40 protein-coding genes and 1 tRNA gene are annotated in these 47,914 nt (G+C 58.4%); 15 read left to right on the top strand and 26 right to left on the bottom strand.

Features of this window, described 5'->3' with window-relative positions:
• Window positions 1-258: 258 nt before the first annotated feature.
• A complete protein-coding gene (locus D8M41_RS09060) occupies window positions 259-657 on the bottom strand; it encodes a hypothetical protein (protein WP_006887647.1) in 399 nt (132 codons plus the stop codon).
• Between the two features lie 19 nt (window positions 658-676).
• Here D8M41_RS09060 and D8M41_RS09055 point away from each other — a divergent pair, with 19 nt between their 5' ends.
• The gene (locus D8M41_RS09055) at window positions 677-973 is read left to right on the top strand and encodes a hypothetical protein (RefSeq protein ID WP_006887596.1); all 297 of its coding nucleotides are present in this window, start codon (window positions 677-679) and stop codon (window positions 971-973) included.
• Window positions 974-1,134: 161 nt separating this feature from the next.
• Here D8M41_RS09055 and rlmB read toward each other — a convergent pair whose 3' ends face one another.
• From rlmB to ispD, 4 genes are all read right to left on the bottom strand, one after another.
• Window positions 1,135-2,121 (bottom strand): 23S rRNA (guanosine(2251)-2'-O)-methyltransferase RlmB, encoded by a 987-nt coding sequence (gene rlmB, locus D8M41_RS09050; protein ID WP_006887592.1) that lies wholly within the window; start codon window positions 2,119-2,121, stop codon window positions 1,135-1,137.
• Between the two features lie 64 nt (window positions 2,122-2,185).
• Window positions 2,186-3,616 (bottom strand): cysteine--tRNA ligase, encoded by a 1,431-nt coding sequence (gene cysS / locus D8M41_RS09045; protein WP_039954977.1) that lies wholly within the window; start codon window positions 3,614-3,616, stop codon window positions 2,186-2,188.
• Window positions 3,617-3,694: 78 nt separating this feature from the next.
• Window positions 3,695-4,219 (bottom strand): 2-C-methyl-D-erythritol 2,4-cyclodiphosphate synthase, encoded by a 525-nt coding sequence (gene ispF, locus D8M41_RS09040; protein ID WP_006887680.1) that lies wholly within the window; start codon window positions 4,217-4,219, stop codon window positions 3,695-3,697.
• Window positions 4,220-4,308: 89 nt separating this feature from the next.
• Window positions 4,309-5,067, bottom strand: coding sequence for a 2-C-methyl-D-erythritol 4-phosphate cytidylyltransferase (gene ispD / locus D8M41_RS09035; RefSeq protein WP_006887678.1), 759 nt, complete (start codon window positions 5,065-5,067; stop codon window positions 4,309-4,311).
• 450 nt (window positions 5,068-5,517) lie between these two features.
• On the opposite strand from ispD, the gene D8M41_RS09030 reads away from it, so the two are divergent.
• Window positions 5,518-6,246, top strand: a complete 729-nt coding sequence (locus D8M41_RS09030; protein WP_126926841.1) for a hypothetical protein — start codon at window positions 5,518-5,520, stop codon at window positions 6,244-6,246.
• A gap of 120 nt (window positions 6,247-6,366) precedes the next feature.
• Here D8M41_RS09030 and D8M41_RS09025 read toward each other — a convergent pair whose 3' ends face one another.
• From D8M41_RS09025 to D8M41_RS09005, 5 genes are all read right to left on the bottom strand, one after another.
• Complete coding sequence (locus tag D8M41_RS09025; protein WP_006887604.1) at window positions 6,367-7,053, bottom strand: response regulator transcription factor; 687 nt, start codon at window positions 7,051-7,053, stop codon at window positions 6,367-6,369.
• Between the two features lie 86 nt (window positions 7,054-7,139).
• Window positions 7,140-8,198, bottom strand: a complete 1,059-nt coding sequence (locus D8M41_RS09020) for a sensor histidine kinase (protein ID WP_023134472.1) — start codon at window positions 8,196-8,198, stop codon at window positions 7,140-7,142.
• A 190-nt stretch (window positions 8,199-8,388) separates the two neighbouring features.
• Window positions 8,389-9,126, bottom strand: coding sequence for a phosphoglyceromutase (locus D8M41_RS09015; RefSeq protein ID WP_126926840.1), 738 nt, complete (start codon window positions 9,124-9,126; stop codon window positions 8,389-8,391).
• A gap of 141 nt (window positions 9,127-9,267) precedes the next feature.
• Window positions 9,268-9,585, bottom strand: a complete 318-nt coding sequence (locus tag D8M41_RS09010) for a DUF2516 family protein (RefSeq protein WP_006887602.1) — start codon at window positions 9,583-9,585, stop codon at window positions 9,268-9,270.
• A complete protein-coding gene (locus D8M41_RS09005; RefSeq protein WP_094758462.1) occupies window positions 9,585-10,778 on the bottom strand; it encodes a trans-sulfuration enzyme family protein in 1,194 nt (397 codons plus the stop codon). Before D8M41_RS09005 ends, D8M41_RS09010 begins: the two co-directional genes overlap by 1 nt.
• A gap of 144 nt (window positions 10,779-10,922) precedes the next feature.
• Between D8M41_RS09005 and tmk the strand changes: the two genes are divergently transcribed.
• Together tmk and D8M41_RS08995 are read left to right on the top strand one after the other, a co-directional pair.
• Window positions 10,923-11,657: a dTMP kinase gene (tmk, locus tag D8M41_RS09000; RefSeq protein WP_126926839.1), complete on the top strand. Its 735-nt coding sequence runs from the start codon at window positions 10,923-10,925 to the stop codon at window positions 11,655-11,657.
• Window positions 11,654-12,793, top strand: coding sequence for a DNA polymerase III subunit delta' (locus D8M41_RS08995; RefSeq protein WP_023134476.1), 1,140 nt, complete (start codon window positions 11,654-11,656; stop codon window positions 12,791-12,793). Before tmk ends, D8M41_RS08995 begins: the two co-directional genes overlap by 4 nt.
• Here D8M41_RS08995 and D8M41_RS08990 read toward each other — a convergent pair whose 3' ends face one another.
• The 9 genes from D8M41_RS08990 to manA form a co-directional block, all read right to left on the bottom strand.
• Window positions 12,794-15,268, bottom strand: a complete 2,475-nt coding sequence (locus tag D8M41_RS08990; RefSeq protein WP_126926838.1) for an RNA ligase — start codon at window positions 15,266-15,268, stop codon at window positions 12,794-12,796.
• Between the two features lie 261 nt (window positions 15,269-15,529).
• A complete protein-coding gene (locus tag D8M41_RS08985) occupies window positions 15,530-15,934 on the bottom strand; it encodes an immunity 22 family protein (protein WP_126926837.1) in 405 nt (134 codons plus the stop codon).
• 99 nt (window positions 15,935-16,033) lie between these two features.
• Window positions 16,034-16,516: a hypothetical protein gene (locus tag D8M41_RS08980; RefSeq protein WP_094758459.1), complete on the bottom strand. Its 483-nt coding sequence runs from the start codon at window positions 16,514-16,516 to the stop codon at window positions 16,034-16,036.
• 71 nt (window positions 16,517-16,587) lie between these two features.
• The gene (locus D8M41_RS08975; protein WP_126926855.1) at window positions 16,588-17,109 is read right to left on the bottom strand and encodes a hypothetical protein; all 522 of its coding nucleotides are present in this window, start codon (window positions 17,107-17,109) and stop codon (window positions 16,588-16,590) included.
• Window positions 17,110-17,250: 141 nt separating this feature from the next.
• Window positions 17,251-17,760, bottom strand: a complete 510-nt coding sequence (locus tag D8M41_RS08970; RefSeq protein WP_126926836.1) for an Imm26 family immunity protein — start codon at window positions 17,758-17,760, stop codon at window positions 17,251-17,253.
• A 112-nt stretch (window positions 17,761-17,872) separates the two neighbouring features.
• Window positions 17,873-18,304 carry a hypothetical protein gene (locus D8M41_RS08965; protein ID WP_126926835.1) on the bottom strand — a complete coding sequence of 144 codons (432 nt, stop codon included), beginning with the start codon at window positions 18,302-18,304 and terminating at the stop codon, window positions 17,873-17,875.
• 138 nt (window positions 18,305-18,442) lie between these two features.
• Entirely contained in the window at window positions 18,443-19,798 is a 1,356-nt protein-coding gene (locus D8M41_RS08960; RefSeq protein ID WP_006887595.1) for a PFL family protein, read from the bottom strand.
• 23 nt (window positions 19,799-19,821) lie between these two features.
• Window positions 19,822-20,091 carry an ACT domain-containing protein gene (locus tag D8M41_RS08955; RefSeq protein ID WP_006887639.1) on the bottom strand — a complete coding sequence of 90 codons (270 nt, stop codon included), beginning with the start codon at window positions 20,089-20,091 and terminating at the stop codon, window positions 19,822-19,824.
• Window positions 20,092-20,240: 149 nt separating this feature from the next.
• Window positions 20,241-21,443, bottom strand: a complete 1,203-nt coding sequence (gene manA / locus D8M41_RS08950; RefSeq protein WP_037236999.1) for a mannose-6-phosphate isomerase, class I — start codon at window positions 21,441-21,443, stop codon at window positions 20,241-20,243.
• Window positions 21,444-21,581: 138 nt separating this feature from the next.
• On the opposite strand from manA, the gene D8M41_RS08945 reads away from it, so the two are divergent.
• Window positions 21,582-22,985 carry a phosphomannomutase/phosphoglucomutase gene (locus tag D8M41_RS08945; RefSeq protein WP_126500541.1) on the top strand — a complete coding sequence of 468 codons (1,404 nt, stop codon included), beginning with the start codon at window positions 21,582-21,584 and terminating at the stop codon, window positions 22,983-22,985.
• 771 nt (window positions 22,986-23,756) lie between these two features.
• Here the strand turns inward: D8M41_RS08945 and D8M41_RS08940 are convergent.
• The 3 genes from D8M41_RS08940 to D8M41_RS08930 all read right to left on the bottom strand — a co-directional run bounded on the left by D8M41_RS08940 (window position 23,757) and on the right by D8M41_RS08930 (window position 28,135).
• Complete coding sequence (locus D8M41_RS08940; RefSeq protein WP_126500542.1) at window positions 23,757-24,926, bottom strand: FAD-binding oxidoreductase; 1,170 nt, start codon at window positions 24,924-24,926, stop codon at window positions 23,757-23,759.
• Between the two features lie 397 nt (window positions 24,927-25,323).
• Window positions 25,324-25,800, bottom strand: a complete 477-nt coding sequence (locus D8M41_RS08935; protein ID WP_023134489.1) for an RrF2 family transcriptional regulator — start codon at window positions 25,798-25,800, stop codon at window positions 25,324-25,326.
• Window positions 25,801-26,284: 484 nt separating this feature from the next.
• Window positions 26,285-28,135: a phosphoenolpyruvate carboxykinase (GTP) gene (locus tag D8M41_RS08930; RefSeq protein WP_126926834.1), complete on the bottom strand. Its 1,851-nt coding sequence runs from the start codon at window positions 28,133-28,135 to the stop codon at window positions 26,285-26,287.
• Window positions 28,136-28,607: 472 nt separating this feature from the next.
• Between D8M41_RS08930 and D8M41_RS08925 the strand changes: the two genes are divergently transcribed.
• From D8M41_RS08925 to D8M41_RS08905, 5 genes are all read left to right on the top strand, one after another.
• Window positions 28,608-28,680, top strand: a tRNA-Arg gene (locus D8M41_RS08925).
• 703 nt (window positions 28,681-29,383) lie between these two features.
• A complete protein-coding gene (locus tag D8M41_RS08920) occupies window positions 29,384-30,688 on the top strand; it encodes a hypothetical protein (protein WP_126926833.1) in 1,305 nt (434 codons plus the stop codon).
• A 2-nt stretch (window positions 30,689-30,690) separates the two neighbouring features.
• On the top strand, window positions 30,691-31,848 hold the full coding sequence (locus D8M41_RS08915; protein ID WP_126926832.1) for a hypothetical protein: 1,158 nt from the start codon (window positions 30,691-30,693) through the stop codon (window positions 31,846-31,848).
• 568 nt (window positions 31,849-32,416) lie between these two features.
• Window positions 32,417-32,737 (top strand): 2Fe-2S iron-sulfur cluster-binding protein, encoded by a 321-nt coding sequence (locus D8M41_RS08910; RefSeq protein ID WP_006887635.1) that lies wholly within the window; start codon window positions 32,417-32,419, stop codon window positions 32,735-32,737.
• Window positions 32,737-33,735 (top strand): DUF4232 domain-containing protein, encoded by a 999-nt coding sequence (locus D8M41_RS08905; protein WP_161970779.1) that lies wholly within the window; start codon window positions 32,737-32,739, stop codon window positions 33,733-33,735. Before D8M41_RS08910 ends, D8M41_RS08905 begins: the two co-directional genes overlap by 1 nt.
• A 212-nt stretch (window positions 33,736-33,947) precedes the next feature.
• Here D8M41_RS08905 and D8M41_RS08900 read toward each other — a convergent pair whose 3' ends face one another.
• From D8M41_RS08900 to D8M41_RS08890, 3 genes are all read right to left on the bottom strand, one after another.
• On the bottom strand, window positions 33,948-34,586 hold the full coding sequence (locus D8M41_RS08900; RefSeq protein ID WP_006887607.1) for a malonic semialdehyde reductase: 639 nt from the start codon (window positions 34,584-34,586) through the stop codon (window positions 33,948-33,950).
• Between the two features lie 260 nt (window positions 34,587-34,846).
• Window positions 34,847-35,431: a malonic semialdehyde reductase gene (locus D8M41_RS08895; protein WP_037236980.1), complete on the bottom strand. Its 585-nt coding sequence runs from the start codon at window positions 35,429-35,431 to the stop codon at window positions 34,847-34,849.
• A 329-nt stretch (window positions 35,432-35,760) separates the two neighbouring features.
• A complete protein-coding gene (locus D8M41_RS08890) occupies window positions 35,761-36,345 on the bottom strand; it encodes a malonic semialdehyde reductase (RefSeq protein ID WP_037236979.1) in 585 nt (194 codons plus the stop codon).
• A gap of 394 nt (window positions 36,346-36,739) precedes the next feature.
• Between D8M41_RS08890 and D8M41_RS08885 the strand changes: the two genes are divergently transcribed.
• On the top strand, window positions 36,740-42,343 hold the full coding sequence (locus D8M41_RS08885; protein WP_126926830.1) for an Lhr family helicase: 5,604 nt from the start codon (window positions 36,740-36,742) through the stop codon (window positions 42,341-42,343).
• 122 nt (window positions 42,344-42,465) lie between these two features.
• Here D8M41_RS08885 and D8M41_RS08880 read toward each other — a convergent pair whose 3' ends face one another.
• Window positions 42,466-43,107: a TetR/AcrR family transcriptional regulator gene (locus D8M41_RS08880; RefSeq protein ID WP_238693509.1), complete on the bottom strand. Its 642-nt coding sequence runs from the start codon at window positions 43,105-43,107 to the stop codon at window positions 42,466-42,468.
• A 237-nt stretch (window positions 43,108-43,344) separates the two neighbouring features.
• Between D8M41_RS08880 and D8M41_RS08875 the strand changes: the two genes are divergently transcribed.
• The 4 genes from D8M41_RS08875 to D8M41_RS08860 all read left to right on the top strand — a co-directional run bounded on the left by D8M41_RS08875 (window position 43,345) and on the right by D8M41_RS08860 (window position 47,882).
• Window positions 43,345-44,445 carry a pseudouridine synthase gene (locus D8M41_RS08875; RefSeq protein ID WP_126926829.1) on the top strand — a complete coding sequence of 367 codons (1,101 nt, stop codon included), beginning with the start codon at window positions 43,345-43,347 and terminating at the stop codon, window positions 44,443-44,445.
• Window positions 44,446-44,582: 137 nt separating this feature from the next.
• A complete protein-coding gene (locus D8M41_RS08870) occupies window positions 44,583-45,854 on the top strand; it encodes a glycoside hydrolase family 76 protein (protein ID WP_023134504.1) in 1,272 nt (423 codons plus the stop codon).
• Between the two features lie 134 nt (window positions 45,855-45,988).
• Window positions 45,989-47,299: a tRNA guanosine(34) transglycosylase Tgt gene (tgt, locus tag D8M41_RS08865; RefSeq protein WP_126926828.1), complete on the top strand. Its 1,311-nt coding sequence runs from the start codon at window positions 45,989-45,991 to the stop codon at window positions 47,297-47,299.
• Between the two features lie 16 nt (window positions 47,300-47,315).
• Entirely contained in the window at window positions 47,316-47,882 is a 567-nt protein-coding gene (locus D8M41_RS08860) for an SRPBCC family protein (RefSeq protein WP_126926827.1), read from the top strand.
• Window positions 47,883-47,914: the final 32 nt, after the last annotated feature.

Genomic DNA, 47,914 nt, shown 5'->3' with positions numbered 1-47,914 from the left:
CAACAGGCACGCAGAAGCCCCCCAGACAGTCATCATTCAGAGCCAACCACAACATCAACAGCACCCCTTCAGGGCCCCTCGCCGCGGCGACTCATACAACTATACACACCCCCCACACAACACGCAAATCCACACACCATGAACTACACCACACATAAAGCAGCATGTGGGTGCCACCTACAAAACTGGGGGTAACTGCTCAACGCAGTTACCCCTATATACGCTATCTTTTCGTCATAGCAACCTACAGAAAAATTCTTACTCTTTGTTCTTGGCCGTTACAGGCTCCACCGGGGCCGCAGCCTTCACAGCCTTAGGCTCCGATGCTTGGCGCGCCCCAACACCCTGCTGTTTTGTGGCTTGTTCAAAAGGAGAAGCTAATGATTTGCCGTCGCCGCCCTCCTTCGTCATTTTTCCGTCTGCAGATACGCTGTAGACAGTTCCGTCCTGGTATTTAAGAGTCCAGGAGCCGTCTGCCTTCACTTCATACGTCCTGTAACCGTTAGTCGCCGCGTAGGTGTAGGAACCATCAGCGTTAACGGTTAACTCTCGAAGATCATTCTTCTCTTCCCAAGACCCGTCCTTCTTCACAATGAGCTGGGCGGTCTTGTAGTTCTTACTCCACGAGCCATCATCATTAACGATTGCTTCGCCCACAGGATCACTAGCCGTAGCCGTGCGGTTACCGCTGCTGTCTGCGCCACCTGCCGGAGCAGTACTTGCAGATACTGAAGACGACGCAGTTGAGCTTGCCGAAGACGATGCACTGCTACTTGCACTAGCGGAAGATGAAGAGGCCGATGCCGCAGACGAAGACGATGCGGAGGCTGAAGATGATGCACTAGAACTGGAAGCAGCTGATGATGAAGAGCTATTCGATGCTGAGCTATTTGAGCTCCCGCATGCACTCAAACCCAGCATAGCGACAATACTCAGCGACACTACAGCAGAAGCAGGACGGATATTCATGTGATGATTCACTTCCCTCAAGTAAAAACTTTACGTCTTCACACATACATCGAAGACGGTATGACTATAGCACCGTATACCTTGAAATACCTTTAAATATGAAGCTAACGTTAAAATTTTAAACAAATGAGTTCTCTACACACGCACAGTGGTAAAGAGGGACCGCTAGTGAGACTCGGCGCGATGGCGCGATACATCATAAAGGGTAATACCCACTGCCATTGCGGCATTGAGAGACTCCATAGCCGAATCAATGGGAATCGACACGATCTGATCGCAGGTTTCCGTCACCAAACGCGAAAGGCCCTTACCCTCGGAACCAACCACCACGCACAGAGGTTCGGAAGCGAGCTGTAGATTCGGCAGGTCTATGTCTCCCCCGCCGTCCAAACCAATCACAAACATACCCTGCTCTTTTGCCTGCTGCAGCACGCGCGTCAGGTTCGTTGCCTTCGCCACCGGAATGCGGGCCGCCGCGCCCGCACTCGTTTTCCAGGCGCCAGCAGTCACCGCAGCAGAGCGACGCTCGGGAATAATGACCCCATCACCACTAAAAGCCGACACGCTACGAATAATTGCACCCAAATTTCGAGGATCGGTAATACCATCCAAAGCCACGAAAAGCGGAGGCGATTTAAGTTTGTCAGCATGCCAGCGCTGCATAACATCCAGCACCAAATCGGTCGCATCCGGGTACTGGTAAGGCGGAATCTGCATTGCGACCCCCTGATGCACGGCACCATCCGTCAGACGGTCCAGCTCGCTGCGGGGAATCTCCAGCATGGGCAGGTTTTTCTTATTCGCCATCGTCATAATGTCGCGCACACGGTCATCAACCTCAATACGGCTCATCACGTACAGGTGCTTCGCTGGAATATTGGTGCGAAGCGCCTCCAGAACCGCGTTGCGGCCAGTAACAAGTTCATCGCTCACGCGCTTGCCGCCCAGACGAGTCTGGAACTTACGGTTCGTGCTGGTAGCCGCCCGGCGCTCCGCTGCGCGCTTCATCTTATACGCCTTGTGATAAACGCGGTCCTCAGCCTTCGGGGTGGGCCCTTTACCTTCCAGCGCACGCCGACCGTGGCCGCCGGTGCCCTTCGTTGCACCCTTTTTCTTCGTGGTAGCGCCGGGGCGCGAACCTGCCTTAGCCATATCTGTATCCTTTTAGTTCAACGTCTGTCATGCCCGCTTTCGGGGCGAGTTTCGGGGGAATCTGTTATGCGTTGAGGCTCCATGTAGAGCCCTGCGCGCCGTCCTTGACTGTAATACCTGCGGCGGCGAGAACATCGCGCATCCTATCGGCGGTTGCCCAGTCCTTCTCGGCACGGGCACTCGCGCGCTGCTCCAAAATAGTGTGAATGAGCGCATCTAATGCCTGATGTTCCGCGCCAGATGCTCCCGAACCGTCAAGATTCATGAGCGAAATCAGCCCCAGCACATTCGCCATAGCCCACACGGCGTTTGCGCATTCGGAGGCATCCGCACCGGCGGCAAGCGCGGCGTTACCGGCGCGAGTCTGCTCGTGCAACACCGCGAGCGCGCGCGGAATATTCATATCGTCATCGAGCGCATCCGCAAACTCCTGTGGTACGCGACGTTCCTGGGGATTCGGGGCCATAAGCTCCGAGGTGGCGGCGAGGAACGCCTCCACACGCTCGATAGCTACCCGTGCCTCTTCTAATGAAGTGGGGCGGTAATCCAGCACCGAACGATAATGTGCCGAACCCAAGTAATAGCGCACCACCAGCGGGCGAGCCTGCTGCAGCATTTGCACGGGCGAAATGGTGTTGCCGATTGACTTCGACATTTTCTCGCCCTCGTAAGTGACCATACCGTTGTGCATCCAGAAGTTAGCGAAATCATCGCCCGCCGCCGTGGACTGCGCCAGTTCATTCTCGTGATGCGGAAAACGCAGATCCAGCCCGCCGCCGTGGATGTCGAACCGCTTCCCCAGATATTTACCTGCCATCGCAGAGCATTCCAGATGCCAGCCGGGACGACCGCGACCCCACGGCGAATCCCACGCTGCGGTCAGCGGTTCACCTTCCTTATACCCCTTCCACAGGGCAAAATCGCGGGGATCACGCTTGCCGCGCGGGTCCGCGTCGGCAGAATCCTGCATATCGTCCACGCTCTGGCGGGTGAGCGCGCCATAGTGTTCCCAGGAACGCACATCGAAGTAGACATCCCCAGAATCATCAAGCGCCGGGTATGCGTGCCCGCGATCGATGAGACGCTGAATAAGCTCAAACATCTCAGGAATGTGACCGGTCGCGCGCGGCTCATAGGTTGGCGGGTCAATACCCAACGTCGCATATGCGCGCGCAAAAACCTTCTCGTACCGGTATGCGAGCGCCCACCACTGCTCGTTGGGGTGTTCCCCAGTGTAGGTGGGCTGTGCAGATTCAACGGACTTCGCCAGAATTTTATCGTCAATATCCGTAACATTGCGCACGGTGGTGACTTTGAGCCCACGGTAGCGCATCCACCGCGCAAGCTGGTCGAAAACCAGGGCGGAACGGATATGCCCCACATGCGGTTCACCCTGCACGGTGGCACCGCAGTAGTAGATGCGTGCCTCACCGGGGACTACCGGTTCAAAATCGCGGATGCTTGATGTTGCTGAATCATAAAAACGCATAGTCACAGTACCTAGTTTACGGGGTACAGCACCCAAGCGGCGGGTACCGCCGGATTCTCATTTAATAATCTTCCATCCGGGGAACTACACCACAGGGTAAAGGAGTGCGGTAGCAACGGCTGCAACGCCTTCGCCGCGTCCGGTCAGGCCCAAGCCGTCGGTCGTGGTCGCGGTAACAGTCACCGAAGCCCCAGCCGCTTCGCTCAGAACGCGACTGGCTTCTGCGCGGCGCGGCGAAAATTTGGGGCGGTTACCGATCAGCTGCACACTAATGTTGCCGATCTCGAAACCTGCCGCTCGCACGATTGCCGCCGCCTCCGAGAGAATACGCACCCCGGATGCGCCCGCCATATCTGGACGATCCACCCCGAAGTTACTGCCCAAATCTCCGGTACCGGATGCAGCAAAGAGCGCATCGGCGGCCGCGTGCGCAACGACATCGCCGTCGGAATGCCCGCTAAGCCCGCGTTCGCCCGGCCAGTACAGCCCCGCGATCCACAGCTCGGTGTTTTCCTCGCCAAAGGCATGCACGTCTACACCAGTTCCTACGCGGGGTATGACCGGCTCTTGGGAGCCGGGGCGGTTCTGCGTGCTGGGAATATCTGTCATGGCGTGCCTTTCGTCGCGGTGTACTGTGGGTTCCCCACCCTCACCTTCCTGTGACGAAACGTCATGACCCGGCGGGGCAGGTGTACGGGTTAGGCGGCAGAAGAATCGGGTGCTGCGTAGAGAGCCCTGGCAATGCGCAAATCCATGGGCGTCGTAATCTTAAAGGCGTCCATGTGCCCGCGCACGGTCACTACCCGTCGGCCCGCCGCCTCAACGGCCATCGCGTCGTCTGTGATCTTCTCAGACTCTTCAGGAGGCAGCCGTCGGCTGCGGCGGTGCGCCGCCTCAAGAACCCGCCACTCAAACCCTTGCGGGGTCTGCACGGCGCGCATCTGCGAGCGGGGCGGGGTGCCCGTCACGTACCCGTAGGCGTCTACTGTCTTAATCGTATCGACCACTGGAAGCACCGGGATCACTGCGTCCGAGCCAGTGTTCAGCTCATCCAGTACCCGCTGGTACACCCTCGGCGGGGTAAACGGCCGGGCGCAGTCATGAATCAGAACCACACGCGGGGCAAGGATCTGCTGCAACGAACATACTGCACGTACTGTACGCATTGCCGCCACCACAGAGGCGGTGCGGGTGTCCCCGCCGGTGCTCACCATCGCCCCGAACCTATTGGCGTCATCGTAGAGCTGCGGGCATGTCTCACTACAGTTAGGGGGCAGAGTCACCACCGTCATATCGGCGACCCCGGAATCGTGAACCCCCTGCAGCGCATGATGCAGCAGGGTTTTACCGCCCACCTCAACGGCGGCCTTGGGTACCGGCTCCCCCAGGCGCGTGCCCGAGCCCGAGGCGAGCACAATGACCGCAACGTCAATATCGGTCACACCAAGTTTATTCATCACGTAATGAGCGTACCCGATACGGCGGATACTTGAACAAAACCAGCCCCCGCCGGGGAGGTGAAACCGCGCCCCGCAGCGGCTACTGCAGGGAATACGGCGCACTAATATGCGCAGGTGGAGGCCGCAAAAGCCGCCAACCCGTAGGGAAAGCCTCGGGCACTATGTGATATTGAGCTATGCCTGTTCCCGTCCACGACCCAAAGCTCTCAATACACCCGAGCTAGAGCCGTCCGCTAACCGCCGCTACGGCGTGAACAGCCCATTGGGGAAACCTGGGGAGTCATATACCGACGTCTTGTCGATAAATTGCTAGAATGGTGCAAGAGATTACTTATCTCACGCCACGGTTCGCGGCCGCCCACCGTCCGGAAGAACGCCCGCGTCTGAGGCGTCTAGCACGCACACCGAGCCCTCACCGGCTCGCCACCACACCAAGGAGGACGGGTCGTGAAGTTCACCGTTTCTACAGCACTCAAACGCGCCGGAGCGGGCCTAACGCTAGGGGCCGCGTTACTGGCTGTCAGCGGGTGCGGGTATATTTACACCCAGCCAACCACCCTGCATTACGCCGCATCCGACGGAGTACACAGCACCATTAACGGCAATATTGAGCTGCGCAATATTATGGTTGTCTCCCACGGTAAAGGCGCCGAAGGGCGAGTGCTAGGCACCGTACTGAACAAAGGCAACAACGACGCGACCGTCACCTTCAACTTCCCCTCCGGGGCGAAAACCGTGAACGTCCCCAAGGGGCAGCAGGTGCGCCTGGAACAGGACGACCACAAGCTCGTGATCCCGCAGGTTGCGCCACAGCCCGGAGAAACCCTAAGTAACACGCGTGTATCCGTGGGCAATGCATCGGGCACTCTGAACATCCCCGTCATGGACGGCACCCTCAAAGAGTACAAGCCGTACCTGCCTGGTAATGCGAACGCTTCAGCCAGCGCCTCTCACCCCGGTGCCCCATCCGCGAGTCATGCAGCGACCCCCAGCGGCAGCGTGAGCCCCTCCGCTGTACCCGAGACCCCACGCGCATCACACGATGCCACCAGCGGGCGCACCCCAGAGGCGACCGCCGAAACCAGCCAGGCGCCCACCCTGAGCCTGGCCCCGGGGGCGACGGAGGAACCCACCGGTACGGAGCAGTCCGCCTCAAGCGCCTCACCCCAGCGTTAGAACAAGTTCAGCGGCCGGTTATAGAAAAACACCTAAACAGAACAACGGCGGGTGCCCGCCAGCAGGTTGTTGCATCCTGCGGCTGCGGCACCCGCCGTTTACGGTGTGGTACCGCTGGGGCTACGCCTCAAACTTATATCCCAGCCCGCGCACCGTCACCACGTACCGGGGGGAAGAAGCCTGCGGCTCAATTTTGGAGCGAAGACGCTTAATATGCACATCCAGAGTCTTCGTGTCCCCCACATAGTCGGCACCCCACACCTGCTCAATCAGGGAGGCGCGCGTCATCACCCGCCCCGCATTCCGCAGCAGAATCTCAAGAAGCTCGAACTCTTTCAGCGGCATCGAAACCTCAACACCGTCCACAGTCACCACATGCCGCTGCACATCCATCCGCACCGGCCCAGCCACCAACGGCGCACGGCTCTCATCCTCTTCAGGGTCCCCGCCGCTGCGGCGGCGAAGCACAGCCCGGATGCGTGCAATCAACTCACGCGAAGAATACGGTTTTGTCACATAGTCGTCAGCGCCCAGCTCAAGGCCCAGCACCTTATCAAGCTCGGTATCTTTGGCAGTGAGCATAATAATCGGCACGGAAGAAACCGCCCGCAGCTGTTTACACACCTCAAGCCCAGACTGCCCCGGGAGCATCACATCCAAAAGCACCAGGTCGGCGCCTTCACGTTCGAAGGTGGGCACCGCCTGCAGCCCGTTATCCACCACAACAGGCGTGAAGCCCTCCCGGCCCAGTAGGTACGCCAGGGGGTCTGAGAGAGCTTCCTCATCCTCAACTATCAGGATTTTCACCGGGGTCTATACCTCCGCTTAGGGTTCGTGACGGCTACTACCATTATGCCGTATACGCCCCTGCGGCCGCTGCCGCCCCAGCTGCCCTAAACCGCCGTATCGGCAATCGGCAGGGACAGCGTGAACGTGGACCCCTGCCCCGGCACCGACTGCACCGACACCTGCCCGCCGTGCTGCCCCATCACATGTTTGACGATGCTCAGCCCCAGGCCCGTGCCGCCGGTCTGGCGTGAACGCGCCGCATCAACACGGTAAAACCGCTCAAAGATGCGCGCCTGCTCTTCCTCCGGGATGCCCGCGCCCTGGTCAGTCACCGAAATGTTCAGGGTGTCCCCCTCACGTTCAACCAGCAGATCCACCCGGGTTTTTTCGGGCGAGTACCGCACCGCGTTTTCCACCAGGTTGTGCAGGGCGGTCCCCAGCAGCTCAGGATCGGCGTACAGCTCACCGCTGTAGTGCACCTGAGCCTGCAGCACAATGCTTTTCGCTTCGGCCGCTAACCGGTTGCGGTCAAGAGCCTCGTTCACCAGCGCATCCGTAGATACCAGGGTGCCGCGGGCAATCACATCCGCTGACTGCAGCCGAGACAGCTCAATAATGTCCCGCACCAGCGCCGAGAGCCGCTGCGATTCACGGCGAAGCCTGCCCGTGAAGTACTCAATCGCCTGCGGGTCGTCGGATGCCTCTTCAATAGCCTCAGCCAGCAGGCCAATAGCGCCCACCGGGGTTTTCAGCTCATGTGAAACGTTGGCCACAAAATCATTGCGCACACGCTGCACACGGGAAATTTCGGTGCGGTCATCGGCCAGCACCAGCATGTACTCGTCCCCCACCGGCGCCACCCGCAGGTCAATGACCAGCGTCTCGCCCTCGCCGCGGTCCACTTCGACCTCCTGCTCGACGAAAATGCCCCGGTGCCGCACGGTGCGGATCATCTCGGACAGCTGCTCAGAAACCACCGTGTGCCCGCGCACCAGGCCCATCGCGTAGGCCCCGGGGGACGCCTGCGCCACGCCGCCGACCTCATCAACTACCACGTAGGCGCGGCCAATCACCGCGAGCACCTGCGCCGCTCCGTCACTCAGGGCGGGCTCAACCACACTATTATTCGCCCACTCACGTTCGCTGCGGCGCAGAAAGCTCATGCTCACAGCACCCAGCAGCAGGCCAATAATACCCGATATGAGAATAACCAGGGCGGCTCCCCCTCCTTCCTAACGTCGCCGTTGTCAGATGTCCGCCGGTGCGGGCCAGCAAAAACATGAAACCCGCCTCCTACGTCACACATTATCCCGAGGAGACGGGCTTCACGCCTACAAATCAGTTGGTGAGAGTTTACTTACCCTGGTTGGCGACGGCCGCAATCGCGTCCTTCGCAGCTTCAGGGTCAAGGTACTCGCCCGGCTTGATGGGCTTAAAGTTCTCATCCAGCTCGTAGTACAGCGGGATACCGGTCGGGATGTTCAAACCGGCAATATCCTCATCGGAGATATTCTCCAGGTGCTTCACCAGCGAGCGCAGCGAGTTGCCGTGCGCCGCCACCAGCACGGTCTTACCCTCAGTAAGATCAGGCTTAATATCGGATTCCCAGTACGGGAGCATACGGCCCAGAACATCCTTGAGGCACTCAGTGCGGGGTGCGTTCTCAACATCGGCGTAGCGGGGGTCGTTCGCCTGCGAGTAGGGGTCGTTATCGTCCAGCGGCGGAGGCGGCACATCGTAGGAACGGCGCCAAGTCATGAACTTCTCGTCACCGTATTCTTCACGGATCTCAGACTTGTTCTTACCCTGCAGAGCACCGTAGTGGCGCTCATTCAGGCGCCAAGTGCGTTTGACCGGGATCCACAGGCGGTCAGCCGCATCCAGAGAAATATTTGCGGTGTTAATAGCGCGTCGCTGCAGGGAGGTGTGCACAACATCCGGCAGGATGTGGCGCTCTTTCAGCAGCTCGCCGCCGCGCTGAGCCTCAGCACGACCCTTATCTGTCAGATTAACATCAACCCAGCCGGTGAACAGGTTCTTCTCGTTCCACTCAGACTGGCCATGGCGAAGGAGTACTAGTTTATAAGTCATACCCCTATTCTTCCACCCTCAGCGCGGCTTGTCATGCTTTAAGACGCTTAAAAGCCGGGGTGTGGGCACATTACGGCACAAATGCCGCTGCCCACACCCGCGCGGATCACCGCACCCGGCAGTACCCCACTATGGCACCAGTTACAGGCGGCGCCGGACGCTGGGGTGCACATTCGTCAAAAACACCATCGCAATGGTGATGGCGATCAGCTCAAACAGGAGCATGCTGCTCATCATCCCGCCCCTCAGCACCAGCCACAGCATCAGCACCGAAAACAGGGCCGAACCGCCGGTGAGCCCCATCCAGAACCCCTTAGTGCGTTTATCGTGGAACTTATAGGCGTTCGGGGCTGCCGCAGCCGCCTGCACAAACGCCCACACGCAGGTGGCAGCGGCGGCTACTGACAACACCAGATCCGCCCAGTACATGAACAGCATCACCAGCTGAATCGGCGACATTAAGCGATCTCCTTCAACGCATTTACCAGATCGTCGTACAGGTCATCCACATTCTCAATCCCCACCGACAGGCGCAGCAAAGACTCCGGAATGGAATCCGGCTCATTACCGTGACGGCGGCGGCGCTCCACCAGCGACTCAACCCCACCCAAGCTTGTGGCCGGGGTCCACAGTTTCAGCGCCTCAACCACGCGTTGGGCGCCAGCCGCATCCGTATTCAGCACCACGCACAGCACCGCACCGAACCCGCCGGTCATCTGCTTCTTCGCCAGCTCATGCCCCTTATCAGTGGGCAGCCCCGGGTAACGCACCTGCACCACAGCCGGGTGCTCCCCCAGCCGCTCAGCCAGCACCTGCGCATTCGCCATGGAACGCTCAACCCGCACCGCCAAAGTACGCAGCCCACGCAGCCCCAGCCACGCCTCCATAGGCCCGGCAATCGCCCCGTTTGTGATGCGGTGGTGCAGCATCGCCTGGTACAGCACCTCGTTCGAGGTGACGCTCACGCCCAGCAGCACATCCGAGTGACCCGCCAGGAACTTAGTAGCCGAATGCACTACCACATCCGCCCCGAACGACAGCGGCCGCTGCACCAGCGGAGTGGAGAACGTATTATCAACCGCAGAAACCACACCCAGCCGTTTCGCAGCCGCACAAATTGCGGGCACATCCCCCACCTCAAGCATGGGGTTCGTGGGGCTCTCAATCCAGATGAGCGCCTTCGGGGCGGCATAGTCAACAGTGCCGGGGGTGACACCGGTACGAGCTGCCGCATCCTCAAGGGCAGCAATAACAGAGGCGGTATCCTCAAGGTCATAACGCACCACCTCAGCGATACCGCGGCGCTCCAGATCCTTACACATGGTCACCGACGCCATATAGGCGTGCTTCGGCACCAGAATAACGGAACCAACCGGCACCAAGTCGATCACCGAAGCAACCGCCGCCATACCCGAAGGAAACAGCAGACCCGGCTGGGTGGCGCCCTCAAGGCGGGCAACGACTTCTTCCATTCCCTCCCACGTATCATTCGCGAACCGCGCATACACGCGGTCATTCACCGTATCAACCGTGTCAGTGCCACGGTAGGTGGAGGAAAGAATAATGGGCGGGTTCACCGGCGCGTCATGCTCATGCGCGGGACGCCCGCCGCTCACAACAAAAGTATCGGCAGAGAAACGTTCAGAAGTCATACCCTTAAGAGTGGCACAGGTTCACGCCCGGCGCATCCCGGCCCTGCCACAAGGCCACAAGGTTTTACACGGCTGTAACCTGCCCCGAGGCCACAAACACCCCGCACCCCGCGCGGACCGGGCAGGCACGGTACCCTAGATAGGGTGAAGGATTCTCTGAGTTACACCCCCGGCACCGCAGACCACCCGCGTGTGAGTGACGGCACCGCAACCGGGCTTTTTATCGTCTTTGAAGGCGGCGACGGCTCCGGCAAAACCACCCAGCTGTCCCTGCTGGCTGATGCGCTCACCGCCCGCGGGTACACCGTGATCACCAGCCGTGAACCCGGCGGAACCGAGATCGGGGAGAAACTGCGGGACCTCGTGCTCAGCAACAGCGGCGACGCGGTTGATGCCCGCACTGAGGCTCTCATCTTCGCCGCCTCCCGCGCAGCACACGCGGCGCAGAAAATCCGTCCTGCGCTCGCCGCCGGGGCGGTTGTGCTCAGCGACCGGTATATTGACTCGTCTGCCGCGTACCAGGGGGCGGGGCGCAGCCTGGGGGTGGAGAGCATCGTTGACCTTAGCCGCTGGGCCACCAGTAACCTGCTGCCAGATGCTACCCTTTTCCTTGAGGTGCCGCCCGCAGCAAGCGAGCAGCGTGTGAGCGTACGCGGCACCACCGACCGTATCGAAGCCGAAAACACACAGTTCAAGGCCCGCACCCACACCGCTTTTACCGACCTGGCGCACACCGAAACAACAGGCCCGCACACGGTCATTGACGGCTCAGGCACCATTGAGCAGGTGCACGAGCGGGTGCTTGCCGCCATCACGCCGCTACTTGCTCAGCGGTCACTGCCGCGCGAAAACACCGCACCAACTAAGGAGGCGCTGTGAGCCTGTGGGACGCCCTCCTAGCGCCTGAGCCCGTGACGGCGCAGCTACGGCAAGATGCCTCTTCCCAGGCGCCCACACACGCCTGGCTTTTTACCGGCGGGGCGGGCTCGCTCAACCGGCAGGCCGCCTCCGTTTTCGCCGCAACCCTGCTCTGTGACCAGCCCGACCCGGCAGACCGGGGGTGCGGTACCTGCCGGGGGTGTGTGACCGTCATGAACGGTTCCCACGCCGACTTCACACATTTCCGTACTGAGGCGGTGAGCATCAGCATTGATGAGGCACGTGAACTGGTTCTCAAAGCCCAAGACCGCCCCTCGGTGAGCCGCTGGCGTGTGATTCTGCTGGAAGACACCGAACGCATGCCTGAGCGCACCTCCAACGTGCTGCTGAAAGCGATTGAGGAGCCGCCGCCGCACACGATCTGGCTGCTGACCGCCCCCTCCCCCGCCGATGTGCTGGTCACCATCCGTTCACGCTGCCGCCCCGTGCAGCTGCCGGTGCCGCAGGCACAGGCGATCGCCGCGTACCTTGAAAGCACAGGGGTTGAGGCGGGGCTGGCCCACCGCGCCGCCACCCTCAGCCTCGGTGACGCCGAGGTAGCGCACCGGCTGGCAACGGTACCGCAGGCGCTGACCCGCAGGGAGGATCTTGCGCGCCTGCCGTTGCGTATCCGCACCCTATCGTCGGCAATGGAGGCGGCTGAGCGGCTGATTTCGCTGGCTGAGCAGGATGCCGCCGACGCGACGCAGCAGCGTGATGCCGCCGAACGCGCCGAGCTGCTGGCGATGCTGGGCATCGCTGAGGGTGAGCGGGTAGCCCCGACCCTGCGGGCTCAGGTGCGCCGTCTGGAGGAGCAGCAGAAGCGGCGGGCGCGGCGCATCCAAACCGACACGCTCATCCGCGCGGTAGCCGATATTCAGACGGTTCTGCGGGATGCACTAACCCTGCAGCTGGGGGCGCAGGCCCCTCTGCTGAACGAGTATCTGCGGGAGCCGCTGCAGGAGTACGCGGCGCGCACCAGCCCCGCGCAGACCCTCTCAGATGTTCAGGCGGTTGAGACAACCCTGCGGAGACTACGCACTAACGCGAACGCCCGCCTGGCCTTGGAGGCCCTCATGAGCAGGTTCGTGCGGTAGCTACTGCGCCTGTCCCCAGCGGCCGCGCGTGCGCACCCCGTCAAGCAGCACATTCAGGTGGGGTGCCAGGCGCGGCAGGTTCCACACCGGGCGTGCGGAGATGTCCTGCACAATATAGTCGTCAAGGTTAATTCCGGCCTGCCGCGCATTGTGCTCAAACCGTTCTATATCCTCATAGGCGTGCGGCGAGTGTTCAAGTTTCTCCGCTGTTTTCAGGTAGTCCACGAGCACAGGGATTGAGCGGGCGCGTTTCGTGGCGGAGTACCCGGGCGCCTTGATTTTGACCATATAGCCCGTAGAGTCGCGGATAACCCAGCCTTCAGCGTCGCTTGTGCGCGAATCCTGAAGCAGACGGGTGAAATCGGCGTCATTCTCTAAGACAATTTCTGTAACCGCTGCGATGCGCACGGGGCCGTGTTCCTTGGTGGGGCGCGGCTGTGCGAAGGCCTGCGGGGAGAGCCACAGGTTTTCAAAGCGGGCTGGTTTCACGCTGAACTGCGCGGTGTTCGCCACCAGATCGAGCAGGTAGAGCGTGACCTGTTCGTAGGGCACAATGTGCGGGTCGCGGAACGGGTCGACCACCTCAACGGTCAGGGAGGAATCCATGCGGGTGAGCGCCTCAGTGAGCCGGGTGAGCTCTTCCTCGGTGAGAGCCGCGCGCAGGATGCTCTCGGCGTGACGGCTGTAGGTGGTTGCCCCGCCTTTACTGTAGACGGTCAGCACACCGTCGAAAACCGTAATAATCGCCAGGTACCCGTTTTCTTTGGCGCGCGCCACAGCCGGGTAGGCGAGGCGTTTGCGAACTTGTGCCTCGCTCTCGTGCCCGGGCTCGTCCATATTGAAGAATTTTTCGTACCCGCGCCCCACAATTTTGCCGGTTTCGGCGTGAATAAACAGCCCGCGCGCTTTGGCGGTGGTCTTATCCCAGGCGCCTTTGTAGAAGGCTTTGCGCGTGAAATTGCACGCGAGCACGCCCGCAGGTTCGGTTGCGTGCACGTTCACGTTGGGGTTGGCGCGCATCTCCTCTAACAGGCGATGCCCGTCGTTGAGCGGTTCTGCGGCACCGTTTGCGGTGCTTTTTGAGGCGCCCGCCGCCTTACTCCCCGAGGCGTAAGGATCGGGGATGAGGGAGCTCGACGGGATTTTCACGATTTCGCGCTTCCATACGGCTTTCTCAGGTGCACCGGATGCGCTATCCTCACGGCTGAACACCGCGGCACTCAGCTCACCGCCGGTATATTCGACGCTGCTTTCTAACGGAATGAGATTACTGTATCCTTCCGAACCGAGCGCCGCCGGGCGGTGACCGTAAATTTGGGTGATACCGGCGGCCCGACTCAGGTCGTTGAGCGTGTCTTCGTAACCCGCGTACTGGGTTTTACCCGCCCGCGCCTGCGGGTACGGATTAGAACCCAAATAGAACGTTTCATCTGCATACAGCCCCGTGAGGTACCCCTCCCCCACGCCCTCCAGCGTGCGATGGGAATCCGCGAAGAGCTGCGGGGCAACCCCAGCGTGGGTCACGAAATAACGCTCCTTCCCGAGAGTAAAGGGCATCATATTCACGGCGGTGTTGAGCATGGTGATCACCCGGCTGTTGTACACGCCGTGGGCGGCGAGAGCATCTAGGGTTTCGCGGGCGTCACGGTAGCGGCGCACGCCCCGGATAGTGTGCATGATGGAGCGTTCGTGGTTACCCATCACCAGGTGCACGTTGGGCAGGGTGCCAAGGGCTGGTTCGAGAATGTCAAAGACTTTTTCGGGGTTTTGCCCGCGGTCAAAAAGGTCACCGGCGAATATCCAGCAGATGTTTTCATCGCTCAGCCCGGTTTCGGGTGAGAGAGTGTCAATAAGTTTTTCGAGTTCACCACCCATGCCCTGAATATCGCCGACCACGACTACTTTATGGTAGTTATCGAGCGCACGCACCGGGGTAAAGAGCTCGGCGAAAACCTGGTCGGGGGCGATGTACCCGGCGACCACATCCCGGTAGTTTTTGAGGGTGTTGCGCCAGTTCTCGCGCAGTTCACGGTGGTTGTTGTAGGCGGTCTCGATAACCTCTTCGGGGACGCGTTTGGTGTATTCGCGGGTTCTGTTGCGTGCATACAGTTCGTCGAGGGTGAGTTCGCCCTGAAAATCGACAAGGTATGCGGTGTAACAGTATTTGCGCGCAAATTCGAGGAAGGTTTTCATGTTGCGCAGCAGCACGTTCATATTGTCGATAAATACGGTGTTGCCGTGCCGCATATTCTCTTCCACACAGTCGTTTACCCGGCGGATAGCCTTCGATTCGGCACTGGTGTTTTGCGATAGGGCTAGTGCGGGCTGATTATCGAGCGTGTAGGTGATGTATCCGCATTTGCGGCGCTCAGCGTCCCAGGAATGGGTGAGGTCTGCAAGTTCGGGATGCGCGGCGATCCAGGTGCTCTTACCGGCACCCGCCGCACCGGCTAAGAGGAAGATTTTACGTGCCATTACTATTATCTTTTCGTCATCTTTGTGTAGTGGTTGGTCTATAGTGTTTTAGACCTTACCGGGTTACCCGGGCTGGTTCAACATATAAGGTCGTTTGGGGTGAGCTATTTAAGGTATCGCAACACGTGTTTGAAGATGCTGTTCTTCACCTTTCAGCCACTCACAGTTTTAATCCGCAGCACATGGATTTCAGCGTATAGGCAAGCGTAGGCACACTAATATTATTGAAAACCTGCGCTTAATATAATTTTGAGCGGAGCATTAGAAGTATTTCCTTCGGGGATCTTCAAAAGAACCAATAAATGTTAAATCATTGTATATTTTGCCCGGAGTATCCTCATGAAAAACTGCGTTTCCATAATAATATAACGAATTTCCTTCGGTTACCCCTTTAGCTTTGGCCGCCGCAATAACCTTTTCAGTAGCCGCCCAAGAATGAGTCGCCACTTCTTCAGCCAGAACTTCGATGGGAACAATTTCATGATTCGCTGTTCGATACGCACCAAAGAAATCAGAATCAATAAAAGAGGTTCCAAAATCTCTGCACGCCGGACAGCCTGATCCTAGATATTCCATGCCTTCCGTGTATTCATTAAAATCTTCATATGACTTCATGGATATTCCCATCCACACCGAAATCATTCCCCGAACCGTGTCATCAATCATACTATCATTCCTAAATATTTACCACGTATTAATCAATAGATATTTCTCATTTTGGATAATTTATGAAATATTTTTCAGTTACGTTACATACCCACAATCTTACAGTCTTTCAAAAAGTAAATTATATACGCAAGATTGTGTTTCTTCAGTGAAATCTTCATCCTCAATTTTTACCGGTAGTTTGCTATTTAGAACAAAGCCATCAAGAAGGATTATATTATGTTGTTGAAATAAAGTTATTAATGGCAAATCCTCGATACTAATATCAGGGGATTGATGCGACAAATAGCGCCCGGATTTATATCGCTGTGCCACAGCATACCTACCCACCAGGGAAAGACTCACCCCATATCTATTCTTTTCGTCTCGCCGATTGGTTATTGACCAGTCCAAACATGAGGAATAATTTAAGTCCGATAGATCAGAAACTATGTATTGCGTTTCTACAGCATTTAGAAACTCATCGTACATACCCTCATTAATTCTCTTACCAACAAAACTAAAATTTGGGCTCTCCGGGTTCTCATATGAGTTTAGAACGTCATGACATATTTTTATTAAAACTTTCTCCCTATTACTCATAGAACACCTAACCTCTGAGACTTTATTTCCCTAATGTTTCCGGCGAATTTCTGGTAGGTCATGGCTGCATACTATTTACCTATACATTGGTTAAGTTCTGCCTTCAGCTTGGGTGACACCTTTTTCGAGACAGAACGTAAGGTTTCTTTATAGTTTCTACTATCCACATTACGGATGGTCCACATAAGTTTTCTATGAAAGGAGTAAAAACTGTTGAGCGCTAACCAGTCATATTTTAGATCAAAACATTTTATTAAGACCGGGACTGCTGACGCATCTCCATAGCAGCCAATAATATCTACAATGTCTTCTTGCCTGCTATGCCACCCTTCGCATAATAATTGCTTATACACATTAAGCAAAAATTTGTCTTTTTTCAACAGCCCCGAAAGCGCTATACAAAATTCGATTCTGTCACCATCTTTATTTTTAATCCCATCTTCAATATATTCATGAAGAAAATCCAAAATGTCAATGTCTCTGCCAGAAATAGATTCGTTAATAAAGTAACTAATTTCTTGATAGCTAGATTCCCCTCCGATAAATGAATCCATCAGAGTATCGAGGCCTTCAAAAACGTCTTGACTATTCATCACATACCCTCTTCGTATTGTATAAGTTATAGTTATCTAAGAATATTTACATTTTACCTGATGTGAAGTACTTTGATGCACACAAGCACAGAGCCTCTTTCCACCTCTCTTCTCTTAGCTAAGTTCCGGGGCCCAAGCTGACTACTGCCTGTTCTTGTATTCTTGCATACGCTCAGACATTGTACGAAAATCAAGTACTCCTTCAGGGTAGTCTTCAAAAAACATGCTTAGCCACATCTCAAACGCACTGGGTTTTGCAAAAAATCCATATATACGACCACTTTTAACTAGCGTATCGTACGTATCAAAACTAACACTTTTCGCATTCCCCTTACTCATAACCTGAGAATTCTGATAAGAATAGGATACGTTCCACGCTAGATATATAGCCAAATCTGGGAATGTAATGCCTTCCGATTCTAAGTCGATATTTCCGATATATTTCCATGTATTATTATCAATATTCATTTCATCACAGGCACTATACATTTTAAACCCTTTGTGAAGCAAAATATTGACGTCGCTTATTTTATTCTTAGAAATATAATTAAAAATCCCGAAATTCTTTTCAGAGATAAGACAGGCATACACATACTTCCCTGCTGGCAGAAGAATCTCATATACGTTTCCATATTTCTTGTTACTTAGCATCTTTAATAACCATCCTGCATATGTAAAATCCCAAAATATACTACCCGAATCTTCGTGCCTTTTATGCCACGTATCCAGAGATTAAATCCTGCCGGGAATCGCACACCATAGTCTAATATGTCTCATACACTTCCCAAGAGAAACTTTTATCGTCGCATGGAATCCTACCGAGCCTAAAATATTCCCTCACACAGCTAAACGCCAGGTATTCGGGGATAACATATTTAACCTCATACGGCCCATACTGCCCTCCGGCTTTCATATTCTCTGCATCTATAGAGTTCACTTCTTCGCCTTCTGGGCACAATAAGTTAAACCCTCTCAGCTGTCCTTCGCTGTGTGCTTCCTGCCCGAACACTAGGTAGGCTCCTCGGCCACCAGAGATAGTTAAATAATCATCATCAATTTTTCCATGAAGAATTAATTCTGTATGTACCTTTGAGTCTAGTCGCCGCAGCTTTTCGGTGAGTTCTTCCTGAGATTTTATGTCAAAGGTTTCCTCTTGCCTGCGCGTCCCCTGCCATTGATCAATGGTAGCTTTCATCTTCACCGCCTGATATGTGCTATCTGAGGTAGGAGGGGCATTCATTTGGGCTAGGGAAACTATTCAGAAACCTTTAGCATAAGCCCAGCACCTCTGCAGAGAGAGAACGGATAAAGAAACCCTCTTCCGTTTGCTCCCCTAGTTTCTGAACCCGTGCACCGGTGAGGGGATCCTGCCGCAGCGGGCGATGAACGCCTCTGAGGATGGTGTATGCACCGGCATGATCGGGGCGCGCCCCAGCAGCCCACCGAACTCGACGGTATCTCCCACGCCCAGGCCGACGGCGGGGATGACGCGCACGGCGGTGGTCTTGTGGTTCATCACGCCGATTGCAGCTTCATCGGCGATCATGGCGGCAAGCGTCGCGGCGGGCGTGTCACCAGGTACTGCGACCATGTCCAGCCCAACCGAGCAGATCGCGGTCATTGCTTCTAGCTTATCGAGCGTAATATGCCCTGCGGCAGCGGATTCGATCATGCCAATGTCTTCGGAGATTGGGATGAATGAGCCAGATAACCCGCCCACATGCGAGCAGGCCATGAGCCCGCCCTTTTTCACCGCATCGTTGAGCAGGGCGAGCGCTGCGACTGTGCCGTGGGTCCCCACGGTTTCCAGCCCCAGTTCTTCGAGGATGTGCGCCACGGAGTCCCCGATTTCGGCGGTGGGGGCTAGTGAGAGGTCAACAATGTTGAAGTACACTCCCAGGCGTTCGGCGGCGAGGCTGCCAACCAGCTGCCCTACACGCGTAATTTTGAAGGCTGCCTGTTTAATGGCTTCGGCGCATGCGTCGAATCGTGCCCCGCGTACTTTGTGGAGGGCGCGGTGTACCACGCCGGGGCCGGAGACACCCACTGAGATGGTGGTGTCTGCTTCTTGCACGCCGTGGAATGCGCCAGCCATAAAGGGGTTATCGCTCACGGCGTTGGCGAAGACCACGAGTTTGGCGCACCCGAACCCGTTAGTGTCTGCGGTGAGGTCGGCGGTTTCACGCACCACCTCACCCATGCGTTTAACGCCGCTCATATTAATACCGGCGCGGGAGGAGCCAATGTTTACTGAGGAGCACACCACGTCGGTTTCGGCGAGCGCGGTGGGGATGGAGTTCATGAGCGTGTTGTCGGCGGGGGTTGCGCCTTTGTCGATGAGTGCGCTGAACCCGCCGATGAAGTTCACGCCCACGGCTTTTGCGGCGGCGTCGAGGGTGCGGGCGTATTCGATGTAGTCGTTTTCGCTGCTGGCTCCGGCAATGACGGCGATGGGTGTGACGGCGATGCGTTTATTCACAATGGGGATGCCCAGCTCAGCTTCGATTCCTTCGCACACACTCACCAGGTTTTTGGCGCGGGAGGTGATTTTGTCGTAGATTTTTTGGCGGGCTACCGCGCCGTTAGAGTCGGCGCAGTCGAGCAGGGAGATGCCCATGGTGACGGTGCGGATATCTAGTTTTTCTTCCTCGATCATGCGTAGGGTTTCGAGGATGTTGTCGTTCATCATGCGGTTGGGGTCCCTTGGGCGCGTTAGATGGTGTGCATGGTTTTGAAGATCGCTTCTGCCTGGATGCGGATCTGAACTTTTTGTGCGTGTTCGACGGGGATCATGGCTTCTTGCAGGTCGATGAGGTTCTGCTCGTTTTCGTCGAAGGAGCAGTGCATGATCATGGTGAAGTATTCACCCATAATGGTTTGGGAGACGTCGAGGACGTTCACGTGGCGTTCTGCGAGGGTGTTGGTGACAGCGGCAATGATGCCTTCGTGGTCGATGCCGGTGACGGTGAGGATGATTTTCACGGTGATTCCTTACGGTGGTGGCATGGTGTCTGGGCAGGATAGTTTTTTAGGAATTGTAACGTATCCCGGTTGATATGGAGACCCGCAACACACCGCTGGGTGGTTATTTGCCTGCTTTTGGGCCCCGCCCTGCCGTGGCGTGCCAGCCCTTATACGTACTGGGCGATGTACAGTTCACCGCTGCCTGTGATGGTCACGGGGGTGGGGTCCCCCGCATGCAGTACGGATTCGGTGCCGCCAAGGGTGTAGTCTTGGCCTGCGCCGGTGACGGCACCAGCAATGGTGATAGTGATGGTCCCGTCCACTACCAGTGCCGCTGAGGTTCCTTCAAAGACATAGTCGATGGTTTCTTTCGGCGCCACCCGGATGCGGGTTACACTCATCCGCTCATCCCACATGGTGTACTCGCCTACGGCGGCGTTATCGGGGGTGGGCCGCTGAATTTCGGGGGTGTCTTGGGAGTCGCCCAGCACCCGAATCAGTTCTTCGGTGTCAATATGTTTGGGGGTCAGCCCGGCGCGCATGACGTTATCGGAGGGGTTCATGAGTTCGATTGCGGTCCCCGAGACGTAGGCGTGCACCTGCCCGTCGGGGGTGAAGGCGGAGTCACCGGGTGCTAGGTGCACCAGGTTCATGACGAAAGCCACCAGCAGGCCGCGGTCACCGGGGTATTTGTGTGCTACCAGGTTCACCAGCTCTATAGCGTCAAGCACGGAGGGGGCCGCTTTACGCCGTGTTTGCGCGAGTTTATGGGCGGTGGCCGCCAGCTGATCCACTGCTTGGGCGGCTTCGGGTTCGGGCATACGAATAATCGCGGTCAGCAGCTCTTTGGGGGCAAGGTGCGCTCTGTCCGCCAGCCAGGACGCATTGAATGCTCGGGCAAGATTTTTGAGCTGCTCGGCGGGTCGCACACCGGTGAGCACCCGCATGTTGGTGAGGGCGATCACGGTCTCGGGTTTGGAGTAGCGGTCTTTGTAGTTGCGGTGCGGTGCATCTAGGGGCACGCCACGGGCCTGCTCGTCCTCGAACCCTGCGGCGGCCTGCTCGTCGGTGGGGTGCACCTGGATAGACAGGGGGGCGTCAATCGCCAGGATTTTGAAGAGGAACGGGAACCAGTCGCTGTTCCGGTCGGGGCGCAGGAACCTGCCGGGCTGCTGTGCAACCAGTTCGTCAAGCTGCTGCTCAGAGCCGTCAACGGTGGCAACCGACGGGGCGGCCGGGTGCGCCCCTACCCACACTTCAGCCTCGGGCTTGTCAGTGGGCACGGGCACCCCACGCATACGACCCAGGATGCTGCGCGAACCCCATGCATAGTTCTGAATCTTATTTTTCAGACGGAAAATTTCGCCCATGCGCGTGCATATCCTTTCACGAACCGCCCTGACGGCCTAAAACTGAGTGATGGAAAACCTACAATATCTATGGAATTCCCAGCGTTTCTTCCCCAATTATAGAGGGATATTAGTTGGCCTTCCCGTTAGAATGAGGGGGTGACTACTATCAATCTACATGACTCGTTCAAAGCCTACGATGTTCGCGGTATCGTGGGCGAGACCATTACCGCTGAAACCGTGAAGGCAACCGGCGCCGCTTTCGTTGATGTGCTCGGCCTGGCTGGTCAGACTGTTCTGGTGGGCGGTGACATGCGCCCCTCCTCCCCCGAATTCATGGATGCATTCGCTGAAGGTGCCACCGCACGCGGCGCAAACGTCCAGAAAATCGGTCTCATCTCAACCGATGTGCTCTACTTCGCGTGCGGTGTTGAGAACGCTGCGGGCGTTACTTTCACTGCAAGCCACAACCCCGCCGAGTACAACGGCATGAAAATGGCTAAGGCCGGGGCGGTTCCTGTATCCTCCGAAACCGGTCTTTTCGATATTCGTGATCTTGCGCAGAAGTACCTTGACGAAGGCTCCATTCCTACCGTTGAGAATCCCGGCGTCGTCACCGAAAAGGACGTTCTCAAAGCCTACGCCGAGTACTTGCGTCAGCTCGTAGACCTCTCCAGCATCCGCCCCCTCAAGGTTGTTGTGGATGCGGGTAACGGTATGGGCGGCATGACCACCCCCGCCGTCTTGGGGGATGCTCTTCTTCCCGCGCTTCCGCTTGAGATCGTGCCCCTCTACTTTGAGCTTGACGGCACTTTCCCGAACCACCCGGCTAACCCGCTTGAACCCGCCAACCTTGTCGATCTGCAGAAAGCGGTTGTTGAGCACGGCGCAGACATCGGCCTTGCCTTTGACGGCGATGCCGACCGCTGCTTCGTGATTGACGAGAAAGGGAACGCGGTCACCCCCTCCGCCATTACCGCGCTCGTGGCAGAGCGTGAAATCGCGCGTGCTAAGGCGGAAGGCATTGAGCAGCCGGTTATTATCTATAACCTCATCACCTCCAAGGCTGTACCCGAGCTCGTTGAAAAGCTCGGTGGGCGCGCCGTGAAAACCCGTGTGGGTCACTCCTTCATCAAGGCAGTCATGGCTGAAGAATCCGGTATTTTCGGCGGTGAGCACTCTGCGCACTACTATTTCAAGGATTTCTTCAACGCAGACACTGGTATGCTCGCCGCGATGCACGTGCTCGCGGCCCTCGGCGGCGGTCACCAGGCACTTTCCGAGATCAGCGCCAGCTACTCCCCCTATGTGGCATCCGGTGAGATCAACTCCGAGATTGAGGACAAGGCAGCCGCTGTGGACCGTGTACGCGCGCACTACGCTGGCGCGCCCGTAGAGGTCGAGGACTCCGACGGCACCACCTTCACCAACACCGAAGAAGGCTGGTGGGCGAACCTGCGGCCTTCCAACACTGAGCCGTTCCTACGTCTGAACCTTGAAGCACCGGATACCCCCACTATGGAGCGCGTGCGCGACGAGATTCTGGCTCTGGTGCGCCAGTAATTCTCTGAACTCACTATTTTGGGCGGATGCCGATTATTATCGGCATCCGCCCTTCTGCTATGCATTATTGGTGCCGGGTTATACAATCGCCTTACAGCCCTGTCGCAAACGCATTTGAACCGCTTTGCCCCGGTAGGCGTGCCGGGCGTGAACCCCAGAACAAGGGCTTTGTAGTTTTAACAGGGATATACCCACTGATATTTAGGTATAATATTAGATAGCGGGCACCCCTAAACCGCGAAGCTAGGGGAACCCGCTGAAACGTCACACCGGCTTAGCCGATGACGTCGATTAGGTCAGCAATCGCTTTGACGAGTTGCGCGAGGGCTTTGATAATTCGCGTAGCCGCCAAAGCGATTTTGCTTTTACCTTTTTTCGGCATTCCGTCTCACCCCCTTTCGGAACTACGACCCTCCACGGCTGATTAGGTCAGAAGTGTTCCGTGGGGTGTAGCCGCGACGGGGGCTTCTTTAGTTTACCTTTGGATATTTAGAAATACTTAAATAAAAATATTGGGGGCTCAACGCCCCCAATATTTTTTATCTCTCCTCCTGAACATGGGATATTCGGTGCGGCCTCAGACGGATCTCCCAAGCGGCTTCAGGATGTTCTCCAAAGAACCTTCTTCAGGATCCAGATGCGCACCAGAAGAGGGCCGAGGCGCCCCTGACGCCGAGAGACGGACTTGCACAGAGACATCCCTGAAAAGGCGACTATTAGCTCACCCAGCCGCCTCTAAATACTCCAGCACGGGCTGCGTTGAAGCAGCCTTTATGAGCGCAGCATCCACTGGTCCGGCCCGAAGATCTCGTAATTAATATTCTGCGCCGGTACACCTGCATCCACGAGAGCGGAACGCACGCCCTTCATGAACGGCAGCGGGCCGCACAGGTATACGTTCGCCTCCGCAGGTACGCCCAGCTTCGCAATGTCCACGCGGCCGCGGTAATCACCGGTTTCTTCATCCTCCATGAACGTGACGAGCTTACCGTGCGGGAGCTTTTCAACCAGCGCGGTCATCTCCTCGCGCAGCGGCCATGTATCAAGGCGACGGTCGGCGTGAACCACGGTTACCTGACGCTGAGAACCGGACTCAATCAGCTCGTTGAGGAAGCTAATCATAGGGGTTACACCAATACCCGCTGAGAAAAGGTAGAGGGGCGCATCCGCAGAGCCGAAGCCCTCCAGGGTGAGGTCACCGTAAGGGTTGGAAATCTCGACAACATCGCCAATCGTGAGCCCGTGAATGATCGAAGTCATTTCGCCGTTCGGGTCGAGCTTCACGCCGATACGACGCTGGTTTTTATCGGACGGAAGCAGGGTGTATTGGCGGGGCTGGCGCAGACCATCACGTGCCTTCGTAATAATGGAAATGTACTGGCCTGCTTTCGCCTCAGTCATGGGGGTTTCATCGGCAGGTTCAAAGGTCAGCACAACCACGTTATCGCCGGTCTCCTGGCGATCAACAACCTTGAACGGCGCGTGGGTAACATTATTTGCCTGGGACGCGTACAGGCCCCTCTCAATCTTAATGAGGGCGTTCGCCATGAGCCAGTACACTTCGCTCCAGGCGTCCACGACCTCCTCGGTTGCGGCGTCGCCCAAATCTGCGGCAATAGCCTCAAACAGGTACTTGTAGACGGTGGGGTACTCTTTCTCCTGCAGCCCCAAAGAAGCGTGCTTATGCGCCACGCGGGAAAGCACCTCATCGGGGTAGGAATCGGGATGCTCCACAATGTAGGAGGCAAAAACCGCAATAGACCCGGCAAGTGCTTTCGGCTGGGTGCCCTCAAGTTGAGAAGAACGGGAGAACAGGCCGTCCATCAAATCGGGTCGGGCAGCGAACATCCGCTCGTAGAAGTCAGGGGTAATGTGACCGATACGGTCGGCGATAATGGGCAGTGTTGCCTCAATAATGGGACGTGACTTTTCAGAGAGCATAGGTGCCTTCTTCCGTAAATGATGAAATCCGCCTTAAACGTTTTACACGTAAAGCCTTTTACACGGTAGCACTTCTGACAGGGGCACGCAGGGCTCCCTTGGAACCTGCTTTTGGTGGGGGCGCCCAAAAATACCCGCAGTTTTATGTATCTGCCCCCGCACACTTTTTATATGTTGTATACGAATATTTTTCGGCATAATAACTAACGGTTACTTAGAAGCGCAGGTGAAATACTTCTTTAAGTTCGCAGCAGGTGAAATAACTGCAGGGTTTCTTTTCATATAGTCGCTGCATGTTTCACGCTTATTGCCGCACGCTACACGGGGTCAGGCAATAACAGGCGGCTCCGTGCTTACCGGGCGGCAGAACCTCGCCACGACGCTGATAATAAGAGGTTTAGAGAACTTCGCGGTCAAAACTCGCAGCCAGCGGCCCCAACCCAAGCTCCACAAATACAGGCCCGGCAGGCCTAGCGGGGCCGGGAAGATCCGAAATCACCACATCATCCACCGCCGCGTAGAATGCCTCACGCGCATCCGCCAGCACGTTCCGTAAGCGGCAGAAACTATCGAGAGGACAGTTACCGTCCTGATCTTCGCACTCAATCATGGGGATATCCCCCTCGGTGGTACGGAGTACCTGACCCACTGTTGCCTGGCGGCCTTTCGCCGAGAGCAGCACACCCCCGGCGCGGCCTCTGGTGGACTGTAGCAGGCCTTGATTTACCAGGAATGCCACCGACTTCGCCACATGGTTATAGGGGGTTCCCACGCCGTCAGCAATTTTTTGGGTAGAGAGCTTCTGATCGGGGTCTAAGGCAGAGAGAAGCATCATGATGCGTAACGATACGTCTGAAAAGGCTGTAAGCCGCATCGTTCTCTCCTCTCGTATGGGGGCTGGAAGATCACCCTAAAAACTATTAAAGGTGGCGCTAGCCATAGTCATCTGTGGGAATTGTAGCCCCGACCATACCGTGAAAAAAATTAGGGTCCGCTGCCTAACCATCCCGGCTTTCTGCACCGGCACCCAATTTTTATGCTTTATACATATAGTATATTCCGCATAATTTCGTGGGCGTGGGATTCACCCCAGCGTGCCGCGCCTTTTAGCGCAACAGTTCTTTTATAATCCGGCACCGAGGCTCTTCACACTATACGAAAAATACAGGCACCGGCTGGACAAGCATAACCCCAGGCGAGGTGCCGCCGTTATGCCCAAGGCACAATCCTGCAAGGTTTTGTGTCATGTGCGTGTGCAGCCATCAGGCGCCCCGCACGCACTGCGCGGCACCTCGGCAAGACCACAGGTTTCTGCCCTGTTCTCTCGCTGAGGTGCCGCGCGTGGGATGAAGAGTTACTTAGTTCTCAAGCGCCTGCGCCAGTGCGTCACGCTCAGCCTTGACCTCTGCGGGGAGCTTATCACCGAACTTCGCCAGCCATTCGTCAATGCCGGGCAGCTCAGCCACCCACTCATCCTTTGAAACGGCGAGTGCCGCGTTAAGTTCTTCATCGCTGATGCTCAGGCCGGTCAGGTCGAGGTCTTCCTTCGTGGGTACGGTGCCCAGGAAGGTCTGCGTGCCGCCACCCTTACCGTCGAGGCGGTCGAAGATCCACTTGACCACGCGGGAGTTCTCGCCAAAGCCGGGCCATGCGAAGCTGCCGTCGGGAGTGCGGCGGAACCAGTTCACATAGTAGACCTTCGGCATGTTCTCGGCACCATGCTTCTTGCCAAGGTCGATCCAGTGCTGGAAGTAGTCGCCCGCGTTGTACCCGATGAAGGGAAGCATTGCCATGGGGTCGCGGCGAACCACGCCGACGGCACCCTTTGCGGCTGCTGTGGTCTCAGAGGAGAGGGTGACCGCACGGAAGACGCCCTGCTCCCAGCTGTCGGACTCGGAGACCAACGGAACGGTGGTCTTGCGGCGACCGCCCAACACGATGGCGCTCAGCGGCACACCCTCGGGATCGTAGTACTCGGGGGCGAGCATATCCACTTGGGATGCGGGGGTGCAGAAACGCGAGTTGGGGTGCGCTGCGGGACGCCCCGATTCAGGAGTCCAGTCCTTGCCGGTCCAGTCGGTCAGGTGCGCGGGTGCCTCGTCGGTCTTACCTTCCCACCATACGGAGCCGTCATCAGTGAGCGCCACGTTGGTGAAGATAGTATTGCCCTTAGAGATTGCCTTCATGGCGTTGGGGTTAGTGGAGTAACCGGTGCCGGGTGCCACGCCGAAAAGACCCGCCTCGGGGTTAACGACGCGAGCCTGGTGGTTCTCATCAAATTCGATCCACGCGATATCGTCGCCGACCATTTCAGCCTTCCAGCCGTCGATGGTGGGATCCATCATCGCAAAGTTGGTTTTACCGCAGGCAGAGGGGAATGCGGCGGAGATGTAGCGGGTAACGCCCTCAGGGTTGGTGACCTTGAGGATGAGCATGTGCTCAGCCATCCAGCCCTCATCATGACCGATAACCGAGGCGATACGCAGTGCATAGCATTTCTTGCCCAGCAGCGCGTTGCCGCCATAGCCCGACCCGAAGGACCAGATTTCGCGGGTTTCGGGGAACTGCACAATGTATTTCTCGGGGTTGCAGGGCCAGGACACGTCTGCCTGCCCGGGCTCAAGCGGAGCGCCTACGGAATGAAGCGCCTTCACGAAGAAGCCCTGGGTTTCGTCCAGTTTCGCGAGCACATCCTTGCCGATAGTTGCCATAATGCGCATCGAGCACACCACATAGGCGGAGTCGGTAATTTCGACCGCCATCTTGGGGTTCTTCGCTTTCAAAGAGCCCATGACAAAAGGAATGACGTACATGGTGCGCCCGCGCATCGAACCTTTGAAAAGGCCGGTGAGCGTCTGCTTCATCTCCACGGGGTCACGCCAGTTGTTGGTGGGGCCTGCACCTTCTTCGGTCTGTGAGCAGATAAAGGTGCGCTCTTCCACGCGTGCCACGTCGTCGGGGTCAGAGAACGCTGCATACGAGTTGGGGAACTCGTGATCGCTCAGGCGTACGAAGGTGCCTGCATCGACCAGTTCTTGGGCAAGTCGGTTGTATTCCTCTTCGGAACCATCAACCCAGTAGATACGGTCGGGCTCGGTGAGGGCTGCAACCTCGCGCACCCATTCAAGCAGACCGGCATGGGTGGTCGGTGCGTTCTGCAGGTCTTTTTCTAGCTCTGCGGAAAGAGCTCCGCGTGAAATATCAGTCATTGACTTTATTCCCCTTTGAGTTTGTATGCCGGGCACCTTCGCTGGCCAGGCGCGTCTGACTGGTTGGGGCGGTTAAATAACAGCGGCGCACAGGGCCGAGGGGCTCGCACGCCGATGAAATTTTCCACTCCCTCGTGTGTTTACAGAATAGCGCATATACCTTTGTTGTGTGGAACATCTGGGGTGTTTGCGATGCGTATCCCATATTTTTTGCCGGTGCGTGCGCCGCGCAGAGGCAGAATATTGCGCTGACCTGGGGCGATACCGCACCAGGCAGGCAGGACGCCAACACCGCAACGGGAGTGATTACCCAGGGGATTGTGCGGCTCGACAGAGCGGGTACGCCGGGGAAGAAAACCGCCGTCTTAATTGTGAGCCAATACACTCAATTTCAACTTGCAGTGTGTGAAGGAATCCCGTAGAGTATTACCTGTTGCCGCGACGGATTGAAAAAATTCAAACCACGGAACATGCGCCTGTAGCTCAACGGATAGAGCATCTGACTACGGATCAGAAGGTTGGGGGTTCGAATCCCTCCAGGCGCACACTGTGAAAGCTCTTCCTCTTCATCAGGAAGGGCTTTTTTGATGCCCACCCAACACACGACTGCACCTGCGGAACACCAGTAGCGCCACCGCATTCTGAGGCGCAAGACGGCGTGGCAAAAGGGTTCGGTGCTCCATCCGCATAAGTGCGACTGCTTCACGAGACGCCAGTTCGTGCAGTACTGGCTTTACTTCTTTAACCTCGTCAAAAGTTACGTTTCGATAACGAAAGGGTGTGAGTGCATCATCCCGCAAGAAACGTGAAGTGAGCAGCGGCAGCGGTACAGCCCAGGAAACCGCCCCCCCTCCCCTGCTGTTGCGGCGGAAAATCTGAGCACACGGAAGAAGATGCACCGGAAAAAGCTCAACCTGCAACAGTTACACAGGAAAAAATTGGTGGCGAATGCACAGTTTTGCCACCAAATCTGTAAAAAAGACCGTACTATGCACCTATCGGAAAAACCATTTTTTGGCTATGAGCCGATTTCATAGCCACAGAACCCCAAAAAAGTTACCCTGGAAAGTGTGTTTGGTATACCGCCCTCGCATCACGATAAGGCGCGAGGTGTATGGGACAGCACCACTTCCGGTGTCGTCCTGATATTGAGGTAAAACTCTAGGGCAGCGACGACAGTAGCACAACCCAAAGTTTATATCCACGCAAGAATACAACCAGTATGCCTACACGCCCTAGGAGGTAGCAGTGGCTACAACCACCCTGCTCATACCGCGAGTAATAGCTCGCCAGCTCACAGAAATCGCCCAACTGGGTAAGTTTAGTGTTTTTCCAGCCACCCCAAAATGCTCGCATTGGGCTGTATATGATTCCCATAAAACGGAGCTCGCCTGCCCGTGCGCACCGCTAGAGCCGGACGCAAAACTACTCATACGCACAATGGCGTCGATTCTTCAAGAAAATTTCCTGCCGCGTAGTGAGCCTTGTGAAACACCGTTTCCCCGAGCGGATACTACACAACAGATAAAAGATACAAAATCCCAAAAAACCGACGATCATACTTCAGCAGAAATACATCAACGTACCGAAGATACAAAACCTCAAAAACAGCAAACTTCACAACCCATCCCTACCCCGCCTCACCCCACACCCATCGCGCCAAGGCCTGCCGTCGCCGAAGCACAGCAGCGGAACCACCCAGATATTACGCGGCCAATACCGCAGCCGCCCAGCTCACCGCTGCCGAAGCTGGCGGAAGTATCCAAGGCTGAGCCGAAAACCCCTACTGGCCCCATCCCAAGCCCCACCGCTCTAGCGGGTAAGTTCAAACCGCTCACCTACAAGCCGCCAGCCATCGCCGAATACTACGCCACTAAGCCGTCCCGGGGCGCACGGCATGGGGAATCGGCAGGAGAAAGGGTGTGGCCACTCAAAGAGGTGGAAGCTATCGCACCTTACACAGTGAGCCAAGAGAAACACACCGATTTGCTCGATACCGAGCGGCTCAGCAAAACCCTCGGCGACCAGTATTACCTGCGCGACGCCAAGGGGGACTCGCTGCTGCACAGGCTGCATAAAACGCGGCACCGCCCGGAGGAACCCGGCTCGAATTACCCAGAGATCCGGCCCGAAATGCTCAAACACATTAAAGAGCTCAACCTCGACTACGAAGACATTAAACGGTTTATCGACTGCGGGGTACCCGAAAAAATCAACGGCTGGACCACCCACTACCGGTACGACGACTACCGGGTGGAGCTGAACACCAGCTCGAACACGGTGCTGAACGTTGAAGACGAACGTGACTTCTACGACGAGTTCCTAGACGACACCAGCGAAGAGGAACTGCCGTACACTTTCGCCCCCGCCGTAGAACACTACATGGTGATGCGCAGCATCCCGTATAACCGCGTTATCCGCATTATTGAAGAACCTAAGAGCGTGGACCCGGCCCCCTCGTGGCTGACCGTCTACAGCGACGACGAGTACCAAGTGTTCGTTGCCCCAGACGGCCGCACCATCCGCTCCATTAAACCCCTGAAGGAGGACTAGTCATGGCCGGCTACACACTCGACGTGCCCGAAGAACTTTACGAAGCGCTGCAGAAGATGGCCCCCTACGCCACCTACACCTACACTGACGATGACGGCGACTGGGACCTTCTCTCCCCCGCCGGGCGCAGCGCCCTCACCGAAGACCGTGTTTTGGATGCCGACCTGCTCAACCTGTATTTTGAGGTGCTCCCGCAGATCGCCACGCTCTTCGCCAAGCAGCACCCGCGAGCACTCAATACGTTCTCGGCGGTGCCCACGCCCTCCGCCATTAAAATGCCTAAGGCTCAGCTGACCCCCCTCATCCAGGTGGAAAAAGAACGCGCCGAAGAGGAAGCCCACTGGGCGTCCCTTGAAGAGGAATTCTATGCGGGCGTGCCCGAGGAAGACCGCAACTACGGGGTGACCCCCGGGCTAAAACACTATATGATGCGGGAAAACCTGGGGTATGCGCTGCTGTTAGACATTATCAACGACCCCGACGCCGAATACAGCACCAGCCATAACAACGGGTACGAGGTGCCCGTGTACACCAGCAAAAAACTGGGGTACCGGGTGGTGCTCACCCACAATAGCTCAGCCGTTATGTCGCTACGGAAAATTGACGATGGGATGGTCGGCAAATACTCGCTGGCCGAGGCAGCTGAGCAGCATATGAAGGATTTGGGGCTGCGCGAAGAAGAGCTGATTCTGGTGCTGGAGAGTATCGACTCTGAGGTGTCAGCGGTCCCTGGGCACAGCGCCCGCACCGGGTACTGGCTCAACGGGTACGAGGTGATCGTCGATTCGGCGCGTAAAACCATCCTGAGTGTGGCGGAGGCCTCTGCCTCACCGGGTACTCGGCCCACTCCGCACAACCAGCCCCGGCTCAGCGGGCAGAAGGCCCAGCGCGGCGTTAAAATCCCGAACGATATGCCCAGCTACATTAAACTGCTTGAGACCCACGGGTTCACGGTTGAGCACGGCAAGACCCACTACAAAGTCACTCATGATGCGTTCCCCGGCAAGAGCGTGAGCATGCCGGTGACCCCCTCCGATAGTCAGCGCTGGTACAAGAACTCGGTCAGCGATATGCGCCGCGAGTTCGGGGTTAACCTTAAACGGGACCGGCCCGAGTACACGCGCCGCGGTGAACCCACCCCCAGGCACGAAAGGCTCTGACCCTCCAATACAGTTACAGCCTTCGTAAAGGCTCTGCTGTAGGTGCGGGGTGTGGCGGGCCGGTGCGTCTTTGAATCTTTTGCCCGCATATTGCAAATATGGCCCGTGTATTGCCTCACGTTATACCGCCGCTGGCGCCCCTCATCAGAAGGGGCGCCAGCGGCGGTTTTATGGGGTGCCCCACAGCCCATACGCCTCACCCGGCGGGCACCCCTGGGGTCTTTGTGCCTGTCACGGGCTTTTTGGAAAACGCTCCCGCACGCCAGCCCACCCACCGCTTGGACAGCACCGGGGCAGGCGGGCTTTGTCTGCGACCTTGGTGCACGCCGAATGTGTGGCTCACACGGTGCGCACAATGGGGATATACTGTGAAATGTTCCGTGGAGGACGCCTAACAATAACCACTGATTTGGGGTAGGCTAAGCCTAGTGTTAGTAAGGCAATAGCAACTTTATAGAGGCTATAATGTCCGCCACTGCACCCCCATAATTCGCCTCTCGAAGGCGATTAATACCCCTCCTGACGCATAGAATGGATATGCATCTACACAAACGCACAGGAGGAACGCATGGGCGTCATGATTAAGGTAACCGATGAGACCGGCGATAGTCGTGAGGTCGAGTGGGAAGAACACCACACCCTACTCGAATCGCTTCTTTCCCACGGTTTCCCGGTGTTGGCAACCTGCGGAGGGAACGCATCCTGCGCGACCTGCCACGCCTTTATTGACCCCGAACATATTGCAGCATCCGGCGAGCGTACAGACGCAGAAGCTGACCTACTCGATATGGTTGACGATGTAGCCAACGAATACTCCCGCCTATGCTGCCAGGTAGAATACACCCCAGATATGGACGGCGCGTCCATCACCTTACAGGCGGCAATGTAATGAAACTTTCGGCACGGACTCTCATCTGTTCCACGGCGCTACTGTGCGCGTTTACGTTGAGCGGATGCGGCTCCAGCGACACCAACCAGACGCAGAACGCACCGGCTCAGAACGAGGCCAGTGCGAGTGTCTCCCCCGGCACCATCACCATCGCCTCCCCCAATGCCTCAGCTAACCCCTCAGGCTCGGTCGCGCCCGGCGACATTAACGTGGTCAACGGCGGAAACAATAACGACAAGAAAAAAGAAGACGAGAAAGAGCACCAGAACTCTGAAGAGTCGCCCGGCTCATCCGATGAGCACTCCGACAAAGGCGGCACCAACGGGGAGAAAAAAGACGGCGGTAAACGCACCGAAAAAGGTGGTTCTTCCTCCTCTTCATCCAGCTCTTCCGGCACCAAGAAACAGCAAGGAAGCGGCTCACAAGGCAGTTCGGGGCGCATTTCAGGCAGCTCCAGCTCCTCAGGCGGCAGCGGCGGCTCAAGCGGCTCCAGCACTCAGCAAGAGCCCGCCGCCCAGCCCGCAGGAGGCGGAAGCGGTGGGGCCTCCAGCGAGGAATCCAGCGGCGGCACACTTGTGAGCCGTGCGCAGGCATGCACCGAGAACCAGGTCTCGGTATCGCTCACCCCCGGCCCTTCAACCGCCGGGTCGCAGCAGTACACCCTGTCGTTCACCAATGTCTCTGCCGGACCCTGCCGCCTGAAAGGCAACCCGGATGTGGCGCACACCAACACGGACGGCAGCAGCATTATGGGCATATCTTCCCAACTCGATGGTAACCTTATGAACCCCTCCGGGGTGGTGCTCCAGTCGGGTGAGACCACCACAGCCGCCATGCGGCGCGTGAGCGCATCATCGCACGGCGATAACTGTGTGGTGCAGAACTCCCCTAAGCTCACCGTGTGGCTGCCCGGGTCGGGTAAAGGGTACGCTTTCGACTTCGACCAGGACACGTGCACTAACGTGCCGCAGCTCTTCGTGGGCCAATTCGGCGCCTAGCCACGCAGCGGCACGGCGTACCTGCGGTGCCGGGTGGGGCGCAGATTCTGCGCTCTATGCACCAAATACGCCCTAACTATAAGGCGGCTCCCCCGAGAAACCGGGAGAGCCGCTTTTAAGCATCTACACAATACTTTATTTATACACTAGTTGAGCCTTAGCTTACCAGTTGGACACGCTTACTGGGCGAGAATATTCCCCACCCTGTGGGCCTAGACAGTGCGGGTGGTCTGCTCAAAACTGAACCGCACCCCACGCTCCCGGAAAGGCCCCAGCCCGTAACCAATATTCACCACCAGAAACGGCTGCTGATCCTGCCCACCCAGCAGCACCGCATCCGCTGCGATCGCCTCAAAATCCGCGCCGGTGATAGGGCCAGCATCCAAGCCAAGAGCACGCACAGCGGTAATGAAATACCCCGCCTGAACCTGCGCGCACAGCCGCCCCAGCGGGATACGCTCGCCCTCATCCTCAAAGAACTTCTGCGCGGCCACAGCGTGCGGGGCGAACTCGGTGAAACGTTTCTGCCAGTTCCGCTCAAACGCAAGAATCGCATTCACCGGGGCCTGGGAAGCAGATGCGCGGTTCCCCTCATGCAGGTGAGTCAATAGGCGTTCTTTCGCGTGCGGGGAACGTACCCAGGTGATGCGCAGCGGCTGATTATTGTAGGCGGTGGGTCCCATGACAGTCAGCTGGTGAATCTCACGCAGCTGCTCCTCAGTGACGGGATCCTCGCTAAACCGGTAGCAGGTGCGCGGCTGAAGGTAGAGGGCGGCACGCTGCTCTTCCTCCAGACGGGGCCGGTGGGTGGGGTTCGCCAGGTTAATGGTGTCGTGGTAGTGAGGGGGCATTGCATTTTCCTCTCTGCGGGGCCTGCCAGGTGGGGTTATTCCCATTGTGTACCCCGCACCCCATCAAACGCCGGTTTTACCGTCCCAGTGTCAAAAATCTTAACGAAAAGACGGCTACCGTCATCATTCAGATGCGGCAGCCGCCGGTGAATCAGAGATATTCGTGGGCCTCTCCGTTCGCCGCGTACCGGGTCTCTGCGGTAATCTCGCCGGGTGCCATAAATGTTCCTCGGCGGCTCAGCAAACGCAAAACACAGTGTTTAGAGGCTGCGGGTCACCTCGTCGAATCCGAACCGAGTATCGCGCGGGTGCTGGGTAGGAACACCGTACCCTAGATTCACCACAAGGATGGGATGCTCGTCGGTCCCCGCAAAAAATTCTTCATACAGCCCCTCAAAATCGGCCCATAAGGGACCGGCATCTAGACCAAGGGCGCGCGCGGCGGTCATAAAGTAACCGGCCTGCAGGTTGGCGCTCTGCTGAGCGGCGAAGGTAACAATTTCCTCGGTCGTGCAGTAGCTCCTAATAGTCTCTGCCGCGCGGGGATTAAACACATCTGCACGGTCTATCCACGCCTTATCGTATGAGAGTATGGCGTTAACGGGTGCCTGACGAGCCTTTTCTTGATTAGCTTCGATCAGGTGTTTCACTAGGCGCTCCCGGGCCTCAGGACTCTTAATCCAGGTGATGCGCAAAGGCTGGCTATTGAAGGCCGTGGGCCCCAGATAGGTAAGTTCCTGAATCTCCCGAAGCTGATCATCAGTGACGGGCCGATCGGTAAATTTACGCATAGTTCGGGGCTCACGGAAAAGAGCAGTGATCTGGTCCTCAGACAAACGGGTCATCTCTCATATCCTTTCCTATGACGTCGGGTTCTTTTGGCACAGTGAATCTATATGCCCCACGAAAGGCTACCGCGCCGTTCTTCCCATCATGCACCGGCCCGTGCCATAAAGCTACCCCAAAATTCGCACTGCAACAGTTCCCCCGTTCCCTCAGGGTTTAACAAAAACCGGTGGCTGCCGCATCATCAGATACGGCAGCCACCGGCAAAAATCAGGCGCTCACAGGTCCCCGGACACATGTACATCACTACCGGAGTTCTGCGGCTTACTCTCGCTGGTCTCGCTCAATGCCGAATATGCGGCGGCTCAGCGAGCGCGAAACACAGCTTTTAGATGCTGCGGGTTACGTCATCAAACTCAAAACGGGTACCGCGCGGATACTCGGGAGCCACACCATAACCCAGGTTTACGACGAGGAAGGGCTGCTGGTCGGTGCCCTCGAAGAATTCAGCGGCGATACCGTCGAAATCCGCGCCGGTCATGGGGCCAGCATCCAAACCGAGAGCACGCACGGCGGTAATGAAGTAGCCAGCCTGAAGTGCAGAGCTCAGCGCGCCTGCGGGAATACGCGCCTCTTCAGCCTCGTAGTAGGACTCAAAGGCAGCGGCCTGGGGCGCGAATTCCCCAAAACGCTTCTGCCAGTTCTTATCGAAAGCCAGCACAGCGGTCACGGGGGCGTTGAGGGTCTTCTCCTTATTCCCGTCCATCATGTGCTTGACCAGGCGCTCGCGAGCCTCAGGGGTCTTTACCCAGGTGATGCGCAGCGGCTGGCTGTTAAAAGCAGTGGGGCCCATAGCGGCCAGCTCATAGATTTTCTGCAGCTGCTCGTCGGTGACGGGCTGCTCGGTGAATGCGTTCACGGTGCGGGGTTCGTTGAAAAGGGCGTTGAGCTGTTCGTCGTTCAGGCGAGTCATGATGAGGCTCCTCTAATTGTTACCTTTAGAAACTTTACAGATAAAACATTACCCTGCTATCGGGGGCCGGTCAAACATCACCGTAAACATCCTCTCCCTCACTGTGCGTGATCCTTAGCCCTGTATTTACCAGGGATATACCAAGCGCAGACGTACCACTTGGAAGGCTTCAGTGCACCGCGCAACGCCTCACCGTTGTTTAACCGACAGAAAATGTAGCGCGAAACATACAGGAATAGTCCACACTATGAACACCCCGGCGGTACTGGCAAAGCCCCAGGTGGCGCCCCATATTCACCATCACAGGGGTCTTCTCGCCAAGCCGCCGTAGTCGCGACAGCCCACCATGACCTAAACCCCGCTGCGCGCCGCATATTTTCGGGATAATGGAACCATGCCCGACGCTCTAGCACCTTTCTCACCCGCCACTCAGCAATGGTTCCGCAACGCTTTTGGCACCCCGACCGCCGCGCAGGAAGGCGCTTGGGAGAGTATCAGCAAGGGCGAAAACGCGCTTATTATCGCCCCCACGGGCTCCGGCAAAACCCTTGCCGCTTTCCTGTGGGCACTCGATGCGCTCTACCGCGACAAAAGCGCAGAACCGGGTCAGCGCGAGCTCACGACATCGACTCAGGCACGGAAAAACGGGGACGCTCGGGAAACACAAAAGACCAAGAAACAGCGTGCGGGCGGTACGCGCATCCTGTATGTTTCGCCCCTGAAAGCTCTCGGGGCGGATGTGGAGCGCAACCTGCGCGCGCCGCTTGCGGGGATTGCGCATACGGCGAAGGAATCCGGGCGAACCCCACCCGATATTACCGTGGGTATTCGGAGTGGTGACACCCCGGCGCGTGAGAGGCGGCAGCTGATCAGCAACCCGCCCGATATTCTGCTGACCACCCCCGAATCGCTCTACCTTATGCTAACCTCTGCGGCACGTTCGACACTCACCGGCATGACAACTGTAATTGTGGACGAGGTGCACGCCCTGGCGGGAACCAAGCGCGGGGCGCATCTGGCGGTGTCCCTAGAGAGGCTCGATCAGCTGGTGGAGCGGCCGGTGCAGCGCATCGGGCTGTCGGCAACCGTGAACCCGCCCGAAGCCGTCGCCACATTTTTAGGCGGGGTGCACCCGGTGACAATCGTGGCGCGGCAGGTGCCCAAACGTTGGGACCTGCGGCTCTCGGTACCCGTGCCGGATATGGCGGCACTCGGCGGGGCAAACGATTACGGACAGGGCAGCTATGCACCCGGGGAGCAGCGGGCACCGCGCGGGCAGGATTCGCCCGGTTCAGCCCCGAACGCCCCGGATTTGCAGGTTCAGGCAGCTGATGATGCGCCATCCTATACTCTTGCGGATGCTATCGGCATCTTCCCCGGTGAAGAAGGATTATCTCTTGAGCAGCCGAACAACTCCGCCAAACAAGACGGTACTGCGAGCGCGGCAGCAAGTGCAGGGGCACGGAAGCCAGCCGGTGAGGGCGAGCGCGCATCCGGGTATCGTGCCTCGATTTGGCCTTATGTTCAGGAACGCGTCGTGGACGATATCGAGAATAATCGTTCTACGATCGTGTTCGTGAACTCGCGTGGGCTTGCCGAAAAACTTACCGCGGCTCTCAACGATATTCATGTGCGCCGTGAGCTCTCACGGCGCGAGCTTGCGGGTGAGCCCCTGCCTGACATTGGTGAGGAGCCAGATATTGCGCCGTTGGCGCGGGCGCATCACGGTTCGGTGGCGAAGGATCAGCGCACGCTCATCGAAGAGTCCCTCAAGAATGGTTCGCTGCGGTGCGTGGTCGCCACAAGTTCCCTGGAGCTCGGCATCGATATGGGGCATGTGGATGCGGTTATTCAGGTGGCGTCTCCGCCGTCGGTGGCTTCCGGTCTGCAGCGGGTAGGCCGTGCCGGGCACCAAGTGGGCGAGGTTTCGCGCGGGCTTTTTTATCCGAAGCATCGCGGGGATTTGTTGGGCTCTGCCGTGGCTCTCTCTGGTATGCTCGCCGGGTCTTTAGAACCGCTTACCGTTCCCGCGAACCCGCTGGATGTGCTTGCCCAGCAGACCGTTGCCGCCTGCGCTCTGGGGCCTATCGGGGTGGATGCCTGGTACGAGGCGCTGCGCCGCACCGCCCCTTTCGCGAACCTTTCGCGCGCGCTCTTTGACAGTACTTTAGAGATGCTGGCGGGCAGGTACCCTTCCGATGAGTTTGCGGAGCTTCGCCCGCGCATTATTTGGGATCGCACCGCCACCGCTGATGCGCCAAGCGGCACGATTGAGGGGCGGCCCGGTGCGCAGCGGCTTGCAGTAACTTCGGGCGGGACGATTCCCGATCGTGGGCTTTTTCCTGTCTACCTGGCCGGTTCTGAGGATTCCAAGGCGCCTAAACGGGTGGGAGAGCTGGACGAGGAGATGGTCTACGAATCGCGGGCGGGCGATGTTATCGCCTTGGGTGCGAGCAGTTGGCGCATCGAGGACATTTCGCACGATGCGGTGCGCGTGAGCCCCGCGCCCGGCGAGCCTTCACGTCTGCCGTTTTGGCATGGTGAGCGGGTGGGCCGCCCGGTGGCGTTGGGCCGTCGTCTGGGGCAGTTTACCCGCGAGTTAGCGAAGTCTGCGGGTGCTGACTCCGGAAGCGAAGACGCCTCAGCGACGGTTGCGATACGCGCCGAGCTGACCCGGTTAGGGCTGGATTCTTGGGCGAGCGATAATTTGCTTGCCTATATTCGGGAGCAGCGCGAGGCTACCGGCGTGGTCCCCACCGATACGCGGTTTGTGGTGGAGCGTTGCCGCGATGAACTGGGAGATTGGCGCGTTATTTTGCATTCGCCGTACGGGTATCCGGTGCATGCACCTTGGGCTGTGGCGGTGGGCGCCCGCGTGCAGGAACGGTACGGTATTGATGCCAGCGCGCTTGCGGCAGATGATGGTATTGTGCTGCGTATTCCCGCGGTGGAAGATACCCCGCCGGGTGCTGAGCTTTTTCTCTTCGAGCCCGATGAGCTAGAGGAGATCGTCAAGGAGCGTGTGGGCGAATCGGCGCTTTTCGCGTCTCGTTTTCGAGAGAGCGCCGCCCGTGCCCTGCTTCTGCCGCGCCGTGATCCGGGCAGGCGCACTCCCCTATGGCAGCAGCGCCAGCGTTCGGCGCAGCTGCTGGATGTTGCACGCAAATACCCCGAGTTCCCAATTCTGCTGGAAACCGCCCGCGAATGCTTGCAGGATGTATATGATGTTCCTGCGCTTCTTCAGCTGCATCGGGATATTGCCGCGCGGCGCATCAGCCTGTCGCAGGTGCAGACCGAGGGGCCTTCGCCTTTTGCCCGCACCATGCTTTTCGAGTACGTGGCGGAGCATATTTACGATACGGATGCGCCCGCCGCCGAACGCCGCGCTGCCGCCTTGGCGCTGGATCCGGCGCTTTTGGCGGAGCTGCTGGGTACCGCTCAGCTGCGCGATCTGCTGGATCCGCAGGTGATTCTTGAGGTTCAGGAGCGTCTTCAGCGCACCGGGGCGAAGTATCGGGCACGCGGGGTTGAGGGCGTGGCGGATCTTCTGCGCCAGCTCGGCCCGCTCACGGCGAGGGAGCTGGCACTACGGCTGCGCGGGGATGAGGGGTCCTGGGTTGAGTCCGCGCCCGAGATCTCTCAGAGCACCCCAACAGGCAGCAAAAGTCAATCTAATAAGGTTGATGTTTCACATGAAACAGTGCATTCAGCCAAAAATACCGACGGGGGTCTGCCGGAAGAAGACCTTGAAACTACCCCGCACGCCACCGCCGAAAAGGCACGCGAGCTGGCGGAAGAGCTGGTCGCATCCCGCAGGGCATTCGTTATTAATCCGCGCTCAAATACGGCGGGCAGCACGGAACCGATCTATGCCGCTGTGGAAGACGCCGCGCGGCTGCGCGACGGGTTAGGGCTGCCACTTCCAGTCGGGCTTGCCGAAGCGTACCTCACGCCGGTCGCCGCGCCGCTCGAAGACCTAATCTCGCGGTATGCGCGCACGCACATCCCCTTTACCGCAGCCGAGGCGAGCGCCCATTTCAGCCGCATCACGCCGACGGGTTCGGGTGCTATTCTGCCGGTTTTACGCGCTTTAGAGACGCAGAATCGACTGTTCTCGGGCGAGTACCTGCCCAAGGAACTGCGTGTATCTCGCGCGGAGGCAGCCGATACGATACCGCTCTCCCCCGTGCCCACGGCAAGCCTGGAATGGGTGGATGCCGAGGTGCTTCGCCTGCTTCGTGCCCGGTCTTTGGCGGCGCTGCGCCGCGAGATTGAGCCGGTACCGCAGCGCGCCTATGGCGCGTTCCTGCCCGCCTGGCAGGGAGTGCGCACGCAGACGGTCAAGGTTTCGCGCAGGCTCGCAGAAACCACCGAATACGGTGCCTATTACGAACCCGAACGCACGGTTCAGGTTCTCGTCGAAAACAAAGGTTCATCCGCTGATACTCTGGAAGGCCGCGAGGGCCTGCTGACGGTCATCGATCAGCTGGCCGGGGTGCGTATGCCCGCCTCCGCTTTGGAGACCCTCGTCTTGCCAGCACGGGTGCGTGATTATTCGCCGCAGCTCTTAGATAGTCTGTTGGCCAGCGGAGAGGTGCTTTGGCGCGGTGAGGGCGAAATCTCCGGCAATGACGGCTGGGTGAGCCTGCATCTTACCGAATCCGCCGAGCTGACCCTGCCCGATTCTTCCCGTACGCAGGCCTTGGATGAGCTGGGTCCGGTGGAGCACGCCGTCTTTGAGGCGCTTTCCGGCGGAGGGCTGTTCTTTATGCCGCTTCGTGAGCGCGTGCACGAGATCTTGGCCTCTCGCGCCGCCTCGGGCGAGGTTGTGCATTTTCCGGAGGCTTCGGAGGTGTCTGCCGCACTGTGGCGCCTGGTGTGGGCGGGGTTGGTCACGAACGATACTTTCGCCCCGGTACGTGCCATGCTGGCGGGTGGGTCGAGTGCGCATCCGGTGCGGCCCGCTGCTCCCCTGGCGCGCCCGGTGCGCAGGCGCGGTGCCGCACGGCTGTCGGCGGCGCGTACTTCTGCGGGTGCATACCCACGCAGGTACAGCGGCTTGAGCGGCACTCGTGCCAGCTCTTCTGATCCGCAGGTTTCGGCCCGGGATTCCGGGCGTTTCAGTCATATTAGCCTTCCCCAGAACCGCCCTCATACGGGGGGCACCGAGTCTTCGCAGGAAGCGGATGCTACCGTTACCGCCTATGCGCGCGCGGAACTTCTCTTAGACAGGTACGGTGTGCTCACCCGCGGCGCGCTCGCCTCTGAGGATGTGCCCGGCGGCTTTGCGGCCCTGTACCGCGTCTATGCGGCTGCCGAGGAACGTGCCCTGGTGCGGCGTGGGTACTTTATCGAGGGGCTGGGTGCGGCTCAGTTCGCCTCCCCGGCAACGGTGGATGCGGTGCGCTCCTACACTAATATTGGCGCTGATAATCCGCAGAATACCGGGGCAAAACGAACAAAAAACGAGGAAGTATTCGGTGTATTTGAGGGTGTTCTGCTGGCGGCTACAGACCCGGCGAATCCCTATGGCGCGGCAATCACATGGCCTTCCGTCCCCAGCTTGCTCCCGGCCTCTTCTGCACCCGGCGGTACGGAAGAGGCTGCGCACGAAGGCACAGAGACCGCCCAGTCCGTGCGGCATCGTCCGGGGCGTAAGGCGGGTGCCTGCCTCATCCTGCTCGATGGTGAAGCGGTCCTCTATCTGGAACGCGGCGGCAAAACCCTGCTGTCTTTCACTGCCGACCCTCTCAAACTTGAGGCGGCGGCTCCGCTGCTGGCGCGCATCGTGCAGGCGGGTATTGCTGAGAAAATCGTGGTGGAAAAACTCAACGATTGTGATATTCTGGCGACCCCGGAACCACCGGCTCATCGGGGAGCGTCCAAGGCCGATTCCACCCGGCTGCCCGAGCATCCGGTGGTGGCGTTACGGCGCGCACTGCTTGCGCAGGGCTTTTACACGACCCCGCGCGGTCTGCGGATGCGCCGCTCCCTCTAAAATACTGGGGTACCTAAGCATCTGGGGTACCCAGATATGTGGGTGCTTTAAACGCAGAAACCCGCATCAAGGGAACCGAAATATTTTCGACAGCTCCCGATGTGGGGTCTCGTAGAGAGGCTCTAGTAGCCACCTCCGGTGAGGTTATCGGCGGCGCCCATACACAGTTCGATAGCCTCTTCGGTGCGCATTGCCCTCGCCCCCGCCGAGACACGCCCGCGTGCTTTCCCCTGCACCACGTGCCGGGCGAAGTAATCGACGAGGTACATCCATCCGCCAAGTATCATGCGGGTGCGGTCGTTCACGGGCATGCCGGTGCGGTGCAGCATCCATTTGAGGTACTCATCCGGGGTGTCGGGAACGTCGCTGGTGGCTTCGGTGCCGCGCCCGGCCACACGGTCAAAATAGGCGTGTAACGCTGTGTGCAGCGCCTCCTGCGGGTCTTCGTGATGCTCACTGAGGGTTTCCAGAACCGCCCGAGCTTCACGGCGAGTCACAGCAGCAGCCAGGGACTCCTTGCCGGGAAAGTAATGGTACAGCAGGGCACGGGTAATCCCGGCTTCCTTGGCGATGTCGAGCATGGAGGCACCTACCACCCCGCGCCGGGCAAAATGTGCGGCGGCAACATTAATAATCTGCTCTTCGCGGGCGGCGGGGGTCAGCCGCGTACGATGCGGCACAGGAAGCTTCCTTGTCTTATTTTTAGTGTGGTTGGGTGCGTCTTGACTCATTTCGGCTTCGTTGCGTATATAGTGTTCCATCATTGCCCCTTATATGTTCGATTGCTCGAACCCTCTTTTTTCAATCCTACCGCTTCACCCTGAACGGCTGTGGGTTTTCAGAAAATATGACGCCCAAACGGACAACGGGTAGCCATATTTAACGCCTCAAAAACTATTGAAAAAACCTTTTCTATATAAACTTCAGTTTTAATTAGACAGATAAAGTGGGTATTTCGGGGAAAATATTACGCCAACGGGGGCCGCCGGTAGAATCGGCGTATGCCCAGACGAGCCACACGAGACACTAAAACCCCGCCGCTGCCCCAGCGGGCGGGTATTGACCCGGTAGCGTTTACCCTCCCCAGTGACCCGGGGGCCGCGCTTGACATCGCAGGGTCAACGCACCCCCATCAGCCGGTGAGAACTGTCGCAGATTTTTTAGTGGCCCGGTTCTACCCACATAACCCGCGAGTTATTACGGACCGTCTTGAGCGCGGGGAGATCCGCACCGATAACGGACGTATCCTCACCGGCGATTCACCGTACGTTCCCGGGCTCACCATCTGGTACTACCGGGAACTGCCCGAGGAGCCCCAGCTCCCCGATGACCTGCCGGTACTCTACGAAGATGAACATGTGCTGGCAGTCGATAAACCGCATTTTCTGCCCACCACCCCGCGCGGGGCGTTCGTGGCCCAGACGGCCCTCACCAAGCTGCGGGTACGCGAGGGAAACCCGCTGCTGGTGCCGGTTCACCGGCTGGACCGGGCGACGGCGGGGGTGCTGCTCTTCGCCAAAACGGTTCCGGCGCGGGGATTATTTCAGACCATGTTTGCCCGCCGCGAGGTCTTCAAAGAATACCTGGCGGTGGCACGCCCCATACCCGACCCTCAGGTGCGCGCCGCAGCATTATCGGGTGAGCTGACGGTGCGCACCCGCATTGAGAAAATACGGGGTGAACTGCAGGTGCGGCAGTGGGATCAGCCATCGTGTGAGCGGGAACTATTGAACCCCAACGCCACCACCGGGGTGCGCATCCTCACAGTTTTCGATGCGCCCGGCCCGCACCATACAGCCGGCACCTCTCAGCACACCGGCACAATCGCGCCCCCAGCACCGGGCTACCCCGTCACCGGTGAGCGGCTGGCACTGTACCGGTTACGCCCGCACACCGGTAAAACCCACCAGCTGCGCGCCCACCTGCACCTGCTGGGGGCGCCCATTGCAGGGGATGTGCTCTACCCGAAGGTGCTGCCGCCAGCCAATGCCCCGGAGCTGCCGCTTCAGCTAGTGGCGCACCGACTGGAGTTTGAGCACCCCGTCACGGGCGAGCGGGTGCGGTTACGCAGTATGCGGAAGCTGGCTCTTCTACCGTCATAATCCACCATAAATTCAGCCCTGAGGCCATAAGCCTGCACGTGAAGGCGAACATTTCCCACAAGATGGGATAATGTCAAAGGTAAATAAGGGTAAAGTATAGATGAGTAAAACTGTCTCGGCCCCCGGGAAAGGCATTTATGGAATCCACTCACACATCGCAGGCGCCCACCCACACCGCAGCCGACTACGCCCAGCGTGCGGCTGATCGTGCCCGGTTAGCCGCGGATTCGGTGCTTCACCAATTTGCGCACCGTCCCTTGGGCGTGCCCGGAACGCTTCTTGGTTCCGTGCAGGTGCCCGAAACCCGGCCCCTCAGCAAACGGCTTAAAGACTGGCACTACTGGTGGCAGGCGCATTTTTTGGAGTGCGTGGTAGACGCCGGGGAACGCGAGCTGCACGCCGGTAACCGGCTGGGTGCCTCAGAATGGCTTTCGCGCGCCCGCGCGCTGGTGCGCGGCATTAACGCCCGAAACCTTGGCACGTTCGTGAACGGCTTCTACGATGATATGGCGTGGCTGGCGTTGGCCGCCGGTCGCATGAATGAGCTGTCCCGCGCCATGAACGGCGGCGAAGGTGATACCGGTGCGCAGGACGCCGGGAACGTTCTGTTCCCGCAGCTGCGTTCCGGCATGTCACCCTACGGTGGGGTGAGCTGGTCAAAGCAGAAACGGGATTTCATTAACACCCCGGCGACGGCCCCCACCGCCCTGGCGTTCGCCCGCGCCGGTGACGTTGCCGACGCCTCCGCCCTGGTGACCTGGCTCAATAACACCCTGTGGGATGCGGAGCGTTCGCTCTACATTGACGGGGTGAATGTGCGCACCGGCAAGGTCCGTGATGTGGTCGGTGCCCGCGACATCGATTTGGATTATGAGCAGAATATTTACACGTATAACCAGGGTACGGCTCTGGCCGCGCTGCTGGCGGTCGCAGAACGCAGCCCCGAGCAGGCACACTCCCTGGTGCGCCGTGCCGAGCAGCTGATTGTGGGTATTGTGACCCACCTGAGCGAGGAGTTCGTGTTCAGCGACGGCCATCGCGGGCGTGTGCTCGCATCCGGCGGTGACGGCGACGGCGCGTTGTTTACCGGCATCCTGGTGCGGTACTTGGCACAGGCGGCACAGTGCGAGCTGCTGAGCAAGGATGCACGCCTGCTGGCGGCCTCGCTGGTGCACGGCAGTGCCCGCGCAGTGTGGGAAGGGCGCCGCGAGTTCGACCCCGAGCTGCCGCTGAGCGAACCGGGTGTGAACACCAGCGAAATCCGCGGCGACGCGGTGGCGGTGTTCTCCCCCAAGTTCACGGAGCAGGCGCACACGGTACTGCCGGCGGGCACCCCCGTGGAGCTCTCCGGGCAGTTGCAGGCGTGGATGGTGCTAGAGGCATCAGCCCTGCTGACGCGCGTATCCTAGACGGTGCGCCCCCAGGGCGGGCGCGCTAACGTCACCAAAATTACCGTTTTTATTCTCTGTGCGGGTTCTTCGCGCGGTATTTCCGCGCGCCAGTGCCCGGCGGCGAGCACCCCTCCCACGGTGGAAAGGCACACATGAGCAGCAGCAATAGCGAGTTTCCCAACCCCGGTTTCGGGTTCACCGTCACCAGCCGCCTTGCCGAGACCGCATCCCCGTCTGCTAAGCGTGTGGAGGCTAATGGCGGGCAGTTTTTGGGGCGCACAGGTGTGATCCGCACCCCGCACGGCGATATTGAGACTCCCGCCTTTACGCCCGTGGGTACGAAGGCGACCGTCAAGGCGGTGCTTCCCGAAGCGATGAAGGAGCTCGGGGCGCAGGCGCTTTTGGCGAACGCCTACCACCTGTATCTGCAGCCCGGCCCCGAGATTCTGGATGCCGCCGGCGGTCTGGGGCGGTTTATGAACTGGGACGGGCCAACCTTCACGGACTCCGGCGGGTTCCAGGTGATGAGCCTGGGGTCGGGGTTCAAAAAGGTGATTGACATGGGAACCGTTGCCGATGCGAAGGGTGCCGACGGGCGCCCGATTGGTGACGACGATGTGGCTCACGGCAAAGAGCGCCTGGCGCATATTGATGATGACGGCGTGAACTTTAAGTCCCATATCAACGGGTCTATTCACCGTTTCACCCCCGAAGTTTCAATGCAGGTGCAGCATCAGATCGGGGCAGATATCATGTTTGCCTTCGATGAGCTGACTACTCTGTACAATTCCCGTGGGTACCAGGAAGAGGCGCTGGAACGTACCCGCCTGTGGGCGCTGCGCTGCATTGCAGAGCATGAACGGCTCACGGATGAGCGCACGGGCAAACCCTACCAAGCGCTTTTTGGGGTGATTCAGGGCGCGCAGTATGAGGATTTACGCCGCAAAGCCTGCCGCGATTTAGGTGCCATGCCGTTCGACGGGTTCGGTATCGGTGGCGCCCTCGAAAAGGAGAACCTGGACACCATTGTGCGCTGGTGCGCCGAAGAGCTCCCGGAGGCTAAGCCCCGCCACCTGCTGGGTATTTCGGAACCGGACGATATTTTTGTGGGGCTGGAAAATGGTGTGGACACCTTCGACTGTGTCTCACCCACCCGCGTGGCGCGTAACGCGGCGCTCTACTCCCCCACCGGGCGTTTTAACGTGACGAATGCCCGGTTCAAGGCAGATTTCTCGCCTATCTATGAGGGGTGTGACTGCTATACGTGTGCGCACTATACGCGTGCCTATCTGCGGCACCTGTTCAAGGCGGATGAGCGGCTGGCGGCAACCCTCGCCTCCATTCACAATGAGCGGTTTATCGTGCGCATGGTCGATGATGCGCGCGCCGCGATCGCCGACGGCACCTACTTCGAGTACCGTGACGAATTCCTCGGTAACTATTACTCTGGGAAGAAACCATAGCTACGAAAGGCCTACTGTGAGTGTTACGAAGGTACCTGATGAAGAGCTGCTCGTGTTTGACCACGAGATCGCGGCGGACCCCAAACGGGTGTTTACCGCCTACCTTGACCCCTCACAGCTACACCGCTGGTACGGTCCGGCGGGGTGGCAGGCACAGACGGATGGCCTTGTTGTGGAGTCCGTAGTGGGCGGTATTCAGCGGGTGCGGATGGTGAACGATTTCGACCCGGGGGCCACCTGCGTGCTGCAGAGCAGGTTCCTGGCTATTGAGCCGTATCACGAGCTGGAGTACGCCGAGCAGCTGCCAAACCACCTGGGTGAGCCCAGCGACATTCTGGTGTATTCCCGGTTCCGTTTTCACCCCGAGACGGTGATTACTCCCGAGGGCGTGGGTGAGGGCACGCGCATCACCGTGGAGATCGGCCCCATGCCCCCGAATGTTCACGAGGAGGTACGCACCAGTTGGCGTTCCACCTTCGCCCGGCTGGATGCGCTGCTCACCGAACACGACGACCCTGAACAAGAAGATGCCAGCCCCGAACAAACGGATGACGGCCCCGGCCAGGCACCGGACCCTCGCTAGGGGCACGCCGCGCATCGCCTCATTCTTGGCCC

Origin of the sequence: Rothia sp. HSID18069 (assembly GCF_003989155.1) — a bacterium.
In the GTDB taxonomy this organism is placed as follows: Bacteria; Actinomycetota; Actinomycetes; order Actinomycetales; family Micrococcaceae; genus Rothia; species Rothia aeria.
Note: the sequence above shows the minus strand (reverse complement) of the source record. Positions and strands in the feature narration are given on the sequence as shown.

What these genes read in the sequence shown, in the direction of transcription:
- rlmB (WP_006887592.1), bottom strand. Translation starts at nt 2,121, where the DNA reads ATGGCTAAGGCAGGTTCGCGCCCCGGCGCTACCACGAAGAAAAAGGGT.
- ispF (WP_006887680.1), bottom strand. Translation starts at nt 4,219, where the DNA reads ATGACAGATATTCCCAGCACGCAGAACCGCCCCGGCTCCCAAGAGCCG.
- ispD (WP_006887678.1), bottom strand. Translation starts at nt 5,067, where the DNA reads ATGAATAAACTTGGTGTGACCGATATTGACGTTGCGGTCATTGTGCTC.
- D8M41_RS09020 (WP_023134472.1), bottom strand. Translation starts at nt 8,198, where the DNA reads ATGAGCTTTCTGCGCCGCAGCGAACGTGAGTGGGCGAATAATAGTGTG.
- D8M41_RS09015 (WP_126926840.1), bottom strand. Translation starts at nt 9,126, where the DNA reads ATGACTTATAAACTAGTACTCCTTCGCCATGGCCAGTCTGAGTGGAAC.
- D8M41_RS09010 (WP_006887602.1), bottom strand. Translation starts at nt 9,585, where the DNA reads ATGTCGCCGATTCAGCTGGTGATGCTGTTCATGTACTGGGCGGATCTG.
- D8M41_RS09005 (WP_094758462.1), bottom strand. Translation starts at nt 10,778, where the DNA reads ATGACTTCTGAACGTTTCTCTGCCGATACTTTTGTTGTGAGCGGCGGG.
- D8M41_RS08990 (WP_126926838.1), bottom strand. Translation starts at nt 15,268, where the DNA reads ATGGCACGTAAAATCTTCCTCTTAGCCGGTGCGGCGGGTGCCGGTAAG.
- D8M41_RS08985 (WP_126926837.1), bottom strand. Translation starts at nt 15,934, where the DNA reads ATGATTGATGACACGGTTCGGGGAATGATTTCGGTGTGGATGGGAATA.
- D8M41_RS08980 (WP_094758459.1), bottom strand. Translation starts at nt 16,516, where the DNA reads ATGAGTAATAGGGAGAAAGTTTTAATAAAAATATGTCATGACGTTCTA.
- D8M41_RS08975 (WP_126926855.1), bottom strand. Translation starts at nt 17,109, where the DNA reads ATGAATAGTCAAGACGTTTTTGAAGGCCTCGATACTCTGATGGATTCA.
- D8M41_RS08970 (WP_126926836.1), bottom strand. Translation starts at nt 17,760, where the DNA reads ATGCTAAGTAACAAGAAATATGGAAACGTATATGAGATTCTTCTGCCA.
- D8M41_RS08965 (WP_126926835.1), bottom strand. Translation starts at nt 18,304, where the DNA reads ATGAAAGCTACCATTGATCAATGGCAGGGGACGCGCAGGCAAGAGGAA.
- D8M41_RS08960 (WP_006887595.1), bottom strand. Translation starts at nt 19,798, where the DNA reads ATGATGAACGACAACATCCTCGAAACCCTACGCATGATCGAGGAAGAA.
- manA (WP_037236999.1), bottom strand. Translation starts at nt 21,443, where the DNA reads ATGGGCGAAATTTTCCGTCTGAAAAATAAGATTCAGAACTATGCATGG.
- D8M41_RS08940 (WP_126500542.1), bottom strand. Translation starts at nt 24,926, where the DNA reads ATGCTCTCTGAAAAGTCACGTCCCATTATTGAGGCAACACTGCCCATT.
- D8M41_RS08935 (WP_023134489.1), bottom strand. Translation starts at nt 25,800, where the DNA reads ATGCGGCTTACAGCCTTTTCAGACGTATCGTTACGCATCATGATGCTT.
- D8M41_RS08930 (WP_126926834.1), bottom strand. Translation starts at nt 28,135, where the DNA reads ATGACTGATATTTCACGCGGAGCTCTTTCCGCAGAGCTAGAAAAAGAC.
- D8M41_RS08915 (WP_126926832.1), top strand. Translation starts at nt 30,691, where the DNA reads ATGGCCGGCTACACACTCGACGTGCCCGAAGAACTTTACGAAGCGCTG.
- D8M41_RS08910 (WP_006887635.1), top strand. Translation starts at nt 32,417, where the DNA reads ATGGGCGTCATGATTAAGGTAACCGATGAGACCGGCGATAGTCGTGAG.
- D8M41_RS08905 (WP_161970779.1), top strand. Translation starts at nt 32,737, where the DNA reads ATGAAACTTTCGGCACGGACTCTCATCTGTTCCACGGCGCTACTGTGC.
- D8M41_RS08900 (WP_006887607.1), bottom strand. Translation starts at nt 34,586, where the DNA reads ATGCCCCCTCACTACCACGACACCATTAACCTGGCGAACCCCACCCAC.
- D8M41_RS08895 (WP_037236980.1), bottom strand. Translation starts at nt 35,431, where the DNA reads ATGACCCGTTTGTCTGAGGACCAGATCACTGCTCTTTTCCGTGAGCCC.
- D8M41_RS08890 (WP_037236979.1), bottom strand. Translation starts at nt 36,345, where the DNA reads ATGACTCGCCTGAACGACGAACAGCTCAACGCCCTTTTCAACGAACCC.
- D8M41_RS08885 (WP_126926830.1), top strand. Translation starts at nt 36,740, where the DNA reads ATGCCCGACGCTCTAGCACCTTTCTCACCCGCCACTCAGCAATGGTTC.
- D8M41_RS08880 (WP_238693509.1), bottom strand. Translation starts at nt 43,107, where the DNA reads ATGATGGAACACTATATACGCAACGAAGCCGAAATGAGTCAAGACGCA.
- D8M41_RS08875 (WP_126926829.1), top strand. Translation starts at nt 43,345, where the DNA reads ATGCCCAGACGAGCCACACGAGACACTAAAACCCCGCCGCTGCCCCAG.
- D8M41_RS08870 (WP_023134504.1), top strand. Translation starts at nt 44,583, where the DNA reads ATGGAATCCACTCACACATCGCAGGCGCCCACCCACACCGCAGCCGAC.
- tgt (WP_126926828.1), top strand. Translation starts at nt 45,989, where the DNA reads ATGAGCAGCAGCAATAGCGAGTTTCCCAACCCCGGTTTCGGGTTCACC.